The sequence below is a fragment of the Microbacterium sp. 2RAF4 genome, from assembly GCF_052115285.1.
Taxonomy (GTDB): Bacteria; Actinomycetota; Actinomycetes; order Actinomycetales; family Microbacteriaceae; genus Microbacterium; species Microbacterium oxydans.
The window spans coordinates 398,679-456,349 of record NZ_JBFRGI010000002.1 but is presented as its reverse complement, the minus strand read 5'-3'; the positions used below and the strand labels follow the sequence as shown (position 1 = coordinate 456,349).

Annotated in this window: 49 protein-coding genes (2 of these 49 cut by a window edge); 34 read left to right on the top strand and 15 right to left on the bottom strand. The window is 69.7% G+C overall.

Annotation, left to right across the window (positions count from 1 at the left end):
• The 3 genes in view from AB4070_RS06320 to AB4070_RS06310 are tightly spaced (at most 56 nt apart) and all read right to left on the bottom strand, a layout consistent with a single transcriptional unit that may run on beyond the window.
• Positions 1 to 45 carry the 5' end (the start) of an epimerase gene (locus AB4070_RS06320; RefSeq protein WP_441979365.1) on the bottom strand. The gene continues 942 nt to the left of window position 1, outside the view, so 45 of the gene's 987 nt are visible here — the first part of the coding sequence; its start codon is at positions 43 to 45; the stop codon falls past the left edge of the window.
• Positions 42 to 671: a DUF4166 domain-containing protein gene (locus tag AB4070_RS06315; protein ID WP_441980554.1), complete on the bottom strand. Its 630-nt coding sequence runs from the start codon at positions 669 to 671 to the stop codon at positions 42 to 44. The genes AB4070_RS06320 and AB4070_RS06315 overlap by 4 nt, the downstream gene beginning before the upstream one ends.
• Positions 672 to 727: 56 nt before the next feature.
• Positions 728 to 1,345: a TetR/AcrR family transcriptional regulator gene (locus tag AB4070_RS06310; RefSeq protein WP_441979364.1), complete on the bottom strand. Its 618-nt coding sequence runs from the start codon at positions 1,343 to 1,345 to the stop codon at positions 728 to 730.
• Between the two features lie 108 nt (positions 1,346 to 1,453).
• On the opposite strand from AB4070_RS06310, the gene AB4070_RS06305 reads away from it, so the two are divergent.
• Complete coding sequence (locus tag AB4070_RS06305) at positions 1,454 to 2,260, top strand: sugar phosphate isomerase/epimerase family protein (RefSeq protein WP_441979363.1); 807 nt, start codon at positions 1,454 to 1,456, stop codon at positions 2,258 to 2,260.
• Positions 2,260 to 3,384, top strand: a complete 1,125-nt coding sequence (locus tag AB4070_RS06300) for a Gfo/Idh/MocA family protein (protein ID WP_441979362.1) — start codon at positions 2,260 to 2,262, stop codon at positions 3,382 to 3,384. Before AB4070_RS06305 ends, AB4070_RS06300 begins: the two co-directional genes overlap by 1 nt.
• A gap of 66 nt (positions 3,385 to 3,450) precedes the next feature.
• Here the strand turns inward: AB4070_RS06300 and AB4070_RS06295 are convergent, their stop codons facing one another.
• Positions 3,451 to 4,440 carry an NYN domain-containing protein gene (locus AB4070_RS06295; RefSeq protein WP_441979361.1) on the bottom strand — a complete coding sequence of 330 codons (990 nt, stop codon included), beginning with the start codon at positions 4,438 to 4,440 and terminating at the stop codon, positions 3,451 to 3,453.
• Between the two features lie 2 nt (positions 4,441 to 4,442).
• Positions 4,443 to 5,429, bottom strand: a complete 987-nt coding sequence (locus AB4070_RS06290) for a Gfo/Idh/MocA family protein (RefSeq protein ID WP_441979360.1) — start codon at positions 5,427 to 5,429, stop codon at positions 4,443 to 4,445.
• A 106-nt stretch (positions 5,430 to 5,535) separates the two neighbouring features.
• Between AB4070_RS06290 and AB4070_RS06285 the strand changes: the two genes are divergently transcribed.
• The 8 genes from AB4070_RS06285 to AB4070_RS06250 all read left to right on the top strand — a co-directional run bounded on the left by AB4070_RS06285 (position 5,536) and on the right by AB4070_RS06250 (position 14,576).
• Positions 5,536 to 6,930, top strand: a complete 1,395-nt coding sequence (locus AB4070_RS06285; protein ID WP_441979359.1) for an NtaA/DmoA family FMN-dependent monooxygenase — start codon at positions 5,536 to 5,538, stop codon at positions 6,928 to 6,930.
• Positions 6,931 to 7,071: 141 nt separating this feature from the next.
• The gene (locus tag AB4070_RS06280) at positions 7,072 to 8,706 is read left to right on the top strand and encodes a TIGR04028 family ABC transporter substrate-binding protein (protein ID WP_441979358.1); all 1,635 of its coding nucleotides are present in this window, start codon (positions 7,072 to 7,074) and stop codon (positions 8,704 to 8,706) included.
• 16 nt (positions 8,707 to 8,722) lie between these two features.
• Positions 8,723 to 9,703, top strand: coding sequence for an ABC transporter permease (locus AB4070_RS06275; protein WP_441979357.1), 981 nt, complete (start codon positions 8,723 to 8,725; stop codon positions 9,701 to 9,703).
• Positions 9,700 to 10,596, top strand: coding sequence for an ABC transporter permease (locus tag AB4070_RS06270; protein ID WP_441979356.1), 897 nt, complete (start codon positions 9,700 to 9,702; stop codon positions 10,594 to 10,596). The genes AB4070_RS06275 and AB4070_RS06270 overlap by 4 nt, the downstream gene beginning before the upstream one ends.
• On the top strand, positions 10,593 to 12,209 hold the full coding sequence (locus tag AB4070_RS06265; RefSeq protein ID WP_441979355.1) for a dipeptide ABC transporter ATP-binding protein: 1,617 nt from the start codon (positions 10,593 to 10,595) through the stop codon (positions 12,207 to 12,209). Before AB4070_RS06270 ends, AB4070_RS06265 begins: the two co-directional genes overlap by 4 nt.
• Complete coding sequence (locus AB4070_RS06260) at positions 12,206 to 13,261, top strand: putative FMN-dependent luciferase-like monooxygenase (RefSeq protein WP_441979354.1); 1,056 nt, start codon at positions 12,206 to 12,208, stop codon at positions 13,259 to 13,261. The genes AB4070_RS06265 and AB4070_RS06260 overlap by 4 nt, the downstream gene beginning before the upstream one ends.
• On the top strand, positions 13,258 to 13,971 hold the full coding sequence (locus AB4070_RS06255) for a CMD domain protein (RefSeq protein WP_441979353.1): 714 nt from the start codon (positions 13,258 to 13,260) through the stop codon (positions 13,969 to 13,971). Before AB4070_RS06260 ends, AB4070_RS06255 begins: the two co-directional genes overlap by 4 nt.
• Complete coding sequence (locus AB4070_RS06250) at positions 13,968 to 14,576, top strand: alkylhydroperoxidase domain protein (RefSeq protein ID WP_441979352.1); 609 nt, start codon at positions 13,968 to 13,970, stop codon at positions 14,574 to 14,576. The genes AB4070_RS06255 and AB4070_RS06250 overlap by 4 nt, the downstream gene beginning before the upstream one ends.
• Positions 14,577 to 14,588: 12 nt before the next feature.
• On the opposite strand, the gene AB4070_RS06245 is transcribed toward AB4070_RS06250, so the two are convergent.
• Positions 14,589 to 15,533, bottom strand: coding sequence for a quinone oxidoreductase family protein (locus AB4070_RS06245; RefSeq protein WP_441979351.1), 945 nt, complete (start codon positions 15,531 to 15,533; stop codon positions 14,589 to 14,591).
• 40 nt (positions 15,534 to 15,573) lie between these two features.
• The gene (hrpA, locus tag AB4070_RS06240) at positions 15,574 to 19,521 is read right to left on the bottom strand and encodes an ATP-dependent RNA helicase HrpA (protein ID WP_441979350.1); all 3,948 of its coding nucleotides are present in this window, start codon (positions 19,519 to 19,521) and stop codon (positions 15,574 to 15,576) included.
• A gap of 43 nt (positions 19,522 to 19,564) precedes the next feature.
• Between hrpA and AB4070_RS06235 the strand changes: the two genes are divergently transcribed.
• A complete protein-coding gene (locus tag AB4070_RS06235; RefSeq protein ID WP_441979349.1) occupies positions 19,565 to 20,791 on the top strand; it encodes a heparan-alpha-glucosaminide N-acetyltransferase domain-containing protein in 1,227 nt (408 codons plus the stop codon).
• A gap of 313 nt (positions 20,792 to 21,104) precedes the next feature.
• Entirely contained in the window at positions 21,105 to 24,314 is a 3,210-nt protein-coding gene (locus tag AB4070_RS06230; RefSeq protein ID WP_441979348.1) for a LamG-like jellyroll fold domain-containing protein, read from the top strand.
• Between the two features lie 67 nt (positions 24,315 to 24,381).
• On the opposite strand, the gene AB4070_RS06225 is transcribed toward AB4070_RS06230, so the two are convergent.
• Entirely contained in the window at positions 24,382 to 25,167 is a 786-nt protein-coding gene (locus tag AB4070_RS06225) for an SDR family NAD(P)-dependent oxidoreductase (RefSeq protein ID WP_441979347.1), read from the bottom strand.
• Positions 25,168 to 25,272: 105 nt separating this feature from the next.
• Between AB4070_RS06225 and AB4070_RS06220 the strand changes: the two genes are divergently transcribed.
• The gene (locus AB4070_RS06220) at positions 25,273 to 25,902 is read left to right on the top strand and encodes a TetR/AcrR family transcriptional regulator (protein WP_441979346.1); all 630 of its coding nucleotides are present in this window, start codon (positions 25,273 to 25,275) and stop codon (positions 25,900 to 25,902) included.
• On the opposite strand, the gene AB4070_RS06215 is transcribed toward AB4070_RS06220, so the two are convergent.
• Positions 25,899 to 26,666 carry a hypothetical protein gene (locus AB4070_RS06215; RefSeq protein WP_441979345.1) on the bottom strand — a complete coding sequence of 256 codons (768 nt, stop codon included), beginning with the start codon at positions 26,664 to 26,666 and terminating at the stop codon, positions 25,899 to 25,901. The genes AB4070_RS06220 and AB4070_RS06215 overlap by 4 nt on opposite strands.
• Positions 26,667 to 26,748: 82 nt before the next feature.
• Here AB4070_RS06215 and AB4070_RS06210 point away from each other — a divergent pair, with 82 nt between their 5' ends.
• The 8 genes from AB4070_RS06210 to AB4070_RS06175 all read left to right on the top strand — a co-directional run bounded on the left by AB4070_RS06210 (position 26,749) and on the right by AB4070_RS06175 (position 35,362).
• The gene (locus tag AB4070_RS06210; protein ID WP_441979344.1) at positions 26,749 to 27,585 is read left to right on the top strand and encodes an aldo/keto reductase; all 837 of its coding nucleotides are present in this window, start codon (positions 26,749 to 26,751) and stop codon (positions 27,583 to 27,585) included.
• A 90-nt stretch (positions 27,586 to 27,675) separates the two neighbouring features.
• Complete coding sequence (gene msuE / locus AB4070_RS06205) at positions 27,676 to 28,245, top strand: FMN reductase (protein WP_058632391.1); 570 nt, start codon at positions 27,676 to 27,678, stop codon at positions 28,243 to 28,245.
• Between the two features lie 34 nt (positions 28,246 to 28,279).
• A complete protein-coding gene (locus tag AB4070_RS06200; protein WP_441979343.1) occupies positions 28,280 to 30,082 on the top strand; it encodes a thioredoxin domain-containing protein in 1,803 nt (600 codons plus the stop codon).
• 29 nt (positions 30,083 to 30,111) lie between these two features.
• Entirely contained in the window at positions 30,112 to 30,846 is a 735-nt protein-coding gene (locus AB4070_RS06195; protein ID WP_441979342.1) for a formylglycine-generating enzyme family protein, read from the top strand.
• Between the two features lie 164 nt (positions 30,847 to 31,010).
• Positions 31,011 to 32,078: a histidinol-phosphate transaminase gene (gene hisC / locus AB4070_RS06190; protein ID WP_441979341.1), complete on the top strand. Its 1,068-nt coding sequence runs from the start codon at positions 31,011 to 31,013 to the stop codon at positions 32,076 to 32,078.
• An 11-nt stretch (positions 32,079 to 32,089) separates the two neighbouring features.
• The gene (locus AB4070_RS06185; RefSeq protein ID WP_441980553.1) at positions 32,090 to 33,493 is read left to right on the top strand and encodes an amino acid permease; all 1,404 of its coding nucleotides are present in this window, start codon (positions 32,090 to 32,092) and stop codon (positions 33,491 to 33,493) included.
• A 2-nt stretch (positions 33,494 to 33,495) separates the two neighbouring features.
• Positions 33,496 to 33,978, top strand: coding sequence for an Lrp/AsnC family transcriptional regulator (locus tag AB4070_RS06180; RefSeq protein ID WP_282848528.1), 483 nt, complete (start codon positions 33,496 to 33,498; stop codon positions 33,976 to 33,978).
• A 199-nt stretch (positions 33,979 to 34,177) separates the two neighbouring features.
• A complete protein-coding gene (locus AB4070_RS06175) occupies positions 34,178 to 35,362 on the top strand; it encodes a Cmx/CmrA family chloramphenicol efflux MFS transporter (RefSeq protein ID WP_441979340.1) in 1,185 nt (394 codons plus the stop codon).
• Here AB4070_RS06175 and AB4070_RS06170 read toward each other — a convergent pair.
• Complete coding sequence (locus tag AB4070_RS06170; protein ID WP_441979339.1) at positions 35,317 to 36,870, bottom strand: dolichyl-phosphate-mannose--protein mannosyltransferase; 1,554 nt, start codon at positions 36,868 to 36,870, stop codon at positions 35,317 to 35,319. The genes AB4070_RS06175 and AB4070_RS06170 overlap by 46 nt on opposite strands.
• Before the next feature lie 62 nt (positions 36,871 to 36,932).
• On the opposite strand from AB4070_RS06170, the gene rsmI reads away from it, so the two are divergent.
• The 10 genes from rsmI (at position 36,933) to AB4070_RS06120 (ending at position 49,580) form a co-directional block, all read left to right on the top strand.
• The gene (gene rsmI, locus AB4070_RS06165; RefSeq protein ID WP_441979338.1) at positions 36,933 to 37,760 is read left to right on the top strand and encodes a 16S rRNA (cytidine(1402)-2'-O)-methyltransferase; all 828 of its coding nucleotides are present in this window, start codon (positions 36,933 to 36,935) and stop codon (positions 37,758 to 37,760) included.
• Positions 37,757 to 38,869, top strand: coding sequence for a LacI family DNA-binding transcriptional regulator (locus tag AB4070_RS06160; protein WP_441979337.1), 1,113 nt, complete (start codon positions 37,757 to 37,759; stop codon positions 38,867 to 38,869). Before rsmI ends, AB4070_RS06160 begins: the two co-directional genes overlap by 4 nt.
• 118 nt (positions 38,870 to 38,987) lie before the next feature.
• Positions 38,988 to 40,667 (top strand): ABC transporter substrate-binding protein, encoded by a 1,680-nt coding sequence (locus tag AB4070_RS06155; RefSeq protein WP_441979336.1) that lies wholly within the window; start codon positions 38,988 to 38,990, stop codon positions 40,665 to 40,667.
• A complete protein-coding gene (locus AB4070_RS06150; RefSeq protein WP_441979335.1) occupies positions 40,664 to 41,644 on the top strand; it encodes an ABC transporter permease in 981 nt (326 codons plus the stop codon). The genes AB4070_RS06155 and AB4070_RS06150 overlap by 4 nt, the downstream gene beginning before the upstream one ends.
• Complete coding sequence (locus tag AB4070_RS06145; RefSeq protein WP_045262889.1) at positions 41,641 to 42,555, top strand: ABC transporter permease; 915 nt, start codon at positions 41,641 to 41,643, stop codon at positions 42,553 to 42,555. Before AB4070_RS06150 ends, AB4070_RS06145 begins: the two co-directional genes overlap by 4 nt.
• On the top strand, positions 42,552 to 44,279 hold the full coding sequence (locus AB4070_RS06140; protein WP_441979334.1) for an ABC transporter ATP-binding protein: 1,728 nt from the start codon (positions 42,552 to 42,554) through the stop codon (positions 44,277 to 44,279). The genes AB4070_RS06145 and AB4070_RS06140 overlap by 4 nt, the downstream gene beginning before the upstream one ends.
• Positions 44,280 to 44,320: 41 nt before the next feature.
• Positions 44,321 to 45,490, top strand: a complete 1,170-nt coding sequence (locus AB4070_RS06135) for a glycoside hydrolase family 1 protein (RefSeq protein WP_441979333.1) — start codon at positions 44,321 to 44,323, stop codon at positions 45,488 to 45,490.
• Positions 45,491 to 45,509: 19 nt separating this feature from the next.
• Positions 45,510 to 47,051 carry a molybdopterin-dependent oxidoreductase gene (locus tag AB4070_RS06130; RefSeq protein ID WP_441979332.1) on the top strand — a complete coding sequence of 514 codons (1,542 nt, stop codon included), beginning with the start codon at positions 45,510 to 45,512 and terminating at the stop codon, positions 47,049 to 47,051.
• 39 nt (positions 47,052 to 47,090) lie between these two features.
• The gene (gene metG, locus AB4070_RS06125) at positions 47,091 to 48,683 is read left to right on the top strand and encodes a methionine--tRNA ligase (protein WP_441979331.1); all 1,593 of its coding nucleotides are present in this window, start codon (positions 47,091 to 47,093) and stop codon (positions 48,681 to 48,683) included.
• Between the two features lie 3 nt (positions 48,684 to 48,686).
• Positions 48,687 to 49,580, top strand: coding sequence for a TatD family hydrolase (locus tag AB4070_RS06120; protein ID WP_441979330.1), 894 nt, complete (start codon positions 48,687 to 48,689; stop codon positions 49,578 to 49,580).
• On the opposite strand, the gene AB4070_RS06115 is transcribed toward AB4070_RS06120, so the two are convergent.
• On the bottom strand, positions 49,559 to 50,845 hold the full coding sequence (locus AB4070_RS06115; protein WP_441979329.1) for an MFS transporter: 1,287 nt from the start codon (positions 50,843 to 50,845) through the stop codon (positions 49,559 to 49,561). The two genes, AB4070_RS06120 and AB4070_RS06115, sit on opposite strands and share 22 nt — an antisense overlap.
• Positions 50,846 to 50,898: 53 nt before the next feature.
• Here AB4070_RS06115 and rsmA point away from each other — a divergent pair, with 53 nt between their 5' ends.
• The 3 genes from rsmA to AB4070_RS06100 are packed head-to-tail and all read left to right on the top strand — an operon-like array spanning position 50,899 to position 53,797.
• A complete protein-coding gene (gene rsmA / locus AB4070_RS06110; protein ID WP_441979328.1) occupies positions 50,899 to 51,780 on the top strand; it encodes a 16S rRNA (adenine(1518)-N(6)/adenine(1519)-N(6))-dimethyltransferase RsmA in 882 nt (293 codons plus the stop codon).
• A 9-nt stretch (positions 51,781 to 51,789) separates the two neighbouring features.
• Positions 51,790 to 52,857, top strand: a complete 1,068-nt coding sequence (gene mgrA, locus AB4070_RS06105) for an L-glyceraldehyde 3-phosphate reductase (RefSeq protein WP_441979327.1) — start codon at positions 51,790 to 51,792, stop codon at positions 52,855 to 52,857.
• Positions 52,858 to 52,864: 7 nt separating this feature from the next.
• Positions 52,865 to 53,797: a 4-(cytidine 5'-diphospho)-2-C-methyl-D-erythritol kinase gene (locus tag AB4070_RS06100; RefSeq protein WP_441979326.1), complete on the top strand. Its 933-nt coding sequence runs from the start codon at positions 52,865 to 52,867 to the stop codon at positions 53,795 to 53,797.
• A gap of 15 nt (positions 53,798 to 53,812) precedes the next feature.
• On the opposite strand, the gene AB4070_RS06095 is transcribed toward AB4070_RS06100, so the two are convergent.
• From AB4070_RS06095 to AB4070_RS06080, 4 genes are all read right to left on the bottom strand, one after another.
• Positions 53,813 to 54,274, bottom strand: coding sequence for an Lrp/AsnC family transcriptional regulator (locus AB4070_RS06095; protein WP_046749869.1), 462 nt, complete (start codon positions 54,272 to 54,274; stop codon positions 53,813 to 53,815).
• A 285-nt stretch (positions 54,275 to 54,559) separates the two neighbouring features.
• The gene (locus tag AB4070_RS06090) at positions 54,560 to 56,230 is read right to left on the bottom strand and encodes a helix-turn-helix domain-containing protein (RefSeq protein ID WP_441980552.1); all 1,671 of its coding nucleotides are present in this window, start codon (positions 56,228 to 56,230) and stop codon (positions 54,560 to 54,562) included.
• 123 nt (positions 56,231 to 56,353) lie between these two features.
• Positions 56,354 to 57,460, bottom strand: a complete 1,107-nt coding sequence (gene menC, locus AB4070_RS06085; RefSeq protein ID WP_441979325.1) for an o-succinylbenzoate synthase — start codon at positions 57,458 to 57,460, stop codon at positions 56,354 to 56,356.
• Positions 57,457 to 57,671, bottom strand: the final stretch of a protein-coding gene (locus AB4070_RS06080; RefSeq protein ID WP_441979324.1) for a GNAT family N-acetyltransferase. Its footprint extends 676 nt past the window's final position; the window shows 215 of its 891 coding nt (coding positions 677-891); the start codon falls outside the window, past its right edge — the gene reads right to left on this strand; its stop codon occupies positions 57,457 to 57,459. Before AB4070_RS06080 ends, menC begins: the two co-directional genes overlap by 4 nt.

The window sequence follows — 57,671 nt, the reverse complement described above, 5'->3', positions numbered from 1 at the left end:
CATGAACCCGGTGGAACCGCCGATGACGACCCGTCCTGTGCTCATGCGGTCTGCTCCTTCTCGTGGTGCTGGATGCGATAGGAGAAAACTCCTCGATACTCGTACACGCGGCCGAGGAGCGGCGCATCGACGGTCAGGGTCATGCGCTGCCGATTAAGGGCGTCGTCGAACCGCTCGGTGAGTCGGATGACAGGTGCCACAGGCCGGGGGATCCGCACTCGCAGGCGACCGAGACGGAGTCCGACGGCTCGGCTCGTCAGATGCAGTGCGCCCTGACGCACCTCGACGTCGAAGCAAGCCGCGATGAGGCCGGGTTCGCCGAGTTCGTCGACGACGCGACCGTGACGGGTGAGTGCGACGGCGTCTCGCATGGTCCACGTGCCGCGGGCGAAGAAGAAGGTCCGTTCACTGAGTGCTCTGGACGCGATGGTGCGGTTCTCGACGCGGAACGGCACGTCGCGCTCCCACCCCGCGGCGACCACGCCGCGTCGTTCGAGGAGCCGGAGGAAGGGCCACAGCCATCGACGCGGAGTGCCCACACGCTCGAACACCCCCTCGCCGATGCCGGTCGCTCCATCCGGGATCGGTGCGAAGTACAGGCGCAGTCGGGGGTGCAGGTCGGTCATGCGCTCGCCGAGTGCTCGGGCGTACGGGGGCTGCGGCACGGGCATCACGGTTCGAGCCTAGCCCCGGCTTCGCATCGGCCTGCGCCGCGGTCCACCCGTGGTCAGGCTCTTGGTCGCAGCAGTCGATCGAGCAGTGCGAGCGCCTCGTGCTGAGGTGCGGTCTCGTCGAGCAGCCACTGCGTCTGCAGGCCGTCGGACGCAGCCACCACCAGGGCCGCGACCGCATCGGCGTCGAGGTCGTCGCGGATCTTGCCCTCCTCCTGCTGGCGTCGGACGACGTCGGCGAGGCGGGCGCGGAGGCGCGTGAAGCGACCGGTGGCGAACGTGCGCGCCGCCGGATGGCCCTCCTCGAGCGCTGTGGCGACGAGCGTCGAGTACAGCTGCACGAGACCGGGTATCGCACGGTTGAGCCGCGCGGACTCGATCATCATCTCCACCGGTGTCGCGTCGGGTGGGGGAGAGCTGGGTTGGCGCGACGGCACGGTGCTCTCCTCGTATACCGCGACGAGGAGCTCCTCCAGGGAGCCGAAGTAGTGGGTGAGAGCCGCATGCGTGACCCCGACCTCGCGCGCGATGGCCCGCAGGCTCGTGCGGTCGGCGCCACGCTCGGCGAACACCTCGATGGCACGGTCGAGGATCTCCTGCCGACGGGCGATCCCCTTCGCGTAGGCCCCGCGCTGCCGTGGGGGCTCGGGGGGCTCGGGGGTGTCGAGGGGCATGTGGGGAGTCTAGCGAATCAAAACTTCCGCATGGAGGTATTTGGTGATAGCGTGCCTGGACGGGACACCGGTCCCGCCACGTCACCGATGACCGAAGGAGCACGACCGATGACGATTCGGACTTCCCTGCAGCTGTTCACCATCAAGGACGAGCTGGAGGCCGACCTCGAATCCTCCCTGCAGGCGGTGGCAGCCCGCGGCTTCACGGCCGTCGAGCCGTACGACTTCGTGCGCCGCGCCGAGCCCCTCGCGGCCGCGCTCACCGCCGCCGGTCTGGTCGCCCCGTCCGGCCACGCCTTCCTGGCGTCGCCGTCGTTCGTCAACCCCGACGGCAGCGGCACCACGGTGCCCGTCCCCACCCCGGCGGAGGTCTTCGCCGCGGCGAAGGTGCTCGGCATGGACACCGTCATCGACCCCTACACCGAACCGGCGCGTTGGGAGTCGATCGAGCAGATCGAGGAGACCGCGCGTCTGCTCAACGAGGCTGCGGAGATCGGTGCGGCCGTCGGCGTGCGGGTCGGGTACCACAACCACGCCCATGAGCTGGAGGCGGTGTTCGACGGCGTCACCGGCCTGGAGGTCCTTGCGGGCCTGCTCGACGACCGCGTCGTGCTCGAGGTCGACCTGTACTGGGTGGCCCGCGGCGGCGTCGATCCCGTCGCCCTGCTCGAGCGTCTGGGCAGCCGGGTGATCGCGGTGCACGCGAAGGACGGCACACTCGACCCCGCGCTCGCAGGAGCGTACCCTCCCGCCGACCAGGTGGCCGCCGGTGAAGGTTCCGTCCCCCTCGTCGAGGCCATCGCCGCAGCACCGGCGCTGGAGCTCGCGATCGTGGAGTTCGACCACTACGAGGGCGACCTGTTCGACGCCATCGAACGCAGCCGGGTCTACCTCGACGAGAAGGTGGCGGCCTGATGGCGGTGGGCGTCGGCATCATCGGTGCCGGGAACATCAGCGACCAGTACCTGTCCAACCTCACGACGTTCCCCGACGTGCGCGTCCTCGCGATCGGCGACCTGCTCGAGGAGCGCGCCAAGGCGCAGGCTGAGAAGTACGGCGTGCCTCGTGCCGGCGGTGTCGACACGGTGCTCCAGGATCCGGAGATCGACATCGTCGTGAACCTCACGATCCCGGCCGTGCACGTGGAGGTCTCCGAGGCGATCATCGCGGCGGGGAAGCACGTCTGGACCGAGAAGCCGATCGGTGTGAGCCGTGAGGAGTCCCGCGGCCTGCTGCAGAAGGCGGAGGCGGCGGGCCTGCGCGTCGGCGTCGCCCCCGACACCGTGCTCGGTCCTGGGGTGCAGACGGCGAAGCGGGCGATCGCGCGCGGCGACATCGGGCGTCCGCTGTTCGCCCAGACCACCTTCCAGTGGTCGGGGCCGGAGATCTTCCACCCGAATCCCGCGTTCCTCTACGCCAAGGGCGGCGGACCGCTGCTCGACATGGGGCCGTACTACGTGTCGGCCCTCGTGCACGTGTTCGGCCCCGTGGCCTCGGTCGCAGCGCTCGGACTGCAGGGCTCTCCCACGCGCCGGGTGCAGGTCGGCGAACTCGCCGGTCAGGAGTTCCCGGTCGAGATCCCCTCGACGCTCAGCGTGCTGATGGCGTTCGAGGAGGGCGGCCAGGCGCAGAGCCTGTACAGCACCGACTCACCCGTCGTCCGCCAGGGCATCGTCGAGATCACCGGCACCGAGGGCACGATCGTGATCCCGGACCCGAACACGTTCGGTGGCGCGATCTCGATCACCCGTCCGCTCACGCGTCTGTTCATCCCGCCGGAGCCCGTACAGCAGGAGATCATCGACGTCGAGCAGGAGGGCGTGCTGTCCGGTCGCGGCGTCGGGCTGCTCGACATGGCGCGGGCGATCGCCGCGGGCCGTCCACACGTCGCCACCGGCGAGTTCGGATATCACGTGCTCGACACCCTGCTCTCGATCGAGGAAGCTGCAGAGGCGCGGAGCTTCGTCGAGGTCGAGAGCACCCTCGATCAGGTGGGATCGATCGCCGCCGACTTCGACCCGTTCGAAGCGACGCTCTGACACCGGCCGCACGTGGCGGCGCGGGAGCGGATCACCGCGCCCTGGCCGCCACGTCGGGGACCACTCTCAGGGCTCGAGCAGCCGGACGAGACGCTCGTGCCCGGTCTCCTCGAGTTCCGCGATGTCGTCGCGGGACTTCAGGAAGTCGGAGAACGACCGGTAGCCGAGTGCCTTCTCGCTGAACGACGGGTCCATGCGACGCATATGCGTCTTGACCGCGGAGCTGTGCAGCCACTCGTCGGCGTCGGCCTTGTCGTGCCCGAGACGCAGCGCGCGCTCCAGCAGCTGCGTCGCCACCTCCTGATCGTCGACCTTGTCCTCGACCCGCACTTCCTCCGCCTTCGGGGCGGCCTTGGAGCGCGATCGCTTCGCGGCGGCCTTCGGCGGCTTCGAGGCGGTCTCGGTCACCGTCTCAGCGACAGCCTCCGCCACCGGCGTCGGCGCCTCGACCGCAGGAGCGGCAGCGGCGGCGGCGACCGGCTTGGAGGGGCGCACGACACCGGGCAGCGAGTCGTACGACTCGAACTCGTCGCACGCGGCGGCCAGCGACTTGGCTGTCGACCCCGACACCCCGACGCCGATCACGTAGCGGCCGAGACGCTTGCAGCGCTGAGCCAGCGGCACGTAGTCGCTGTCACCGGCGACGATCACGACGTGGGTGAGATCGGGGAGGCGGAACATGTCCTCGACCGCATCGACGGCGAGCCGGATATCGGCGCCGTTCTTGGCGTACGCGGCGGCGGGGAACAGCTGCACGAGGTCGACCGCGCGGGCCACGAGCTGCGAGCGGTACACGGCGTTGACGGGAGAGGACCAGTCCGCGTACGCCCGGGTGAGCACGAGGGTGCCGAACGAGGCCGCGTAGTCGATGATGGCGCCGACCTCGATCATCGCCCGGCTCAATCGCTCGGTGACCTCGGGGTCGTTCGGGTTCTCGCTGATCCGCTGACGGTCCTTGCCGTAGGCGTTGCGACCGTGCACCCGGTCGTACCAGGAGATGACGATGTTGTCGAAGTCGAGGTAGACGGCGACGCGGGCATCGGTGGTCTCGGCCATGCTCACACCTCCTCACGGGGGTAGCGGACGCCGATCTGCGCCCTGATCTCGTCGAGGGTGCCCATGATCGCGACGCTCTCGGCGATGGGCAGGACGTCGCCCTGGAGGGTGCCTTCGCTCACCAGGCGCTCGGCGGCGAGCGCCTGGAACTGCATACCTCGGCCCTCGACCTCCGAGGTGTACGTCTCCTGCACCGTGCCGTCCGGCAGCACGAGACGGAACGTGGTCGGGCTGTACCAGACCGTGTCGATGTCGATGCGGGCGGCCGTGCCGATGATGCTCGCGACGTTGGGGCCCGCTGCTCTGGACGACGAGAGGCTGGTCGAGACCGCACCGCCGTCGTGGGTCATGACCGTGGCGACCTCGGAGTCGGCTCCCGTCTCGATGAGGCGGCCGACGGCGCGGATGCTGGTCGGTGCGCCGAGGATGTCCCAGATGAAGGAGATCGGGTAGATCCCGAGGTCGAGAAGGGCGCCGCCACCGAGTTCCAGGGCGTTGAGCCGATGGGCGGGGTCGGAGGGCAGCAGCTGGGTGTGATCGGCGCTCACGGCCCGGATCTCACCGAGGGCGCCGTCGGCGATGAGCTCGCGGATGCGGACCATGTGCGGCAGGTACCGCGTCCACATGGCCTCCATCACCAGCAGACCGCGCTCGGAGGCGAGCGCCTGCAGGTCCTCCGCTTCGGCGCGGTTCAGGGTGAACGCCTTCTCGGCGAGCACGTGCTTGCCGTGCTCGAGGGCAAGGCGGGCGTTCTCGTGATGCATCGGGTGCGGCGTCGAGACGTAGATGATGTCGACGTCGGGGTCCGCGACCAGATCTTCGTACGAAGAATGCGCGCGGGGGATGTCGAAGCGGGCGGCGAACGCGTCGGCCGACTCCTGTGACCGGGATCCGACGGCCACGAGGTCGAGCCCCGCGGTTCGCAGATCGGACGCGAATGCGCCGGCGATTCCGCCGGTCGCGAGGATTCCCCACCGAAGACCTGTCATGGTCTCAGCGTAGGGGGTGCTCCGGGTGTGACGGACTGTTACATCCCGTGACGCCCGGCATCGACGCCATGGCAGCGGGTGAGGCGCGGCTCCTACCGTGACGGGCATGACCGAACCCCTCATCATCGGCGCCATGGTGCGCACCCTCGGCGCGTATCCCTCGGGTTGGCGGCAGCCAGGGGCGCACCGCGACCCTGCGAATGACGCCGACATCCTGCGCCACATCGCGCGGGAGGGAGAGGATGCGGGGCTCGACTACCTGTTCTTCGGCGACTGGCTCGCCACGGGGCCGGACCTGGAGTTCCGCGATCCGTATCTGCTGGCGCGCATCGACCCCGTGAGCGCCGTGCTCTTCCTCGCGGGAGTGACCTCGCGGATCGGCCTGATCGCCACGGTGAACACGACCTACGCCGACCCGTACACGACCGCACGGTCGCTCGCCTCGCTCGACGTGCTCACCCGTGGTCGTGCCGGCATCAACCTCGTCACGGGGGCGGAGCCGCGCGCCGCCGGCAACCACGGTCGGGAGGCGCACGCCGACAACGAGACCCGCTACGACCGGGCAGAGGAGTTCGTCGACGCCCTGCGCCGGTTGTGGGACTCGTGGAGCGAGGACGCCTGGATCGCCGATGCCGAACGCGGCGTGCTGATCGATCCGGAAGGACTCCGCGCCGCCGCTCTGCAGGGGGCTCAGGTGCGGGTCGCCGGGCCGCTCAACGTCGCCCGACCTCCGCAGGGCCGGATCCCGATCGTGCATGCCGGCACATCGCCGCGGTCGAGGGCGCTCGCGGCGACCGAGGCCGACCTCGCGCTGACCGCCGCACCGACGCTGACGGACGCCATCGCCACACGACGGCTGCTGCGGGACATCGCCGCCGAGTCCGGACGCTCGCCCGATGCGCTGAAGGTGATCGCGCCGGTGCTCCCGGTCGTCGCGGACACGGATGCCGATGCGCGTCGCATCGTGGAGCGGCTGCTCGCCCTGGTGCCGCTCGCCGAGGGGCACCAGGCGGCGCGGACGGCTTTCCCGCCGAACCGCAGCATCGCCGCGCTCGCCGACTCGTTCGACGTTCCGGTCGACGACCCGCTGCGTTCCGCCGCCTTCGATGCGCCGGTGACTGCCGCGGAAGCACTCCGGCTGGGGGAGCGCGGCGCCGCACTGATCGAACGACTCGCCCACATCGCCGGGCTGCGGGTCGCGGGAGGAGGAGCGACCGCCGATCCCCTCACCTGGCGGCACCTCGTCGCCGCGCATGCGGTGCCGGCCGCCTTCGTCGTCGGCGACGCCGGCACCATCGCCGATCACTTCGAGACCTGGCGGGAGGAAGGAGGGGCGGACGGGTTCAACGTGCTGTCGGCTTTCCAACCGGCGCAGTTCGAGGCGTTCACGCGGATCGCGGCGCCGGAGCTGCGCCGTCGCGGGCTGCTGCGAAGCGCAGAGGAGGGGGCAGGGGTGACGCTTCGCGACCGCCTGCGCATTACGTCGTATGTCGACGCATGACGACCGGCGTCGCCAGGGTCGCGCCCTGCCGCCCCCGATTCCTACCGTGAAGTCACCTCACCGCACAGCACCTCACCACACAGCACCGCACCGCACCGCACAGCACCCGAAGCATCACCCCCGAAACCTGGAGACCCACCCATGAATCGTCGCCTCATCCGCGCCGCCGCCATCGCGCTGCCGCTCGTCCTCGCAGGAAGCCTCGCCGCCTGTGCATCGACGCCCGCTCCCGCGAACTCTCCCGCCGAGGGCGGCGACGCCGTCACCGGGGGAACGCTCACGTACCTCGAGCACCAGGCGTACACGAACCTGTACCCGCCGCAGGCCGGCTTCTACCCCAACGGCGGCATCGTGAACAACATCGCAGCCCGGCTGACGTGGCAGAACCCGGACACCCTCGAGATCGAGCCGTGGATCGCCTCCGACTGGACCGTGAACGACGACGCGACCGAGTACACGTTCAACCTGAACCCCGAGGTGACGTTCTCGGACGGCACGGTGCTCGACGCCGCGGCAGTGAAGAAGAACTTCGACACCTACGGCCTGGGCGATGCGGAGCGCGGCCTCACCGTCTCCGAGGCGATCAACAACTACGCCAGCAGCGAGGTCGTCGACGACGACACGGTCACGTTCCACTTCTCCGCACCGTCCCCCGGGTTCCTGCAGGCGACCTCGACCATCAACTCGGGTCTGCTGTCGCCGGAGACGCTCGACGGCACGATCGAGGACTTCGGCGCGGGCAACGCCGCCGAGATCATCGGATCCGGTCCGTTCACGGTCACGGGGGAGAAGCTCGGCACCGAGTACACGCTCACCGCGCGCGACGACTACGACTGGGGGCCCGACAGCGTCGACAACGACGGCCGCCCGTACCTCGACGCGGTGCATGTGCTGATCACGCCGGAGGACTCGGTGCGGATCGGTTCGCTGCTCGCGGGACAGGCCGACTACGTGCGCTACGTGCAGGCGTTCGACGAGGACCGTGTCGAGGCAGCAGGCTTCACCCTCTACGCGCCGCAGACCCGCGGCGTCAACAACTCGATCGCGCTGCGTCCTGAGAACCCGCTGCTCACCGACATCCGCGTGCGGCAGGCGATCATCGCCGCGGTGAACGCGCAGGAGGTCGTCGACACGCTGTTCACCGAGAACTACCCGGTCGCGACGTCGGTGCTCTCCTCCCAGGCCCTCGGCTACAAGGACGAGTCGAAGCACTACGCCTACGACCCGAAGAAGGCGGCGAAGCTGCTCGACGAGGCCGGATGGGAGCCCGGCGCCGACGGCATCCGCGAGAAGGACGGGGAGCGCCTCTCGATCACGGTGTACGAGGCCAAGCCGCAGCCGCTGTCGAAGCAGACGCTGGAGCTCGTGGCGCAGCAGCTGGCAAAGGTCGGAGTCGAGCTCTCGGTCAAGCCCGGTGACGCCGGCAGCTACGCCGAGGACACGCGTGATCCGCTCAAGACCGGCTTCTACCACTCGATGGTGGGACGCGCGGATCTGGACGTGATCAAGAGCCAGTACTTCACGAAGAACCGCGACGTGCTGATCTCGAAGGACGCGAAGCTCGACGAGCTGCTGCTCGCCGTGGCGTCCGAGCCCGACGCCGACAAGCGTGTCGCCGCATCCCAGGCCGTGCAGGATTACATCGCCGAGCAGGCCTACGTGATCCCGCTCTTCGAGGAGCCGCAGGTGTACGGCACCGCGACCTACGTGCACGGCGTCGCCTTCGAGTCGGTGGGACGCCCGACGTTCTCCGGCGTCTGGCTCGCCGAGCACTGATCGGCATGGTCCTCCGATGAGTTTCGTCCTCCGACGAGCCGGGCAGGCCGCGATCGTTCTGGTCGCGGCCTTCACGGCCACCTTCTTCCTGCTGCAGCTGCTGCCGGGCGATGCGATCCTGATCAAGTTCTCCGACCCCAGTCTCGGGCTGTCACCGGACCAGCTCGACAGCATCCGCGCCACCTACGGCACGGATCTGCCCTGGTGGGAGCAGTACGTGCACGCGGGGCTCGGGTTCCTCGCCGGGGACTTCGGCTACTCCACGCAGTTCGGCACACCCGTGCTGACGATGCTCGCCGAGGCGCTGCCCGCGACGCTGCTGCTCGCATCCCTCGGACTCCTCGTCGCTCTGCTCCTGGCCGTGCTGATCGCCGGACTCTCCTCGCTCGCGCCGTTCGCCTGGCTGCGTGACGGGCTTCGCCAGGTGCCCGGCCTCTTCGTGGCGGTGCCGGTCTTCTGGCTGGGCATCCTGCTCATCCAGGTGTTCTCGTTCGGGCTCGGCTGGGTTCCGATCGTCGGGGCCGACCCGGTGAGCGGACTCATCCTGCCCGTGCTGACCCTCGCCGTGCCGATCTCGGCTCCGCTGGCTCAGGTGCTGGTCCGCGCGATCGATCAGGTGCAGGCGCAGCCGTTCGTCACGGTGGTCCGGGCGAAGGGCGCCCCGCCGCTGTGGGTGCTCACGCGCTCCGTCGCCCGCAACGCCGCCGTGCCGACCCTGACGATCGCCGGCGTGCTGTTCGGGGAACTCGTCGGGGGAGCGGTCGTCACCGAGACGGTGTTCGGCCGCACCGGCATCGGCCGTCTCACCGAACAGGCCGTCGCGAACCAGGACATCCCGGTGCTGCAGGGCGTGGTGCTGCTCTCGGCGCTCGGCTTCGTCGTCATCAGCTTCGCCGTCGACCTCGTCACGCCGCTCATCGACCCGCGCCAGCGCGCGGTCGCACGCTCCACGGCGTCCGTCGCCGCCCGCCCCGCACCGCAGGAGGTGCCCGCATGACCGCTCCCGTGATCGCCGCGACGAGCGTCGAGCCGGACTCCGAGCCGACCCCGACCGTCCCCGAGCCTGCGCGGAACCCTCGCCGCCCTGGCCGTCTTCGAGGCCGTGCCTGGGGGCTGTATCTCGCGTTCGCCGTGGTCGCCGTCGCGGTGCTGTGGGCCGTGATCCCCGGCGTGTTCGCGCCCGGCGACCCGCTCACCGGCGTGCCGGCCGACAAGCTGCTGCCGCCGAGTGCCGCGCATTGGTTCGGCACCGACACCCTCGGCCGTGATCTGTTCGGCCGTGTCGTCCACGGAGCCGTGCATTCGCTCTCGGGCGCGCTGATCGCCGTCACGGTGGGACTCGCCCTCGGTACGGTGCTCGGCGCGATAGCCGGAGCCGTGGGCGGGGTGGTGGACGACGTGCTGATGCGCATCGTCGACGTGCTGCTCGCGATCCCCGGGTTGCTCCTGTCCCTCTCGGTGATCATCCTGCTCGGATTCGGCACGGTCAATGCCGCCCTCGCCGTGGGACTCGGCAGCGTCGCGGCGTTCGCGCGTCTGATGCGCGCCGAGGTCGCCCGCGTGCGGCGCACCGAGTACGTGGAAGCCGCCTTCGGCAGCGGTGCCACCTTCTTGGCTGTGCTGCGTCGGCACGTGCTGCCCAACTCCCTCACCCCCATCGTCGCGCTCGCCGCGCTGCAGTTCGGTACGGCGATCCTCGCGATCTCGACGCTCGGGTTCCTCGGCTACGGCGCTCCGCCACCCACCCCGGAATGGGGGCTGCTGATCGCCGAGGGCCGCAATTACGTGGGCACCGCCTGGTGGCTCACGGCACTGCCGGGTCTCATCGTCGTCGCGGTGGTGCTCAGCGCCAACCGCATCAGCCACCGCATCGGAAGGGGGACGCGATGAGCGTTCTGACCGCATCGGATCTTCGCATCTCCTACGGGGGCCGTGAAGTCGTGCACGGTGTCTCCTTCGAGATCGGCGAGGGGGAGACCCTCGCCCTCGTCGGGGAGTCGGGGTCGGGCAAGTCCACGACCGCGCATGCGCTCCTCGGACTCCTCCCCGCAGGGGGCAGGGTCGACAGCGGGACGGTCGTCCTGGGCGACCTCGACATCTCCGGGTGGTCCGATCGCGCGCTGCGCGGCATCCGCGGTGCGGAGATCGGCCTCGTGCCGCAGGACCCCACGACCTCGCTCGACCCGGTGCGCCCGATCGGGAAGCAGGTCGAGGAGATCCTGCGTCTGCACGGGCATCGGGATCGGCGCAGCCGTCGCGCACGCGCCATCGAGCTGCTCGACCGTGTCGGCATCGACGACCCGGACCTGCGGGCGCGTCAGTATCCGCACGAGCTCTCCGGAGGCATGCGGCAGCGTGTACTGATCGCGACGGCGATCGCCCTGCGACCCCGCCTGCTGATCGCCGATGAGCCGACCAGCGCCCTCGATGCCACGGTGCAGCGCAAGGTGCTCGATCTGCTCGACGAGCTGCAGCGCGAGGAGGGCACCAGCATCCTGCTCGTGGCCCACGACCTGGGCGTCGCCGCCGATCGTGCGGAGCGACTCGTCGTGCTCAGGGACGGTCGGATCGTGGAGCAGGGGCGGAGCGAGGAGGTGCTCGCTGCCCCGTCCGACCCGTACACGCGTCAGCTGCTCGCCGATGCTCCCGCGTTCACGACCGGCTTCCGCCGCCCGGATGCCCCGCCGTTCCTGCGGGATGCCGCAGCCGTCGCGGCGGAGAATCCGTACGCGATCGTCGCCGACGGGCTCGTGAAGGAGTTCCGCGTCGCCGGCCGGGAGCGGTTCCGCGCCGTCGACGACGTCTCGTTCCGGGTCCGCCGTGGCACCACCCACGCACTCGTCGGCGAGTCGGGCTCGGGGAAGACCACGACGGCGCGCCTGATCACGCGCTTCCATCAGCCGGACGCCGGGACCATCGAGGTCGCCGGAGAAGACGTGACCCACGCGAAACGCGAGCAGCTGCGAGCGCTGCGCCGCCGGGTGCAGCTCGTCTACCAGAACCCGTTCGCCTCGCTTGATCCCCGCCAGCAGATCGTCGACATCGTGGCGGAGCCTTTGCAGAACTTCCATGTCGGCTCCCGCGCCGAGCGCAGGGAACGCGCGCTCGCTCTCCTCGACCGGGTCGCGCTCCCGTCCGACGTCACGCGGCGCACCCCGCGCGAGCTCTCGGGCGGGCAGCGTCAGCGCGTCGCGATCGCCAGAGCTCTCGCGATCGACCCCGAGGTGGTGGTGCTGGACGAGGCGGTGTCGGCCCTGGACGTGACCGTGCAGGCGCGCATCCTCGAACTGCTCACCTCGCTGCAGGCCGAGCTCGGCCTCACCTACCTGTTCATCTCGCACGACCTCGCGGTGGTGCGCAGGATCAGCCACACGGTCTCGGTGATGCGCCGCGGCCGGATCGTGGAGGAGGGGCAGACGGAAGACCTCTTCCGCGACCCGCAGCACGAGTACACAAGGGAGCTGCTGGCAGCGGTCCCCGGACGAACGGAGATCGTCGTATGACCACCGCACCCACCACCTCGACCGGGCCCACCGTCGCCTTCTTCACACGTCTGCTCGACGACGCCTCGCCCACCGAGAGGTATGCGCTCGCCACCGCGCAGATCCAGCAGGCGGAGCGCCACGGGATCGGGAGAGCCTGGGTCGCACAGCATCACTTCCACGCGGCCGAGGGTGGTCTGCCGTCGCCGCTGGTGTTCCTCGCGCACGCGGCCGCCGTGACGAGTGGCATCCGACTGGGGACCGGCGTGATCACCCTGCCGCTGGAGGACCCTGTGCGGGTGGCCGAGGATGCCGTGGTCGCAGATCTGCTCTCCGGGGGGCGAGTGGATCTGGGCCTCGGCAGCGGCGGCACTCCGTCGTCGTTCGAGCCGTTCGGGGAGGATGTGCGCGACAAGGCGGCGACCTACGACCGCAAGCTGCGTACGCTCCTCGACGGCCTCGCCGGGCGCGACGTCGGTGCGGGCAACACGCTCTACCCGGACGCCGGAGACCTCGCCGACCGTGTGTGGCAGGCCACCTTCTCCGCTCCCGGCGGTCACCGCGCCGGCATCCACGGGCACGGGCTGCTGCTCTCTCGCACTCAGCCGCGCAGGACCGATCGCCTGCACGCCCCTTTGTCCGAGCTGCAGGATCCGATCATCGACGCGTACCTCGAGGCGCTGCCGACAGGGGCGGCTCCGCGGATCACAGCCTCGCGGACCGTGTTCGTCGCGGATGACCGCGCCGAAGCCCTGCGGTTCGCCGAGGTCGGGCTGCGCCGGGCCGCGGAGGGGTTCCGTCGGCAGGGCCAGACCATCCCCGGTGACGACATCGACGAGCTGATCTCCGCCCTCGACACGCATCTGGGCACGCCAGAGCAGGTGGCCGAATCGCTCGCCGCCGATGCCACACTCGCCCGCGCGACAGAGGTGGCCTTCCAGGTGCACTCGGTCGACGCACCGCACGAACACGTGCTGCGCTCGATCGCGCTGTTCGCCGACGAGGTCGCTCCGGCCCTCGGCTACGCCCTCACCGAGACCACGACCACCGAGACAATCAAGGAGAACGCATGACCGATGACACCGTCCTGGCTGATGACACCGTCCTGACCGATGACACCGTTCTGGCCGATGACACCGTCCTGACCGATGACACCGTCCTGACCGATGACACCGTCGACCGGATCGTGGGGGTGACGCCGGAGCTGGACGAGCTGCGCCGCCGCCGTCCGGTCACCAGAGAACAGCTGCAGGCGAGCTTCGACGCCCTCTTCCGGCCGGTGACGGTCGCACACGTGTCGCAGGCAGAGCGCGAACTCGTCGCGGCCTTCGCCACCGGGCTCGCCGGAGGCGACGACGAGACAGCCGTGTTCTACGCCGCCCGCGCCCGCGAGGCCGATCCTGAGCGGGCGGGAGCGGTGCTCGCCGAGGGAGCCGGGGCATCGACGAGCGGCCCGTTCGGCTCCTACACCGAACTCGGCCTGCAGCCCGAGAACACGGAGGGCGAACGGTATGAGCCCGATGGTGCCGTGACCGCTGTCATCGGCGAGCGCCTCGCCGCGGCCCTCGCGCACACGCATCTGCTCGTGTTCCGGCCCCGTGAAGCGTCCGGCGCCGATCTCGGACGACTGCTCGATGCCGGGTGGTCGACCGAGGGGATCGTCACGCTGTCCCAGCTGGTGTCGTTCCTCGCCTTCCAGCAGCGGGTCGTCACCGGACTCCGCGCGCTCGCCGCTGCAGGACTCACCGCCCAGACCGAGATCTCCGAGGAGGAGGCCGCATGACCGCCGCGCAGAGCGTGCTCCGGCACGACGACGCCCCGCACCCGCACGCCTTCACCCGCGGGGAAGTGGGCTGGGTCCCGCACCTCGAGCCCCTCGCGGAGGAGGAGCTGACGCCACGGCATTACGACGGGCTCGTCGATGCCGCGCGGGCGAAGAACGACTATTTCCGGCTGCTGGCCCGCGATCCCGAGGTGCTCAAGGCGCGGACGCTCGTCGACAAGGACATCTTCTACAACGTCGCCGAGGGTCTGCCGCGCGCAGACCGCGAGCTGGCGGCGACCGCAGCATCACGGCGCAACGGCTGCGTGTTCTGCGCCTCGGTGCATTCCCGCTTCGCTGCGCACCACAGCAAGCGGGTCGAGGATGTCGACCTGCTGCTGGACGAGGGGGTCGACGCCGATCTCGGCGAGCGCTGGAACGCGATCGTGGCCGCGTCGGTCGCGCTCACCGACACTCCGAGCGCATTCGGGGAGCACGAGATCGCCCGGCTGCGGGCGGCAGGGCTCGACGACCTGGAGGTCGCTGACGTCATCCACGGCGCGGCGTTCTTCAACTGGGCGAACCGCCTGATGCTGTCGATCGGTCGGCCGGTCGCTCCGGCCTGACCCTGCCCTGCGCTACGGAAGCAGGATGATCTTGCCCGAGGCGGCGCCGGATTCCATGAGCTCATGGGCCTGCGCCGCCTCGGCGAGCGGGAGTTGAGGTCCGAGCTCGATCGTGAAGTCGCCGGCGTCCAGGAGGGCGATCGTCTCGGGCAGGGCCTCGGCGCGCCAGGCGAGCTCCTGCGTGGTCAGCGGGACGGGCGAGCCGCCGGAGAACGCCCTGATGCCGAAGGACGCCGCATCCGGCCCTCGTACGATCGTCGCGATGCGCTCACGGTCGGCGACGAGCGCCAGCGAGGTCTCGATCGCCTCATCGGTGCCGGCGCAGTCGAGCACCACGGTCACGGGAGACGGAGCGGCGGCTCGCACCCGGTCGAGCAGGCCGTCGCCGTAGGCCACGGGGATCGCCCCGAGCTCGCGCAGCTGGTCGTGGCGGGCGGGGCTCCCGGTCGCGATCACGGTGGCACCCCAGGCGACGGCGAACTGCACGGCAGCCTGGCCGACGGATCCGGAACCGCCGTGCACGAGCAGCACGTCGCCCTCGGTCACTCCCAGCGAGCGCAGCGACTGGTAGGCGGTTCCCGCGGGGATACCGATCGCGGCGCCCTCGGCCGTCGTGACCGAGTCGGGGAGCTTCGCGAGCTTCTCGGTCGCGATGGCGAGCGCCGAGGCGTAGGTGCCGTTCCCGTCGCGGATGGCCACCCGGTCGCCGACGGCGAGATCGTCGACCCCTTCGCCCAGCACCTCGACGACGCCTGCGCCGTCGAAGCCGACAGGACGCGGCTCGGTGATCGGTGGGGAGGGGCGCTTGCCGCCGCGCAGCTTGGCGTCGATCGGGTTCGCTCCCGCCGCCTCGATCCGCACGACGACCTCACCGCGTGCGGCGACCGGATCCGGGATCTCGATCAGGTGGAGGACAGCGGGGGAGCCGATTTCGGTGTAGACGATCGCGCGAGCCATGCGTTCAGGCTACCCGGGGTACACGGGCCTCGGTCTCGGGTCAGCGGCCGGAGAGGACCTTCATGATGCGCTGCGGCGACACCGGCTGCGCGGTGCCCAGACGCTGTGCGAACACGCTCACCCGATACTCCTCGAGCAGCCAGCGCACCTCGACGAGCGCGGGCGTCGCGTCGGGGGTGAGGGGGATGGTGCCGCCCGCGTCTTCGAACGCCTTCGCCATCCGCTCGTACTCGGTCATACGCGTGCGGTCCTTGCCCGGCTCGCTCGCGAGGGTCTTCAGCCGGTCGAGCATCCCCTCCAGGTAGCGGGGGAAGTGCGCGAGGCGATCGGCTCCAGCGGCGGAGACGAATCCCGGGTGCAGCAGGCCGCTCAGCTGGGTGCGGATGTCGTTGAGCGGTCCGAGCAGGGCGAGCGAGTTCTGCGATTTGATGCCGCGTTCGACGTCTCGGGACTTGGTGAGGATGCGCGCGACCAGCGACACGCACGCGAACAGCTCGTCGACGAGCACGGCGGAGACCGCGTCCCGCACACGGGCGAAGCCGGCCTCGTCGCGGACGATCCCGTCCGGGACGACCTCCTGGATGACCTTCCGAGCCACGGCGGCGCGGCAATCCTCGATGAGCGCTGCCGCGGATGGATAGGGCGAGGCGGCGAGCGCCAGCTTCTCCTGGCTCGTCAGATGCTCCTGCACGTACGAGGACGGGGAGGGGACGCCCAGCAGCACGAGCCGCAGCACGCCGTCGCGCGTCGCCGCTGCCGCCGCGTCGGGGGTGGATTCGACGCGCACCGACACGGTCTTGCCCTGATCGACGACGGCCGGGTAGCCGCGGACCACCCCTCCGGCGACGCGGGTGTCGAGCACCTCCGGCAGCTCCCCGAAGGTCCAGGCCGTGAGACCGGTCTGCTCGAGCGACGCGGCGGCGATGCGTTCGACGCCCTCGCCCGGGGTGCCGCGTTTCGCGCCGGGGGCGCCGGAGCGGGGAGGGGCGGCGATCGAGCGGGCGACGCTGCTGCGAGCGCGGTCGGAGAGTTGCGTCTGCAGGGCACGCAGATCGCGTCCGGAGCCGACCACCCTGCCGCGTTCGTCCACGGCGCGGAAGTTCATGCGCAGATGCGGGGGCACTCGCTCGTCGTCGAAGTCGGCGGCGGAGACCAGCTGATTGGCGAGCGGCTGGATACGACGGGCGAGGGCTTCCTTGAGCGTGCGCGGGGGCAGGCCGCCGTGCGACTCCGGCCCCTCGTCGATGAGCTCGGCACCGAACTTCTCCGCCCAGTCGGCTGCAGGCACCACGTGGCGACGGATGGCCTTGGGGAGAGCGCGCAGCAGACCGGTCACCAGCTCGGCGCGCAGGCCGGGAACCTGCCAGTCGAAACCGCGATCCTCGATCTGCGCGAGCAGGGGCAGGGGCACGACGACGCTCACACCGTCGTCGTCGGCGCCCGGCTCGAATCGGTACGCGAGACCGAGCACCTGATCGCCCTGAGTCCACCGGGTCGGGAACTCGCGCTGATCCGCGCGCTCCTCGTCGTCGATCAGGTCGCTCTCGCGCATCACGAGCAGCTTCGGCGTGGCCGCCATGGCCTCGCGCCACCAGCTCTCGAACGAGCGCACATCGAACACCTCCGCGGGGATGCGTTCATCGTAGAAACGGAACACGGCCTCGTCGCCCGCGAGGATGTCGCGGCGGCGCTCACGCTCCTCCAGCTTCTCGAGACGCTTGCGCAGCTCGGCGTTGCTGCGCCAGAACGCGCTCACCCGCTTGTCGATCCGCGTCGGATCCCACTCGCCCTCGACGAGCGCATGCCGCACGAACAGCTCGCGTGAGGCGGCCCTGTCGATACGCGCGAACTGCACGCGCCTGCGCGGGATGATCTCGAGCCCGAAGAGGGTCACCTTCTCGAACGCGACAGCGGCACCCGCGTCCTTCGACCAGTGCGGCTCGGTCACCTGGCGCTTGGCCAGATCGCCGGCGAGGGGCTCGGCCCAGGCCGGATCGATCGCGGCGACCGTGCGTGCGAACGTGCGGGAGGTCTCGACGATCTCGGCGGCGATCACCGCGCGCGGGCTCTTCTTGCGCAGCCCGGAGCCGGGGAAGATCGAGAAGCGGATCCCTCGGGCTCCGCGGTACTCCGCGATGCGCCGCCCCTTCTGCTCCTTCGCAGGGGAGTGGCCCTTGCCGGCGGGGGCAGTGCGCTCGTCGAGGATGCCGATCTGCGAGAGCAGGCCGGAGAGCAGGGCGCGGTGGATCGCATCGGGGTCGCTGGCGCCCCCGCCTTCCCCGCCGCGGTCGCTCGTCTTCACGAGGGTGCGCAGCTGACGGTGCACGTCGAACCACTCGCGCACCCGCACGTAATTCAGGTGCTCGGAGCGGCAGAGCCGACGGAACGCGCTCGAACCGAGCTCGCGCTGCTGCTCACGCAGGTGGTTCCAGAGGTTCAGCAGGGTCAGGAAGTCGCTGGTCGGGTCGACGAACCGCGCGTGCAGGCGGTCGGCCTCCTCCCGACGTTCTTCCGGCCGCTCCCGCACGTCCTGGATCGTCATGCCCGAGACGATCGCGAGCACGTCGCGTGTCACGGTGCCGCTCGATCCCGCCCGCCCCGCCTCGATCAGCATGCGCGCGAACCGCGGGTCGATCGGCATGCGAGAGATCTCGCGGCCGATGCGGGTCAAATGCGGGGATCCGTCGCGGCGGGACGGCTCGACCGCGCCGAGTTCGGTGAGCAGATCGAACGCGGCCTTCACTCCCCGGGAGTCGGGCGGGGTGAGGAACGGGAACGCCGTGATGTCGCCGAATCCCAGCGACAGCATCTGCAGGATGACCGAGGCCAGCGAGGTGCGCAGGATCTCGGGCTCGGTGTACTCCGGCCGCCTGTCGTAGTCGTCCTCCGAGTACAGGCGGATCGCGATGCCGTCGCTGGTGCGGCCGGCACGACCGGAACGCTGGTTGGCCGAGGCCTGGGAGACGGGCTCGATCGGCAGCCGCTGCACCTTGGAGCGGTTGCTGTAGCGGGAGATGCGCGCCGTGCCGGTGTCGATCACGTACTTGATGCCGGGTACCGTGAGGCTCGTCTCGGCCACGTTGGTGGCGAGGACCACTCGACGGCGCACGCCGGCCACCCTGCTGCGTTCGAACACCCGATGCTGGTCGGCGGCGGAGAGCCGCCCGAACAACGGCAGCACCTCGGTGGGGGAGCGGTCGTTCGCATAGGCGCCGCGCACAGCATCGGCGGCGTCGCGGATCTCGGCTTCCCCGGGGAGGAAGACGAGCACGTCGCCCGGCGGTTCACGGTCGAGTTCCCGCAGGGCGGAGACGATCGCCGACACCTCGTCCTCCGGCTCCGTAGGCGAGCTGTCGTCGTCCGCATCCTCGACCGGCCCGCGGTACCGGATCTCCACCGGATAGGTGCGGCCGGAGACCTCGATGATCGGTGCCGGGGTGCCGTCGCCGCCTGTCTCCGAGGGTGCGGCGAAGTGCTTCGCGAAGCTCTCCGGATCGATCGTCGCCGAGGTGATGATCACCTTCAGGTCGGGGCGCTCCGGGAGGATGCGGGCCAGATAGCCGAGCAGGAAGTCGACGTTGAGAGAGCGCTCGTGCGCCTCGTCGATGATGATCGTGTCATAGCGCGTGAGCAGACGGTCGCGGTGGATCTCGTTGAGCAGGATGCCGTCGGTCATCAGGGCGATGCGGGTGGCGTCGGACACCTTGTCGGTGAAGCGCACCTTGTAGCCGACGAAGGTGCCGAGCTCGACCTGGAGCTCCTCGGCGACGCGCTCCGCGATCGTGCGGGCGGCGAGACGTCGGGGCTGGGTGTGCGCGATGCGCTCCCGCCCGAGTTCGAGCGCGATCTTCGGCAGCTGCGTGGTCTTGCCCGATCCGGTCGCACCCGCGACGATCACGACCTGATGGTCGCGGATGGCGTCGGCGATCTCGGCCCTGGCCGCACTGACCGGCAGCTCGGGGGGATAGGAGATCACGGGGGAAGACATAGCCCTCCATCGTATGCCGGGAATCGCCCCCTACGATCATGGGGTGATCACCCCTCTCGCTCCCGTCCAGTGGTTCCGAGAGTTCGGGCGGCCGCCGCGCATCCTCGGACTCGACGTCGCCAGAGGATTGGCGATCCTCGGCATGGCCGGAGCACACATCGGGGAGACAGAGGCGTTCGACTGGCTCGACCCCTCGACGTGGACCGACCTGGTGCACGGGCGCTCCTCGATCCTGTTCGCGGTGCTCGCCGGTATCTCGATCGCCCTGATGACCGGACGCAGCGCCGGTCCCGACCGTGAGCGGATTCCGAGCATCCGCCTGCAGTTGATCGGTCGCGGTGCGGTGATCTTCGTGATCGGGCTGGCACTGGAGATGCTGAACACCCCGATCGCGGTGATCCTCACGCTCTACGGTCTGCTCTATGTCGCGGTCATCCCCTTCCTGCGCTGGCGGCCCTGGCAGCTGTTGAGCGCCAGTGCGGTGCTCGCCCTGCTGGGCCCGTCACTGCTCGCCTTCCTGAACGCCGTGATGCTGAACCCCTACGGTTCCGGTATCGGGTTCGTGCTCTACGGCACGTATCCGATCACGGTCTGGATGGCCCTGGTGCTCGCCGGCATGGCGTTCGGTCGCCTGCACGTCGAGCGGCTGCGCACGGCGGCGGTCGCGCTCGGGATCGGGTTCGTGCTCGCGGTGATCGGCTACGGCGTGGGCGGGATCGGCCAGGCCGCGGGACTCACCGGGGGCTTCAGCAGCAGCTCCTTCGCCGACGGCGGCTCGTTCTCCGACGGCGGCTCGTTCTCCGACGGCGGCTCGTTCTCCGACGGCAGTTCCGGCAGCGTCGTCGCCCCGCCGTCCGGGTGGGAGGGATATCCGCAGGCGCTGACGGAGGCAGATCCCCTCCGTGCCGTGCTCACCGCGGTCTTCGCAGTCGAACCGCACAGCGGCGGCACCGCGGAGATCCTCGGATCGGGCGGCTTCGCGCTCGTGGTCATCGCGCTGTGTCTGCTGCTGAGCAGGCCGCTTCGCTGGGTGCTGCTGCCACTCGGCGCGCTCGGCTCCATGCCTCTGACGGCATACAGCGCTCACGTCCTCTCCGTCGTGCTGGTGGCCGGGCCCGGAGGGTTCTTCTCGAGCAACGCCTTCTGGGCGGCCACCGCGCTCGGACTGCTGCTTCTGACGACGCTCTGGTCGATGTTCGTCGGACGGGGCCCGCTCGAACGCCTGGTCGGACGAGGGGCAGCGGCGATGGCGGCGGTACCGCGGCGCTGATCCGGCCGGCGTCGAGCGTTCCTCCGGATCCGGAGGCGCGATGTGTTACCGTGGATGCGCAACGCCTGTCTGGCGTCTGCGACCGACCGGCATGGCTGGTCGGACTGGGGAGTTTCGAACTGGGGAGTTCACACCACCGCGTCGCGGCGATCTTTCGCCGCCTCGATGTCGTCGAGCGCGCGGGGGATGATGACGCCGCGTTCGGGACAGCATCGACTGGGGAGTCACGGTGGGGAACACGAGTTTCGGGCGACGGACACGTTTCGGGCGACGGACACGTTTCGGGCGACGGACAAGAGGTGTCGTCGCATCAATGCTGACGGCCGGCCTGCTGATCGCGGGTCTATCGGGTGTGGGAGCGACGGCTGCCGCCGCGGCCGAGGTGCCGCCGACGATGCCGCCGCAGTTGCAGCGCGACGAGAACGTGGTGACGTCGGACCCGATCCCGACCGTTCAGATCGACAACGGCTACGTATGGGCGCAGACCACGATCGGCACCACGGTGTACGCGGTCGGCAAGTTCGACAACGCGCGCGAGCCGAAGGCGGCGCCCGGCACAGCCCTCACCGCCCGTTCGAACGTGCTGGCCTACGACATCGTCTCGGGCGCCCTGTCCTCGTTCGCTCCGACGGTCAACGGCGTCATCAAGGCGGTCGCCGCATCTCCGGACGGATCCCGCATCTACATCGGCGGCTCCTTCAACAAGGTGAACGGGAAGGACCGCTGGAACTTCGCGGCGCTCGATGCCAAGACCGGTGAGCTGGTCCCGCAGTTCGCGCCGTCGATCGGCGGCAGCGGCGTGTACGCGATCACGACCGACGGGTCGAACATCTACCTGGGCGGTCTGTTCACCCAGGCCAACGGCGTCGCCCGGAAGAACCTCGCGGCCTTCGACCAGAAGAACGGAGCGCTCCTGAGCTGGGCCCCGCAGGCCGACCGCCAGGTCGACGCCCTCGTGATGGACCCGGCGGGCACCAACGTCATCGTGGGCGGGCGCTTCTCCGCGGTGAACGGCAGCAGTCTGCGCGGTTCCGCGGCGGTCGACAAGACCACGGGTGCCGCCGACACGGCCTGGGGCATCTCCAAGGTCGTGAAGAACAGCGGCAGCAGCAGCAACTCCGGCATCTTCGCGCTCGCCACGGATGCGAACACCGTCTACGGCACCGGGTGGAGCTGGGCAGGCGGGGGCAACCTCGAGGGCACGTTCGCCGCTGAGGCCGGCACGGGGGCGGTGCGGTGGATCGCAGACTGTCACGGTGACCACTACGGCGTCTACTCGACCGGCAAGGTGGTCTACACGACCAGCCACATGCACTCCTGCAACACGATGGGACTCCAGCCGCAGAAGAACCCGGCGGTGTACCAGTACGCCGAGGCCTACACGGCCGACGCGCGCGGAACCCTCTCCGCGAACACCTACTCCGGGTACGCCAACTGGGCCGGTACGCCCGCTCCGTCGCCGTATCAGTGGGCGCCCGACTTCGCGGTCGGCACCACGAGCGGCCTCGGCCAGGCGGGTCTGTCGATCACGGGCGCGGGCGACATGATCTCGATCGGCGGAGAGTTCCGCTCGGTGAACAACGGGCAGTTCGAGGGAATCGTGCGCTTCTCCACGAATCCGCCCGGCGGCGCGAAGGACGGGCCCCGGCTCTCCGATACGGCATGGAAGCCCACAGCGGGTACCTCGCCCGTCCCCGGCAACGCCCGGGTGTCGATCCCCACGAACTGGGACCGGGACGACCTGACGCTCACCTATGAACTGCGCCGGGCCGGTGCCGCCGAGCCTGTGGCCACCGCGACAGCGGACGGCACCTGGTGGAAGCAGACGACGGTCACCCTCGACGACCCGACGGCGACTCCGGGAGCCACACAGAGCTACACGGTGGTCGCGAAGGATCGCGACGGCAACATCGCCACGAGCGCGAGCGTGAACGCGAAGGCCACGGCGGGCACCGCCTCGGCCTACTCGAAGAAGATCCTCGCGGACAAGCCCTCGCTGTACTACCCGATGGGTAACGTCTCGAAGGACTGGGCCGGATCGAACAACCCGGTGAGCGGCACGGGAGCCGCAGCCTCGTCGTCAGGCGTCGAGAACAGCGGCACCGGCTCGACCACGTTCAACGGCACCACGAACGGGCGGGTGTCGTCCGATGCCAAGGCGCCGGTGTCGAGCGAGTTCTCCTCGGAGATCTGGTTCCAGACCACCACGAAGACCGGTGGCATGCTCATCGGCTCCGGAGCGGCCAAGACGGGGAGCTCCGCGAGCGTCGACCGGCAGCTGTACATGACCAACAGCGGCACCCTGACCTTCGGCGTCTCTGCCGGACAGGCCCGCGCCACCATCGCCGGAGACAAGGCGCTGAACGACGGCGTCTGGCATCACGCGGTCGTGTCGCAGGGCGCGGCCGGGATGAAGCTGTACGTCGACGGCGAGCTCGTCGCGTCAGACGCCGCGGTCACGACATCCAAGACCGACCCCGCCTACCTCCGCATCGGGGGAGACGCGCTCACGGGCTGGCCGTCTGCTCCCTCGTCGAACTACTTCAAGGGATCACTGGACGAGGCCGCGGTGTACCCGCTCGCGTTGAACGCGGACCAGGTGCGCTCGCACTTCCAGCTGGGCAAGGGCCTCAAGGCTCCGACGGCGGCCTTCACGGCCCAGGCGACCGACCTGACCGTCGCGGTCGACGGGTCGGGGTCCACCGCTGACGGTGCGGCGTCGGTCAGCGGCTACGCGTGGGACTTCGGTGATGGCGCGTCGGCGGCCGGCGCGACGGCGACGCATGACTACGCGGCGGCCGGCACCTACACCGTGCGGCTGACCGTGACGGACAGCAGTGGACTGTCGGCGTCGAGCGAGAAGCAGGTCGTGGTGACCGCTCCCGTCGTGGCCGATGTCGTGGTGGCATCCGACGGGTTCGACCGTGCGGTGGAGTCCGGCTGGGGCGCCGCTGAGGTCGGCGGCGCGTGGACGCCCATGCAGGGCAAGTCGACGGCGCTCTCGGTGGCCGACGGCGCCGGAGTGATCGACCTCGTCGCCGGGCAGACCAGGGAGATGCTGTTGGACGATGCGTCGGTGCGGGATTCCGCCACCGCCATGTCCTACACGCTCTCCGGCGGCCCGGAGTCTGGCACCGTCTACGTCGGTGCGGGTTCGCGGCGCAACGCGGACGCGGGCTACCGCGCCCTGGCGTGGCACCGCGCTGATGGGGCGACCTGGGTCGTGATCCAGCGCAACGGGACGGCCATCGCGAGCGCCGCTGTGCCGGGGCTGACCTGGAGCGCCGGCACCGTGTTCCATCTGTCGACCGAGACGACCGGGTCTTCCTCGACGACGATCCGCGCCAAGGTGTGGGCCGACGGGCAGCCGGAACCGGCGACGTGGCAGGTGTCCGCGAGTGACGCGACTGCGGCGCTGCAGAGCGAGGGCTCGCCCTCGGTGTTCTCCTACCGGGCCGGCACCGCGACCGGCACGAACATCGTGCGGGTGAACGAGGTCAAGACCACCCGGATCGGTGACTGAGCAGCTCGCGCGCTGAGCGCATGCGCAGAGGGGGCACCGGCATCCGCCGGCGCCCCCTTTCGTGCTCTCAGAAGTGGGTGCCGCCGTCGATGCGCACCTCGGTGCCGGTGATGAAGGCGCCGTCTTCGCTCGCGAGCATCGCCACGACCCCGGCGACCGATTCCGGTCCGGCGAAGCCCTCGCCGATCGCGGGTGCGAGCTTCATGAACAGGCTCATGTCGGCGTCCGCGGGCAGGCCGGGGCCGTTGCTCTGGTTGCTCCGTCCGGACCCGTCCGTCATGCCGGACGAGATCGATCCCGGCTGCACCGCGGTGAAGCGGATGCCGCTCTTCGCGTACTCCGCTGCGAGCGCATGGGTCATCGACTGCACGCCGCCTTTGCTGGCTGCATAGGCCGCCATGTAGGGGTGTGCGAATCCGGCCGAGGTGGAGCTGAAGTTGACCACGGCGGCCGAGGAGCCCTCCTGCAGGGCGGGGATCGCCGCGCGGATGACGAGGAACGTGCCGATCAGGTTGATGCGGATGACCTGTTCGAACTGGTCGAGTGTCGTCTCGTGGGTGTGCGAGGACCGCAGGATCCCGGCGGCGTTCACGAGTACGTCGAGTCCGCCCAGAGCGGCGACGGCTTCGGCGACGCCCGCGGCAACGGAGGCCTCGTCGGCGATGTTCATGGTGACGGTGGTGAGGCGTTCGGCGAGCGGCCCTGCCTTGGCGACCGTGTCGTCGAGGCCTTCGGTGCTGACGTCGGCGGCGACGACGCTGCCGCCTTCCCGGAGCATCCGCAGCACGGTGGCCTGGCCGATGCCCGACCCTCCTCCGGTGACGAGAGCCCGACGTCCTTCATAGCGGTTCATGATCTTCCCTTCGTGGTGGATATCGGCAGGATATGCCTGTTTGGCATGTTGTGCCACTTAGGCTCAACCTGTCGAGGTGCGGATCTGTTCCCGTACGCTGTGACGGTGGAGACCTCGAACCTCACCGAGCGCCGCAAGGCCGCGACCGAGCGTGACATCGCCGCCGCTGCGGCTGTGCTGTTCGCCGAGCAGAGCGTGGCGGGCGTCACCGCCGAGCAGATCGCGGCGCGTGCGGGCGTCTCGGTGCGCACGTTCTACCGGTATTTCGCCCGCAAGGAAGACGCGATAGCGCCGATCCTCAGCGTCGGCGCGCAGCGGTGGCAGGAGGCCTTCGCGCAGGTCGGAGAGGGGGCTCTGCGTGAGCAGATCCCGGCTGTGATCGAGGCGCAGCTCGCCGAGGGGCAGTCGGGCGAGGGGCAGTCGGGGGAGGAGCAGTCGGGAGCGGGCGTCGCCGACGGGCTCGAGCTCGACACGATGCTCGGCGTGCTGCGAGGACTGGAAGACGACACGGCGATGCGCGACGTATGGCTGCGCGTCAACGACGACTCCGAGCGTCGACTGCGTGCGATCCTCCGGGAGCGGGGGATCGCGGTGTGGGATGCCGCTCTGCTCGCCGCGGTCGCGACCGCCTCCATCCGCGTCGGGCTCGAGCAGTGGGCGGCGGATCCCGACGGCCCTCGTCCCGCCGCGCGCGCGGTCGCAGCCTTCCAGGCGATGTCGCGGGGAGTCGCCTAGAGCGGGAGCGCGAGATACAGCCGGTAGGCGCTCTGGTCGGCGAAGCTGTCGGCAGCGTTCGCCGGAGCTTCGACGATGTACAGGCGGCCAGGGGTGTGCGGCTGCGACTGGGCGTCCAGGTGCCACACCACGCGGCTCACGATCGCGCCGTCGAAGTCGTACCGGGTGCCTGACCCGTCGTCGAACACCTGTTCCGTGTACGTGGGGTCGCCGATCCTGGCGCGGAGGTCGACGGCAGCCTGAGCCGCCTCCTCATCCGAGGGGAACTGCAGCACGACCAGGGTGGCGCGACCGGCATCGGAGCCGAACACCGCGGTCGCCGCATCGCGCGAGCCCAGGTCGTTCGGAGTGTCCGTCCACTCGCCTTCGAGCTTCCATTCGCCGGCCGCGGTTCCGATCTCGGCGGTGGCTGCGGCGCAGAGCTCGCCGCACCCCGTCGTCACACCGGCCGCGGTCGGCGTCGCGGAGTCCTCCGGGGATGAGGAGGCCGACGGCACCGCCGATGAGTCTCCGCGTCCCTCACCGATCTCGGCGCGCAGACCGGCAGCGAGAAGGAGATTCGTCGCGATCGTGCCGAGGAGCAGGGCGGCGGCGATGACGATGACGAGGATGATGATCGCCCGACTGCGTCGCCTGGTGGCCACGACGATCCGCGTCTCGTCATCCGTGGAGTCCTGCGCATCGAGATCCCGCGCATCGGCCGCAGGCGTCGGGGGCGGTGGCGGGAGGTACTGCTCGCCGCTCGGGGCGTCGCGCTCGTTCATCGACCCCAGCCTACGGAAAGAAGGTCGGCGGAACCCCTCGGAACCCTGTCCCACCTGTCATCACAGGTCATAGGCTGGAGACATGACGATTCCTGCACTCGAACTGAACGACGGCAACTCCATCCCCCAGCTGGGCTACGGCGTCTTCAAGGTGCCGCCGGCAGAGACCGAGAAGGCGGTGAGCGAGGCTCTGGAGATCGGCTATCGCCACATCGACACCGCCGCGATCTACGGCAACGAGGAGGGCGTGGGTGCCGCCATCGCTTCCTCGGGCATCCCCCGTGACGAGCTCTTCATCACGACGAAGCTCTGGAACGACCGTCACCACGACGACGAGCCCCGCGCGGCCATCGGCGAAAGCCTCGAGAAGCTCGGCCTCAAGAAGGTGGACCTGTACCTGGTGCACTGGCCCACCCCGGCCAAGGACGACTACGTGCACGCGTTCGCGAAGCTGATCGAGCTGCGCGAGGAAGGGCTCACCCGCAGCATCGGCGTATCGAACTTCTTGGTGCCGCACCTCGAGCGCACCGTGAAGGAGACGGGCGTGGTGCCGGCAGTGAACCAGATCGAGCTGCACCCGGCGTACCAGCGCCGCGAAGAGGTCGCCTGGGCCGACGCGAACGACGTGCGCATCGAGGCGTGGGGTCCGCTCGGCCAGGGCAAGTACGACCTGTTCGGCATCCCGGCCGTCGCGGATGCCGCAGCGGCCCACGGGGTCACGCCGGCGCAGGCCGTGCTCCGCTGGCACCTGCAGAAGGGCATCATCGTGTTCCCGAAGTCGGTGCGCGCCGAGCGCCTGCGCGAGAACCTCGACGTCTTCGGCTTCGAGCTGACCGACGCCGAGATCGCGGCGCTCGACGCGCTCGACCCGCTCGACGGCTCCGGCCGCGTGGGCTCGCACCCGGACGAGGTCAACTGACCCGGTCGGGTGCGACGGAGCCTCCGGGCCTACATGACGCCCCGTGTCGCCTCGCGCGACACGGGGCGTCGTCGTGAGTACCGTCGAGGCATGACAGCTCCGTACCGTGTCGTCGCCGTGTCGGGATCCCTGCACGAGCCCAGCAAGACGACCGCCCTCGTCCGCGCGATCACGGCCGCCATCGCCGAGCGGGCCGACATCGAGTCGCAGCTCATCGAGCTGACGCAGATCGGACCGGGGCTGGCCGGCGCGCTGCAGCGGGACCAGCTGCCGCCGGAGGTCGAGGCGCAGTTGCAGGCGATCGAGTCCGCCGATCTGCTGATCGTGGGCAGCCCCGTGTATCGGGCGTCGTTCACCGGGCTCTTCAAGCACCTGTTCGACTTCGTCGGTCAGTACGACCTGGTGGGAAAGCCGGTGCTGCTCGCCGCGACGGGCGGCGGCGAGAAGCACGCGCTCATCATCGAGCACCAGCTGCGTCCGCTGTTCGCCTTCTTCCAGGCGCTCACCCTGCCGCTCGGCGTCTACGCCAGCAACACCGACTTCGACGGCTACGAGATCACCTCCGAGGTGCTCGAAGCCCGCATCGCGCTGGCCGCCGAGCGTGCGCTGCCGCTGGTGGGGTACGCGGCCTCGCGTCCGGTCGAACTCCTCGTCGGCTGACCGCAGTCGCCACGCGCGGCGTAGCGTGGACGCTATGACCAATCGGCTCGCGGACACCCTCAGCCCCTACCTGCGCGCACACGCCGACAACCCGGTCGACTGGCACCCGTGGGGCGAAGAGGCCTTCGAGGAGGCCCGGCGGCGGGACGTGCCGCTGCTGATCTCCATCGGCTATTCCACCTGCCACTGGTGTCACGTGATGGCGAGGGAGTCGTTCGCCGATCCCGTCACCGCTGCACTCATCAACGACGGCTTCGTGGCCGTCAAGGTCGACCGTGAGGAGCATCCCCAGGTCGACGGCGCCTACATGGCCGCGGCCTCGGCCTTCACGCAGAACCTGGGTTGGCCCCTGACGGTGTTCGCCACGCCGCGCGGCCGCACCTTCTACGCCGGCACGTACTGGCCGCCGGAGGCCCGTGCGCCGCTGCCCGCCTTCCGTGACGTTCTCGCCGCGGTGCGGGAGGCCTGGACTCTCCGTCGCACTCAGGCCGAGGAGTCGGCGGATGCCGTGACGGACGCGCTCGCCCGAGCCGCGGAGTCGGTGCCGTCGGACGTCCCGGATGTCGTTGCGATCGCGACGGCGGCGGAGGCGATCGCCCAGCGGGAGGATCGGCAGTTCGGAGGCTTCGGCGGCGCGCCGAAGTTCCCCGTCGCCACCACGCTGCGGTTCCTACAGCATCCCCTCGTGCGAGAAGGTGCGCCGGAGGCGTCTGCCGCGGGTGCGCGGGCGCTCGCCGCGATGGCTGCTTCCGACCTTCGCGACGCCGATGGCGGGTTCTTCCGCTATGCGACCGGGCGCGACTGGACCGTGCCGCACTACGAGCGGATGCTGACCGACAACGCGCAGCTGCTCGACATCGCGCGTGACGGGGGAGACGAGCGGACCGTGCGAGGTATCGCCTCGTTCCTGACGGGCGTGCTCCAGCGTGACGACGGGGGATTCGGCGCGGCGCAGGATTCGGAGTCGACGATCGACGGCGTGCGCTCCGAGGGCGGGTACTACCTCCGCCCGGTGGCCGAGCGCACGGGCCTGGAGCCCCCGGCCGTCGACGGCAAGGTGATCACCGGATGGAACGGACTCGCGGTCGGTGCCCTCGCCCGCGCCGGGGCCGCGTACGGAGAACGGACCTGGATCGATGCGGCTGCCGCCGCGGCCGACCACGTGCTGCGCATCAACCGGGATGCCGAAGGCGCCCTCGTGCGCGCGTCGCTGGATGGACGGGCATCGGCTGCGGTCGCGACCGCAGCCGACCTCGGCCTTCTCGCCGACGGCCTCTTCGCGCTCGCGCTGGCGACCGGCGAGGCGCGCTGGGCGATCACGGCCCGTGGCATCCTCGACGACGTCCTGTCGGGAGCCGGAGGCGACGACCCCCTGCTGTCGGCGCAGGGCATCGCGACCTCGCCCGACCAGACCGACGGCGATCTGCCGTCGGATGCCGCGGCGGTCGCGAGCGCCGCCCTGACCGCGTGGTGGCTGGGCGCGGGGGATCGATATCGGGAAGCCGCCGTGTCGACCGTGAGCGCGCTCGCCGTGCGGTCTCTGGAGCAGCCGTTCGCCCACGGCACCCTGCTGCGGGTGGCCGCAGGCCTCGCAGTTCCGCCGCGTCAGCTCGTCGTGGTCACCGAAGCTCGTGACAGTGCCCTCGCCGCCGCAGGCCGAGGCGCTGACGCCGAGGTCGTCGCGGTGGTTACCCCGGACCAGGCGCGGGCATTCGCGGATGCCGGGTTCGAACTGTTCGAGGGCAAGGACACGTCGACGGAGCGCGCCTACGACTGTCGGGCGTTCGTGTGCCGCCTGCCGGTCACCGATCCCGCCGAGGTGTCGGTCGCACGCTGACCATCACCTGGAACCGAGGAGGACTGTGCATGGCCGTGTCGCAGATCGAGTGGATCGACATCCCCGCCGGGGACCTGCAGCGGGGGACGCCGCTCGACCAGGTCGATGCCCTCGCCGAACGATACGCCGATACCGGCGTGCCCCGCGCCTGGTACGTGAAGGAGACTCCGCGAGCGCGGATCTTCGTCCCTGCCTTCCGCCTCGCACGTACCCCGGTGACGGTCGCACAATGGGCGGTGTTCGCCGAGTCCATGCACGCCCGCGCCATCCCCGGGATCGACGATCATCCGGTGGTCGGGGTGTCCTGGGATGAGGCGACCGCCTATGCCGCGTGGATCGGGGCAGAGCTCGGAACGGACGCACGTCTGCCGACCGAAGACGAATGGGAGCGCGCAGCGCGTGGCGACGACACCCGTGAGTTCCCCTGGGGTGACGAGTACGGGACGGGCCGCGCGAACCTGTTCGATCTCGGGCTCGGCACGACGACGCCCGTCGGCTCGTTCCCCGACGGCGCGAGCCCGTTCGGCGTGCTCGACATGGCCGGCAACGTCGATGAGTGGACGTCGACCCTCTACGCGCCGTATGCGGGGTCACCCGCAGAGGTTCCCGTCGTCGAGGACTGGGCTGCCGATCCGCACATCACACGCGGGGGCGCATTCCGTCACGACGTGGACCTCGCCCGGTGCGCGCGGCGCCATGGAGCCTATGAGGCCGACCTGGTCGCGGTCGGCATCGGCTTCCGGCTTGCGGCAGCGGCCCGCTGAGTCGTTCCTCCGCCTTCCGCTGTGCAGTGTGTCCAGCCCATCCCGAGGTGCGGGCGCTCGATTGCGCGAGATGCGCAGCTTCCGGTGCGCCGATTGCCCAGTGGCCGGATTCCGTTCTAGTGTTGCGCGACACCTCACCCGATCACAGCAAGGACGCTCTGACGATGCCCCTTCCCACTCGCGCCGGACTCGACGCCGTTCCCGCGTACCGCCAGGGGCGCTCCGCTCCGGCCGGTGCTTCCAAACTCTCCTCGAACGAGTCTCCGCACCCGCCGCTCCCGTCGGTCGTCGATGCCGTGCGTGAGCGCCTCCACGGCATCAACCGCTACCCGGACATGAGTGCCGCGAAGCTGCGCGAGCGACTCGCCTCCCGCTACGGTGTCGACGTCTCCGAAGTCACCGTCGGTGCGGGGTCGGTGGAGATCGCCGCCCAGCTCATCCACGCGGTCGCCGGTGACGGCGACGAGGTCGTCTTCGCCTGGCGGTCGTTCGAGGCGTACCCGTCGCTCGTCCGCATCGCCGGGGCGACGCCCGTCCCGGTGCCGCTCGACGCAGACCACGCTCACGACCTGGACGCGATGCTGGCGGCGATCACCCCGCGCACCCGCCTGATCTTCGTCTGCAATCCGAACAACCCGACCGGCACCGTCGTGGGAGCCGACGCGCTGGAGCACTTCGTGGCCGCGGTGCCGCACGACGTGCTCGTGGTGATCGACGAGGCCTACGTGCATTTCGACCGCACCGAGAGCAGAGGAGCCGGCATCGAGCTGTTCCGACGCCACCCCCACGTGGCCGTGCTGCACACGTTCTCCAAGGCCTACGGGCTCGCCGGGCTCCGGATCGGCTACGCCATCGCGCCGGCCGCCGTCGCCGAGAACCAGCGCAAGGTGGCGGTGCCGTTCGGCGTGACCGACCTCGCCCAGACCGCTGCCCTGGCATCCCTCGACGCCGAGGCGGAGCTCGCGACGCGTATCGACGAGGTGGTCGCCCAGCGCGACCGCCTGTACGACGTGCTCACCGCCGCCGGATGGCCCGCTGTCCGCTCGCAGGCCAACTTCGTCTGGGTGCCCGCCGGGGACCGCACATCGGAGCTCGAACGACTGCTCCAGGAGGGCGGTGTGGTCGCGCGCGCCTTCCGGGGTGAGGGCATCCGCATCTCCTCGGGCTCCGTCGATGACATCGACCGGGTGGAGTCCGCCCTCGAGACCGAGCTCGCCGAGGTGAACGCATGACCGATGGACGCATGACCAACGATCCCGTGACCGAGGTGCCCACCACCACGACGACCACCAAGGGCCTGCACCCGGGGCTGACGCGTCGTCAGATCTCGATGATGGGACTCGGCGGCGCGATCGGCGCCGGCCTGTTCGTCGGCTCGGGCCAGGCGATCAGCATCGCGGGGCCCGCCGTGCTGGTGTCGTACCTCGTGGCCGGCGGCATCGTCGTGCTCGTGATGGCGATGCTGGCCGAGATGGTCGCGGCGAGGCCGAGCTCCGGCGCGTTCAGCTCGTACGCCCAGAAGGCGATGGGCCGCAGCGCCGGCAGCGCGGTGGGCTGGCTGTACTGGATCCAGCTGGTCGTGGTGATCGCGGCCGAGGCGACGGGCGCCGGCGCGATCGTGGCGAACTGGACCCCCGGGATCCCGGCCTGGGTGTGGGTGCTGATCTTCGTCGTAGCGCTCACGGCCGTGAACCTGTTCGGCGTGCGCAACTACGGTCGCTTCGAGTTCTGGTTCGCGGCGATCAAGGTCGCGGCGATCATCGCCTTCCTCGTCGTCGGGGTGTGCGCGATCGTCGGCCTCATCCCGGGCGTGCCCGGTACCGGCATCTCGAACCTCGTCGACAACGGCGGGTTCGCCCCGAACGGCATCGCGGGCATCGCCGGTGCGCTGCTGATCGTGGTCTTCGCGTTCGGCGGCACCGAGGTGGTCGCCATCGCCGCCGCCGAGTCGAACGACCCCGCGCGCAACATCCGCCGTATCGTCCGCGAGGTGCTCGTGCGCATCATGGTGTTCTACGTCGGGTCGATCTTCGTGATCGTGGCGGTGCTGCCGTGGAACGATCCCGCGGTGAAGGCCGGCCCGTTCTCGGCGGTGCTCGAGACCCTGAACGTGCCGGGCGTCGGCCTCGTGATGGACCTGATCGTGATCATCGCGCTGCTCTCAGCCATGAACGCCAACATCTACGGCGCCTCCCGCATGGCGTACTCGCTGGGGGAGCGGGGCCTCGCTCCTCTGGCCGCGACCCGCACCAGCCTCAAGGGCGTGCCGTTCGTCGCCGTGCTGGCCTCGGTCGCCTTCGGCTTCGTCACGGTCGGACTCAACTGGGCGTTCCCCGACGTGGTGCTGCCGGCCCTGCTCAACGTGGTCGGCTCGACGCTGCTCGTCATCTGGACCGCGACCGCGGTGGCGCAGATCATCCTCCGCCGTCGTGCGGATCGCGCAGGCGACGAGATGCCGATGCGGATGTGGGGCTTCCCCTGGCTGTCGTGGCTGTGCCTGGTGCTGCTCGCTGCGGTGATCGCCCTCGCGATGCTCGACGAGGCCGCCCGCATCCAGCTGCTGCTGACACTCGGGCTCACCGCCGTGCTCCTCCTCGTCGCCCGCGCGACCAGGAGCGTGGCGAGGCCCGGCGTCCCGCGGGAGTGACGATGCGCATCGATCGCCTCGACGCCCAGCTCATCCGGCTGCTCACGGAGTCGCCGCAATTGCCGATCCTGGAGTGCGCGCGGCGGCTCGGCATCGCGCGGGGAACGGCGACGAGTCGACTCGCGCGCCTGCACGAGGGCGGGGTGATCGAGGCGATCGTGCCGCGCATCGACCCGGCCGGGTTCGGGTACGGTGTCGTCGCCTTCTGCCTGGTCGAGATCGATCAGAAGGTCGGGCATGACGAGGTGGCGACGGCTCTGGCCGACGCCGTCCCCGAGATCGTCGACATGCACACCGTCACCGGAGCGAGCGACATGCAGCTGCGACTGGTGGCGCGCGATGCCACGCAGCTGCAGGAGGTGCTCGACCGGGTCGCCCTGGTGCCGGGGGTCGCCCGCACCGCGTCGTCGATCGCGATGCGCACGCACCTCTCCGGTCGAGTGCTCCCTCTGGTCGAACACGTCGCGACGGACGAGATGCCGTAGCGCGCGGTAGAGTTCGAACATGTCGAGTCCCGAGTCAGACGAGTCGGGGGCCGTCGGTCACACCGCCGGCCCCGTGCACTGATAGCGACGACCCTGTAGCTGCGCCTCCCCGCTGCGGAGGTGCAGATCGGTGCATCCCCGGATGCCGGCCGTGGTGACGAGAAGCCCCCTTCTTGATCTCTCACCTCGGAGTACTTCCATGCCCTCTGCTCTCTACCTGCTCGCCCTTGCCGTCTTCGTCATGGGCACATCCGAATTCATGCTCGCGGGTCTCCTGCCCGCGATCGCCACCGATCTCGATGTCTCCGTCGGCACGGCGGGACTGCTCACCTCGGCCTTCGCCGTCGGCATGGTCGTGGGCGCGCCGACAATGGCGGCGTTCGCCCGCCGATGGCCGCCGCGACGCACGCTGGTCGCCTGCCTCGTGCTGTTCGCCGGGTGCCACGTCATCGGAGCACTGACTCCGATGTTCCCGGTGCTGATCCTCACCCGTGTGCTCGCGGCCCTCGCCAACGCGGGATTCCTCGCGGTGGCTCTGCGCGCGGCGACCGCCATGGTTCCGGCCGACCGGAAGGGGCGGGCCCTGTCGATCCTGCTCGCCGGCACCACGGTCGCCACGGTCGCCGGAGTGCCGGCCGGCTCCCTGCTCGGCTCGGCCCTGGGCTGGCGGACGACTTTCTGGGCGGTGGCCATCCTGTGCGCTCCGGCGATCATCGGCGTCGTGCGCGGCGTCCCGAGCGCGGTGGGCTCAGCGCAGCACACCGCAGCCTCGCCGAGCCTCCGCGCAGAACTCCGTCAGCTGGCGACGCCGATGCTCCTGCTGCCGATGGGCATCGGTGCGCTGATCAACGGCGGCACCTTCGCGGCCTTCACCTTCCTCGCCCCCGTCGTCACCGAGACGGCGGGTCTTGCGGAGATCTGGGTGTCGGCGGCGCTGGTGCTGTTCGGTATCGGTTCCTTCCTCGGCGTGGCGCTCGCCGGCCGGCTCTCCGACCGACGTCCCGGGCTCGTGCTGTTCATCGGCGGACCGCTGCTGCTGACGGGCTGGGTCGTGCTGGCGGCGTTCGCCTCCGCCCCGGCCACGCTCCTCGTGCTCGTCTTCGTGCAGGGCGTGCTGTCCTTCGCCGTCGGGAGCACGGTGATCACCCGCGTGCTCTACGCCGCATCGGGTGCGCCCACGATGGGTGGCTCGTACGCCACGGCGGCATTGAACGTCGGCGCGGCCGTCGGGCCGGTGCTCGGGGCGCTCGCGCTCAGCGCGGGGTGGGGGTTGCTCGCCCCGATCTGGGTCGCGTCAGGCCTGACAGCCGCGGCTCTCGCGATCCTGCTGCTGACGCGTCACACCCAGCCGGGCAGCCAGTTGTGCAGCAGCCAGAAGTCGTAGGGCACGCTCATCCCGGTCCACAGGGGCAGGAAGAACGCCGACACCAGCACCACGAAGGCGAGGAAGATCATCACGGTGCGCTCGCCCGACTGCCGTCGGTGCAGCGGATCCTCGCGTCTGCCCGCGATGATCCGCAGCGTCATGGCGAGAGCGATCACCAGGAACGGCATCATGACGACCGTGTAGAACTGGAAGATCGTGCGCTCGGGGAACATGAGCCAGGGCAGGTACGTCACAGCGAGGCCGACCAGGGGAATGCTCAGCTCCGGGCCCACGGGCTGCTTCGTGATCCAGCCCCGCACCAGGCGGTACAGCAGGTAGATCGATGCCGCGACGCCCGCGTACCAGATGAGGGGATTCGGGATCGCCGAGATCACGCCGATGCAGTGGTCGGTGCCGCAGCCCGTGGGGTCGGAGTCGACCCAGACGGCGGTGGGTCGCAGCAGGAACGGCCACTCCCATGCGGCGCTCGCATACGGGTGCCCTCGGGTCAGACCGACGTGGAAGCCGAGCATCGACTCGTGGTACTTCCACAGGGCGATCAGCGGGTTGGAGTCGCTCTGCCGGTCGTACCCTCCGGCCGTCACGAGCCATCCGGTCCAGCTGACCAGGTACACGGCGAGAGCGGGGAAGACGAGCAGCACGAACGAGACGGGACCCTGGCGGAACGCGGCGGCAGTCGGCCACAGGACCACTCCGGCGCGGCGCCGCGCGAGCGCATCGGTGATGACGACGTAGAGGCCGAAACCCGCGAGCACGTACAGGCCCGACCATTTCACGGCCGAGGCGGCCCCGAGCGCCAGCCCTGCGGCGACGAGCCAGGGGCGACGCCAGAGCACCGGCCCCCAGAACGGGTCGGGACGATCGGGGTCGCGTCTCTCGAGCACGGGTATCGTGCGCTGCCGGTCGATGATCACGAAGAGCACGCCCAGCAGCACGAAGAAGGTCAGGATGCCATCGAGAAGGGCGATGCGGCTCATCACGATGCTGAGACCGTCGATCGCGAGCAGCGTCCCCGCCACGCTCGCGACGACGACGGATCCGCTGAGGCGGCGGGCGATCAGGTAGACCAGCAGCACCGATCCGGTGCCGAGCACCGCGGTGGCGAGGCGCCATCCCGCACTGTTGTCGGGCCCGCCGATCGCCATCCCGAGCGCGATGAGCCACTTGCCGAGCGGGGGGTGCACGATGAACGCGCCCTGTTCCGACAACGGCAATTGCTGCAGAGTGACGAACGCATCGTTGGCCTTCTCACCCCAGGTGCCCTCGTAGCCCAGAGTCCACAGCGACCAGGCGTCTTTGACATAGTAGGTCTCGTCGAAGGCGAGCTGGTGCGGGTGGGCGACGTTGATCAGGCGCAGGAGCGCGGCGATCGCGGTGATGACGAGGGGTGCGAGCCAGCGGATCGCGCGTCCCCAGTCCGGATCCCGCAGCAGGCGATCGCGGAGCTGCCCGTAGCGTGTCGACCGCTCGGGGGGAGCGGGGAGCAATGGTTCGGGCGCGGTCACCGGTCCAGCCTAGACAACGTGCCTTCTCGTTCCGCTGCATCGCGCCCGCCTAAGCTGGGCGGGTGATCATCCTCGCCGCCACTCCGATCGGAAATCTCGGCGACGCGTCTCGTCGCCTCGTGGAGGTGCTGGAGAACGCCGAGGTCGTCGTGGCCGAGGACACCCGCACCACGCAGCGGTTGCTCAAGGCGCTGGAGATCGACAACAGGCCGCGCCTGATCGCCCTGCACGACCACAACGAGAAGCAGAAGGCCGCGGAGCTGGCAGCGCTCGCCGCGGAGACCGACATCGTCGTGATGAGCGATGCCGGTATGCCCACCGTGAGCGATCCGGGGTACGGGCTCGTCGCCGAGGCGGTCGCTCAGGGCGTGACGGTCACCGCGATCCCGGGTCCGAGCGCGGTGCTGATGGCATTGGCGATCTCGGGCCTGCCCACCGATCGCTTCACATTCGAGGGCTTCCTGCCGCGTAAGCCGGGGGAGCGGCGCTCGACGCTTCGCGCCCTGGCGGCCGAACCCCGCACCATGGTCTTCTTCGAGTCGCCGGCACGTCTGACCAGCGCCCTGGCCGACATGGGAGCCGCATTCGGCGACGAGCGGCGCATCGCCGTGTGTCGCGAGCTCACGAAGTTCTACGAGGAGGTGCGTCGCGGCACGGCGTCTGAACTCGTCGCGTGGGCGGAGGGCGGCGTCAAGGGCGAGATCGTGATCGTGGTCGAAGGCGCCTCCCGCCGCGATGCCTCTCCGGAAGACGCCCTCGCCCAGGTGCAGACGCTCGTCGCGGACGGCGTCCGCCTGAAGGACGCCGCCTCCGAGGTCGCCGCCCTCACCGGTCTCTCCTCCCGCGACCTCTACCAGGCGGCTCTCGCCGCCCGCTCCGGAGGAGCGTGACCGTGAGCAAGGCGGCGACCGTGTATGACGTGGCCGATCGGGCCGGCGTCTCGATCGCCACGGTCTCGCGCGTGCTGCGCTCGCCGGACGCCGTGCGTCCGGTCACGCGGGAGCGCGTGCTCGATGCCGTGACCGCTCTCGGGTACGTCCCCAGCGGCAGCGCCCGCGGACTCGCCGAGCGGCGTACGGGCGTGCTCGGGCTGTACTTCCCCGGCTTCGACGCCGCGGAGGATGCCCCGCCGCTCGACGCGCTCTCCGCCGCCGAGGAGGACGCGCCTCCCTTCGCGATCGTCCACGAGGAGGACGAGGCGGAGAGCGGGCACACCTCGATGCTGTTCCTCGACGAGGTGCTGCGCGGCGCCGAGCTCGAGGCGTGGAAGCAGGGTTTCGTGCTGATGGTCGGGGTCGGCCGCGACGATCCGGACCGTTCCACGGTGCGGGACATGGCTGGTCGGGTGGACGGGCTCATGGTGCTCGCGAGCAGCGTGCCGGACGACGTCCTGGCCCGACTGGCGCGACGCATCCCCGTGGTGGTGCTCTCCGGTCCGCCGCGCGGAGATCACTACGACCACGTGACCGTGAGCAACGCCGAAGCCATGGCGGAGCTGACCCGGCACGTGCTCGGGCAGGTGGGAGACGGGCGGCTCGCCTTCCTCGCGGGGCCGGCGGACTCTCCCGACGGCCTGCAGCGCTGGGACGGCTTCGCCGCCGCGGTGGCGGGAGGGGGACGGAGCCTCGACGAGGTGACGGTGCTGCGGGGCGACTTCACGAGGGCATCGGGTCGCCGGGCAGCCGAGGATGTTCTCACTGCGGGTACGCCGGCTGCGCTGATCTGCGCGAACGACCAGATGGCGCTCGGAGCGCTCGACGTGTTCCGCGGAGCGGGCATCCGCGTACCCGATGACATGCTCGTGACGGGCTTCGACGGCATCGAGGCCGCCGCCCTCTCGCAGCCCCCGTTGACCACGATCCGCCAGCCGATGATCGACCTCGGACGCGCGGCCGTGCAGGTGCTGGCCCGCCGTCTCGAGCACGCCGAAGCGGAGCCCGTCGTGGCCCGTCTGCCGTTGCAGATCCTGCTCCGCGAAAGCTCTCAGCGCCCCGTCTGACCGGCCGGAAGCGCTCGCCGCGCCGGTGTCAAGGGGTTGCGATCGAAAAATGTATGCGCTTACAATCTGGAGGGCGGCGTCGGTCGCCGGTCATGACAGAGACGACATGAGGTGGCAGATGTCAGAGGGCACAACGCCGAGAGGGCGCGTGATGCAGCGCTGGCGCAGAGCGGCGATCGTGGGCCTCGCGGCCGTGGCGGTCGCACTCAGCGGCTGCAGCATCCAGATCACATCCCAACCCGATCCCTCGATCGGTGCCGACACGATGCTGATCAACGCCGACAAGGGCAACCCGTTCTTCACGAAGAACTTCAACCCGTATCTCACCAACACGCGGACCGCGTCCCGGTGGATCTACGAGCCGCTGATCCTGATCAACCCGCTCGACGGCACACAGAACCCCTGGCTCGCCTCCGAATGGACGCAGCCGGACGCCCGCACCATCGTCATGACGATCCGCGATGGCGTCACCTGGAGCGATGGGGAGGACCTGACGCCCGAAGACGTGGCGTTCACCTTCCAGCTGCTCAAGGACAATCCGTCCCTCGACATCAAGGGTGCGTGGCAGCACCTCGACAGCGTCGAGACCGACGGCAGCGACGTCATCCTGCACCTCAAGACCGAGGACGCTCCGTCGCTGTCCATCCTCGGACAGACCATGATCGTCCCCGAGCATCTCTGGGCCGACGTGAAGGATCCGGGCACGTACCGCAACGAGAACCCGGTCGGCACCGGGCCCTTCGTGCTCGGCAACTACAACGACCAGCAGTACTCGATGGACAAGAACCCCGACTACTGGCAGGCCGACTCGATCGAGATCGAGCACATCGTCCTCCCCGCCACGAACTCCCAGCTCGACACCGTCACCCGCGGCTACGACTGGGCCTACTCGTTCATCTCCGACGTCGAGGGCACCTGGGGTGCGGCGAGCGAGCACAACAGCTGGTGGTTCCCGCCTGGCGGCGTGATCGCGCTCATGCCGAACCTGGAGGTGGCCCCCTTCGACGACGTGAACGTGCGCCGGGGCATCGCTCTCTCGCTCGACCGCGACGAGATCGCCGAGACGGCATCGGAGGGCTACATGAAGCCGGCCGGTCAGACCGGACTCATCCTGCCCAACCAGGAGCAGTACCTCGACCCGAGTATCCCCGACCAGGGCATGATCACGCAGGACAGGGACGCAGCGCTCGCCGCCTTCGCCGAGGCGGGGTACACACTCGACGGCGACAGGCTCGTCGGGGCCGACGGCCAGCAGCTCGAGTTCGCTCTCACCACCGCCAACGGCTACTCCGACTGGACGCGCGCGGCGCAGACCGTGCAGAGCCAGCTCGCCGCGGTCGGCGTGAAGGTCACCCTCAAGCTCCCGCAGCCCGCGGGCTATCAGAGCGCGATCAGCAACGGCGACTTCGAGATGGCCATCGGCGGCATGGGCAACGGCGATATTTACCAGGCGTACAACAACCTGCTCTCCAGCGAGTTCTATGTGCCGTCCGGCGAGGCCACGGCGAACAACTTCGAGCGCTACAGGTCACCCGAGGTCGATGCGCTGCTCGCCGAGTACCGCGAGACCGTCGACACCGCTCGCCAGACCGAGATCGTCAAGGAGCTGCAGCGCATCGTCTACGACGAGATGCCCGTGATCGGCCTCTACTACGGCGGCATCTGGGGACTGTTCAGCGATGCCAAGTTCACCGGCTGGCCCAGTGAGGAAGACCCGTACATGATCCCGCAGAACTACGACTCCGCGCCGCTGGGCATCTTCACCCGGCTGAAGCGAGTACAGGAGGGCGACAAGTGAAGTACGTGCTCCAGAAGTTCGGCCTGTTCGTGCTCACCCTGTGGGCCGCGGTCACCCTGAACTTCTTCCTCCCGCGGATGATGCCGGGCTCCCCGGCGGACGCCGCCATCGCCAAGCTGTCCCAGAACGGACCGGTGTCGGATGCGACGCGCGCCGCCATCGAGGCGCAGCTGGGTGTCCCCACGGGGTCGCTGTGGGATCAGTACATCGCCTATCTCGGTCAGGTCGTGCGGCTCGACTTCGGCGTCTCGTACACGTTCTACCCGCAGTCGGTGTCGAGCATGGTCTCGACGGCGTTCCCCTACACGATCGGGCTGGTCGGCATCGTCACCGTGCTCGCGTTCGTGATCGGCACGCTGATCGGCGTCGCCGCCGCCTGGCGTCGAGGCACGTGGCTCGACACGCTTCCGACGCTGACCGGATCGTTCCTCAGCACGTTCCCGTACTTCTGGACGGCGCTGCTGCTGCTGTTCTTCTTCGGCTACGTGCTGCACTGGTTCCCGACCACCGGCGCCTACTCCGCGACCACGACGCCCGGGTTCACCTGGGAGTTCCTCGGCGACCTGATCAGCCATGCGTTCCTCCCGGCTCTGACGATCCTGCTCACCTCGCTCGGCGGCTGGATCATCGGAATGCGCAACGCCATGATCAACACCCTCGGCGAGGACTACATCACCTTCGGCGAGGCCAACGGTCTGCGGGGGCGTACGATCGCCCTCCGGTACGCGGCCCGCAACGCGATCCTGCCGAACCTCACCGGCTTCGGGCTCACGCTCGGCGGCGTGGTGGGCGGATCGATCCTCGTCGAGCAGGTCTTCGGCTATCCCGGCATCGGATACCTGCTGTTCAACGCCGTGATCGGGCAGGACTACCCGCTCATGCAGGCGCTCTTCCTGATGATCACCGTGAGCGTGCTCATCGCCAACTTCCTCGTAGACATCCTCTACGGGGTTCTCGACCCGAGGACTCGCCGATGACCTCCACCATGAACGTCAAGATCCCCGCCGAGCGCATCGCCGCGCCCAGCCCGTGGCGCGCCTTCGGACGCATGGTCGCCACGCTCTGGAGCAACGGCAAGGCTCGGCTCGGGCTGTGCATCCTCGCCTTCTTCGTGCTGGTGGCGGTGTTCGCCCCTCTCCTCGCCCCGTACGGCGCGAAGGACAACGGCTTCGAGCGCAACGCCGACGCCTCCTGGGAGCACTGGCTCGGCACGACCGCTGCGGGGGAGGACGTGCTCAGCCAGCTCATCTACGGCGCGCAGGTCAGCCTCCTGGTCGGCTTCGCCGCTGGCATCCTGTCCACGATCGTGGCGGTGCTGATCGGCCTCAGCTGGGGCTACATGCGGGGATTCCTCGGCGAGGTGATCGGCTTCATCGTCAACCTCTTCCTGGTGATCCCCGGCCTGCCGCTGATGATCGTGATCGCCGCCTACCTGCAGAACGGCGGCATCCTGATGATCATCGCGGTGATCGTCGTGACCGGTTGGGCGTGGGGTGCGCGTGTGCTCCGCAGCCAGACCCAGTCGCTGCGGGGGAACGACTTCGTCACCTCGGCGCAGTTCTCGGGCGACAGCAGGACGCGCATCGTGTTCCGCGAGATCCTGCCGAACATGACCTCGATCATCGCGGGCACCCTCTTCGGTGCGGCTACTGCGGCGATCCTGGCGGAGGCGGGGCTGGAGTTCCTGGGCCTCGGCGACTCCAGCATCGTCAGCTGGGGCACCATGCTCTACTGGGCGCAGAACTCCAACTCGCTGCTCACCGGACAGTGGCTGCTGCTGTTCGCCCCCGGTCTGTGCATCGCCCTGCTGGCGCTCAGCCTGACACTGATCAACTTCGGCGTGGACGGCATCTCCAATCCGCGCCTGCGAGAGGGGAAGGGGCGATGACCGCCATGACGGAGAACATCGACGTGCGCGAGAGCGACATCCTGCTGGACGTGCAGAACCTCTCGGTGGAGTACGCCTCGCCGGGGACGACGCCGGTCACCGCGGTCGAGAACGTCTCGTTCTCCCTCCGCCGTGGGGAGTTCGTCGGACTGGTCGGCGAATCCGGCTCAGGAAAGTCCACGCTCGGGTTCGCCCTCACGCGACTGCAGAAGCCGCCGGCACGGATCAGCGCAGGACGCATCCTGTTCGGAGGACGCGACATCCGGGAGCTCGACGCCGAGGAGCTGCGCCGTCAGCGTCAGGGCGGGTTCGCCATGGTGCTGCAGTCGGGCATGAACGCGCTCAACCCGGTGCGCACGATCGGCAATCACTTCCGCGACATCTTCGCCGCGCACGGGCACGTGCCGAAGGACGCGCGCGAGGCGAGGGCTCAGGAGCTGGTGGGCAAGGTGGGCCTCGATCCCTCGGTGCTCGCCCGTTATCCCGGCGAACTCTCCGGCGGCATGCGCCAGCGCGCCTCGATCGCCCTCGCGCTCTCGCTCGAACCGCAGCTGATGGTGTTCGACGAGCCCACCACGGCACTCGACGTGCTGGTGCAGCATGCCGTGATGGACACGATCAAGGACCTGCAGCAGGCCGAGCGCTTCACCGCGATCCTGATCAGCCACGACCTCGGCATCGTGCTGGAGGCGACCGACCGGGTGATGGTGATGCACGAGGGGCACATCGTCGAGGACGCCAGGAGCATCGACATCCTGGAACGCCCGCAGGACGAATACACGCGGATGCTGCTGAGCCACTACGCCGACCCCCGAGCGGAGAAGATCGAGATCCCCGGATTCCTCGACGCGGGCACCCGGCGTCGTGAGGGACGTTCGCGCACCGACGTCACCGAGACACTGCCGACCGTGTCGTCGCGCGACACCCGTCGGGCTGATGCGGCGATCGTGGTCGAGGGCGTCTCGAAGCACTACCCCGCACCGCGTCGCGGGCAGAGCGCCGTCACCGCGGTCGACGACGTGTCGTTCCGGCTGGAACCGGGGGAGTCCCTCGCCCTGGTCGGCGCATCGGGTTCGGGCAAGTCGACCATCGCCAAGATGCTCACCGGGGTCGAGAAGCCCACCTCCGGCACCGTCCGCTTCGGGGACACCGACGTGGCGACGCTCAAGCGCCGCGGTCTGCGCGATCTGCGCAAGGACGTGCAGATGGTGTTCCAGGATCCGTACGCGGCGCTCAACCCGCTGCACACGGTCGAGTACGCCCTGACCCGGCCGGTCGTGAACTACACGAAGCTGCGTGGTCCGGAGGCCAGGGCCCGCGTGTTCGAGCTGCTCGAGACCGTCGGCCTGACGCCCGTCGAGCAGTTCGCGGCCAAGCTGCCGCACCAGCTCTCCGGAGGACAGCGACAGCGCGTGGTGATCGCCAGGGCGCTCGCGAGCGACCCGCAGGTGCTGATCGCCGACGAGCCGGTCTCGATGCTCGACGTATCGCTCCGCGCCGGAGTGCTGGCGCTGCTGGAGGATCTGCGCGAGCGGTGGGGCATCAGCATGCTCTACATCACGCACGATCTGCTGAGCGCACGTCTCGTCACCGAGAACATCCTCGTGCTCAACAGCGGCCGGGTGGTCGAGCGCGGTGAGACCTCCCAGGTGCTGCAGCACCCGGAGGACCCGTACACGGTCGAGCTGCTCGACGCCGTGCCGAACCCCGCCCGCGCCCGCTGACGCGCGTACGACGCCTGCAAGAGAGAGAGAGGAGCGCATCCGTGCTCACATTCCCCGACGGCTTCCTCTGGGGTGCCGCGACAGCGGCCCACCAGGTGGAGGGCAACAACACCACGAGCAACTGGTGGGCGATGGAGCATGCTCCCGACTCGCCCATGGTGGAGCCCTCCGGTGACGCTGCCGACCACTTCCACCGCTACCCGGAGGACATGCGGCTGCTCGCCGAGGCGGGGCTGAACTCCTATCGCTTCTCGGTCGAATGGGCGCGGATCGAGCCGGAGCGCGGGTTCGTCTCGCGGGCGATGCTCGACCACTACCGCCGCATGATCGACACGGCGCGTGAGAACGGACTCGACCCCACCGTCACGCTCATGCACTTCACGGTGCCGCAGTGGTTCCAGAAGGACGGCTTCTGGCGCGCGGACGACGCGGTGGACCTGTTCTCCCGTTACGTCGAGACCGTGCTGCCGATCCTCGACGGCATCGACTACGTGTGCACGATCAACGAACCGAACATCGCCGCGATGCTGGCCGGGGGAGAGGACGCCGCGAACCTCGTCGCCTACGGCCTGCCGAACCCGGACCTCGCCGTGGCCGACACCCTGCTCGACGCGCACCACCGTGCCACCGAGATCCTGCACTCGGTGCCGGGGATCAAGGCGGGATGGACCATCGCCACGCAGGCGTTCCACTCCACCGGTGAGCCGGGAGCGGACGAGATGCTCGCCACGTACGGTGACCCGCGCGACCACTGGTACCTCGAGCAGTCGGCCGGAGACGACTTCGTCGGCGTGCAGGCCTACACCCGCACGTTCATCGGCCCGGAGGGTCCGCGTCCCGTGTCGGACGACGTGGAGACGACGCTCACGGGCTGGGAGTTCTTCCCCGATGCGCTCGAACTGGGTGTCCGCAGTGCCTGGGAGCGCAGCGGTGGGGTGCCGATCCTCGTGACGGAGAACGGCATCGCGACCGCCGACGACACCCGACGCGTCGCCTACACGCAGGGTGCGCTGGAGGGGCTGCACCGCGCGATCGCCGACGGCATCGACGTGCGGGCCTACCAGCACTGGAGCGCGCTCGACAACTACGAGTGGGCCAGCGGATTCCGGCCCACGTTCGGGCTGATCGGCTTCGACCACGAGACCTTCGAACGGTTCCCGAAGCCCTCGCTCGCCTGGTTGGGAGAGGTCGCGCGGCGCAACGGGCTCTGAGCGGGGTTACCCTCGGGTCATGACGAACGCGCAGCACGCGACGAGGGACGACACGCTGCGCTCGGCTGCGGCCGGGCTGAGCGCGTCGTTCCTCGCCGTCGGGCTGGCAGAGCTCGTCGCCGCTGTGGTCGAGCCGAGCGCGAGCCCGTTCGCGGTGATCGGCAGCGGACTCATCGACCTCGCACCGAGCTGGGCGAAGGACACCGCTATCGCGCTGTTCGGCACCGGAGACAAGGTGGCGCTGATCGTGGGCATCGCCCTGGTCCTCGTGGTCGTCGCAGCCCTCGCCGGCATCCTGGAGCGGCGACGGTCGGGCGTCGGCGCGGTGATCCTGGGCGCTCTCGGGGTGCTCGCCGTCGTCGCCGCGATGATCCGCCCCGGAGCGGGGCCCTTCGCCTGGCTTCCCGGCCTGATCGCGGGTCTCGTCGCGGTGGTCGTGCTGCGACTCCTCATCGCCCGACTGCGTCCGGTCACCGGCCTGCACCCCGACGGTGAGGACCGCAGACGCTTCCTGCTGTGGACGGCGGGCGTCGCGGCGACCGGGGCCGTCGCGCTCATCATCGGTAATGTCGCCCGCGGCGCGAGCCGCTCCATCGAGGCGGTCCGCGATGCGCTGCGACTTCCGAAGGCAGCCAGGACGGCGGCCGCGGTCCCTGTCGGCGCGGAGCTCGACATCCCCGGTCTCGCCACGGTCGTGACTCCGAACGCGGAGTTCTACCGCATCGACACGGCGCTGATCGTTCCGCAGGTCGACCCGGCCGACTGGTCGCTCCGCATCCATGGAATGGTCGATCGCGAGGTGCGCATCACCTGGGACGAGCTGCTCGCCATGCCGCTGCAGGAGGCGGACGTGACGCTCGCCTGCGTGTCGAACGAGGTGGGCGGATCGCTCATCGGCAACGCCCGCTGGCTGGGGCTGCCGATCCGCGAGCTGCTCGCGCGTGCGGGCGTCGACGCGGAAGCGGACATGGTGCTCTCCACCTCGGCAGACGGCTTCACGGCGTCGACGCCGCTCGAGGCGCTCACAGACGATCGGGATGCCCTGCTCGCGATCGGCATGAACGGCGAGCCGCTGCCGATCGAACACGGCTTCCCGGTGCGCATGGTGGTGCCGGGGCTGTACGGCTACGTGTCGGCCACGAAGTGGGTCACGCAGCTGGAGGTCACGCGGTTCGACCGTGCCACGGCGTACTGGACGAGCCGGGGGTGGTCCGATCACGGGCCCATCAAGCTGCAGTCGCGCATCGACGTCCCGCGCCGTGGACAGTCGATCCCGGCAGGGGACGCGGTGATCGCGGGGATGGCGTGGCAGCAGCACGTCGGGGTCGCCGGAGTGGAGGTGCGCATCGACGAAGGGCCATGGCGCACGGCGGATCTCGCCACCGCGATCTCCGCCGACACGTGGGTGCAGTGGAGCCTCGACTGGACCGCCGAGAGCGGTTCGCACACCATCGAATGCCGGGCGCTGAGCGCCGACGGCGAGATGCAGACCTCGGATCCGGCTGCCCCCGCACCCGACGGTGCGCAGGGATGGCACCGCATCGACGTCTCCGTCGGCTGAGCGCGAAACCATCCCTCGCGCGGCACCTAGAATTGCTCCATGCCCGCAGGCGATTCCTTCTACATCACCACGCCCATCTACTACCCGTCTGACGTGCCGCACATCGGTCACGGGTACACGACGGTGGCCGTCGACACTCTCGCACGGTGGCACCGCCAGGCGGGCGATGACACCTGGATGCTGACGGGCACCGATGAGCACGGTCAGAAGATGCTGCGCGCCGCGGCGGCGAACGGTGTCACTCCGCAGGAGTGGGTCGACAAGCTCGTCAGCGAGAGCTGGTTCCCGCTGTTGGAGACCCTCGACGTCGCGAACGACGACTTCATCCGCACCACGCAGGAGCGCCACGAGACCAACGTGCAGACGTTCTTCCAGCGCCTGTACGACCGCGGGTACATCTATGCGGGCGAGTACGAGGCGCTCTACTGTGTGGGCTGCGAGGAGTTCAAGCCGGAGTCGGAGATCGTCGACGGCACGGGTCCCTTCGAGGGACTGAAGGTCTGCGCCATCCACTCGAAGCCGCTGGAGCTGCTGCAGGAGAAGAACTACTTCTTCAAGCTCAGCGAGTTCCAGGACCGCCTGCTCGAGCTCTACAAGACCGAGCCCGACTTCGTGCGGCCCGATTCGGCGCGCAACGAGGTCGTCTCCTTCGTGAGCCAGGGGCTCAAGGACCTCTCGATCTCCCGCTCGACCTTCGATTGGGGCATCCCGCTGCCGTGGGACGAGTCGCACGTCATCTACGTGTGGGTCGACGCGCTGCTCAACTACGCCACCGCCGTCGGCTACGGCTCCGACGAGGAGACCTTCGCGCGCCGCTGGCCCGCCTATCACGTGGTCGGCAAGGACATCCTCCGCTTCCACGCCGTGATCTGGCCCGCGCTGCTGATGGCGGCAGGGCTCGACGTGCCGAAGGGCGTCTTCGCGCACGGCTGGCTGCTCGTGGGCGGCGAGAAGATGTCGAAGTCGAAGCTCACCGGCATCGCGCCGACCGAGATCACCGACGTCTTCGGCTCGGACGCGTACCGCTTCTACTTCCTCTCCGCGATCGCGTTCGGTCAGGACGGCTCCTTCTCATGGGAGGACCTGTCGGCCCGCTACCAGGCCGAGCTCGCGAACGGTTTCGGCAACCTCGCCTCGCGCACGACTGCGATGATCGAGAAGTACTTCGAGGGTGTCGTGCCGCCGGCGGCCGAGTACACCGAGAAGGACCTCGCGATCCAGAAGATCGTGGCGGATGCCGCGTCGAACGCGGATGCGGCCATCGCGAACTTCCGCATCGACGAGGCGATCTCGGCGATCTGGACCATCGTGGACGCGCTCAACGGCTACATCACCGCGAACGAGCCGTGGGCGCTGGCCAAGCAGGCGAACAGCGGCGACGAGGAACAGCGCGAGCGTCTCGCCACCGTGCTCTACACCTGTGCCGAGGGGCTGCGCGCGCTCGCCGTGCTGCTCTCGCCGGTGATGCCGCAGTCCACCGAGAAGCTCTGGATCGCCCTCGGCGCCGCCGAGACCCTTGGTCGTCTGCAGGACCAGCCGATCCGCGAGGCCGGAGCGTGGGGCGTGCTGCGCCCCGGTACCAGCGTCAACGGCCTGGCACCGCTGTTCCCGCGGGTGGAGTCCGCGGCCTGAGCGATGTCGGGTACGTACGTGCAGCGCCGCGACGGCGACGGACGCAAGGATCTGAGGTATCCCGCCGCGCCCGAATCGCTGACCGTTCCGGTGTACGACAACCACGCGCACCTGGAGATCGTCGACGGCGACGAGCCGCTGAGCCTCTCCGAGCAGCTCGACCGCGCGGCGGCCGTGGGCATCGCCGGTGTCGTGCAGGCCTCGGGTGACATCGAGTCGTCCCGATGGGCGGTCGAGGCCGCGGAGTCGGACCCCCGCGTCCTGGCCGCCGTCGCCATCCACCCGAACGACGCCCCGACGTACGCGGAAGAGGGCCTGCGGGGTGGCGTGGGCCTGGACGAGGCCATCGCGGTGATCGACGAGCTCGCCGCGCACCCCCGCACCAGGGCGATCGGCGAGACGGGGCTCGACTTCTTCCGCACGGAACCCGAACGCCGCGCCCCGCAGTTCGCGTCGTTCGAGGCGCACATCGCGCTCGCGAAGAAGCACGGCATCGCGATGCAGATCCACGACCGCGACGCGCACGACGCGGTGCTGGAGACACTCTCCCGCGTAGGCGCACCGGAGCGCACGGTGTTCCACTGCTTCTCGGGCGACGATGCGATGGCACGCCTCTGCGCGGATGCCGGATACCACCTGTCGTTCGCCGGCAACGTCACGTTCAAGAACGCGCAGAACCTGCGGGACGCGCTGAAGGTGACGCCGCTCGATCGCATCCTCGTCGAGACCGACGCTCCGTTCCTCACTCCGGTGCCGCTGCGTGGCCGCCCGAATGCGCCCTATCTCGTGCCGATCACGGTGCGTTTCATGGCGGCCGAGCTCGGCATCGACGTCGACGAGCTGTGCGCCCAGCTGGCCGAGAACACGCTGCAGGTCTACGGCTCCTTCGCCGACTGAGCCTCGGGTTCCACGTCTTCGGGCCCGGTCTCGGCGACGGGCTTCGCACTCACGATCTGCGAGATCGGCTTCCACACCAGCAGCAGCGTGAGGGCCGCCCCGACGAAGGCGAACCACCACGGCGCGGTGAGTCCCCACACCTGGGCGATCACGCCGCCCAGCGCCTGCCCGACGACCATCCCGCCGAACACCCCGACCATGTTCACCGAGGCCACCCGGCCCTGCAGCTCGGCGGGCACCAGACGCTGTCGCACGGTCGTGGAGATCGTGCCCCAGACGAACGCGTACGCCCCGAAGAAGAACATGATGATCAGCGCGACCCATCCGACGGTGGTGAAGGCGAACGCCAGGTGCATCAGCACCTCGAGCGAGAGTACGACACGCATCAGGGTGGCGAAGGAGACATGGCGCTCCAACCAGCCGAAGCTGAGCGTCGCGAGGATGCCGCCGGCCGCCGACGCGGTCGTGAGGGCGCCGTAGCCCACCGCGCCCATCTGCAGGTGCTCGGTCGCGTAGAGCACGAGCACACCCCAGGGCGCCGCCCAGGTGATGTTGAACACCAGGATGATGAGCACCAGCATGCGCACGGGAGGGTTGCGCCACAGCCAGCGGAGCCCCTCGGCGATGTCGGTGTGCACCGGCGTGTGCCCGTCGGTCTCGCGCGGCGGCACCGGGGTGCGAGCCATGCGGGAGATGAGGACGACCGCGAAGCTGACGCACACGACTTCGAGCAGGAAAGGCCAGGCGGTGCCGGCGGCGAACAGGAAGGCGCCCAGCGGCGGACCGGCGAACTGGTTCGCCACCAGGTATCCGGCCTGCAGGCGGGCATTGCCGATGCCGAGGTCGGCCGGCTTCACCAGCATGGGCAGGAGCGTGCTGCCCGCCGTGTCGACGAAGACCTCGGCGGTGCCGTAGAGGAAGGCCACAGCGAGCACGATCCAGATGTTCGCGACGCCGGTGATCAGGAAGACGCACAGTGCGAGGAGCACGACAGCCCTGGCGGCGTTCGCGAACATGACCAGGCGGCGTCGGTCGAAGCGGTCGGCGATCGCTCCCGCATGCAGACCGAAGAGGAGCCAGGGGAGGAACTGCAGGATCGCGCCGGCCGCCACCAGGATCGGCGACGAGGTCATCGATGCGATCAGCAGGGGAGCGGCCGCGAGCGCGACGCCGTCACCGACGTTGCTCGTCCACGATGACGCGAGCAGCCATCGGAAATCGCGGCCCATGCGACGGGGCGCGACGAGTTCTCCGAGAGAAGGCACCAGAGAAGACTACTGAGGAGGGGGGACATCGGAGTGTGGGGGAGAATGGGAGGATGACCGTCACCCTGCTCGGCGCCTCCGAGATCCGCCGCCTCGCCGCCGAGCTCGACGTCACCCCGACGAAGAAGCTCGGCCAGAACTTCGTCACCGATGCGAACACCGTCCGCAAGATCGTGCAGGCCGCCCGGGTGCAGCCGCACGAGCGCGTGGTCGAGGTCGGTCCAGGGCTCGGCTCGCTGACGCTGGCGATCCTGGAGACCGGCGCCTCCGTCACGGCCGTCGAGATCGATCACCGGCTCGCGGCCCGGCTTGCACAGACGGCCGCCGAGCACGGTGTCGAGCCCGATCGCCTCACGGTCGTCGATGCGGATGCGCTGCGCATCACCGAGCTTCCCGGAGAGCCCACCGTGTTGGTCGCCAATCTCCCGTACAACGTCTCGGTGCCGGTGCTGCTGCACTTCCTCGAGAACTTCGCCTACCTCCAGCGCGGCGTGGTGATGGTCCAGGCCGAGGTCGCCGAACGGCTGGCAGCGAAGCCCGGATCGAAGATCTACGGCTCGCCCAGCGTCAAGGCCGCCTGGTACGGCGAGTGGAAGCTCTCCGGAAACGTCTCCCGCCAGGTGTTCTGGCCGGTGCCGAACGTCGACAGCCTGCTCGTCGGCTTCGACCGGTCCGAGGGGGAGCGCGGCACGGAGGAGGAGCGCCGTCGCACGTTCCAGATCGTCGATGCGGCTTTCAACCAGCGCCGCAAGATGCTCCGTCAGGCACTGTCCGGGATCTTCGGCAGCTCGGCTGCCGCCTCGGAGGTGCTGACCGCCGCCGGTGTCGCGCCGACGGCTCGGGGTGAGGACCTCACGGTCGAGGACTACCAGCGCATCGCGCAGCACGCTCCCGCGCTGGACGTGCTCTCCGACGATGTCGCTTCCACGCAGTAATCTGGCACCGTGACCGACTCCCCCCGCTTCCGTCCCGATGTCCCCGAGCTGCACCGTCCGTATGCTGCGGACGAGAGCCGCTATCAGCAGTTCGCCTACCGTCAGGTCGGCACGTCCGGCCTGTACCTGCCCCCGATCTCGCTCGGGCTGTGGTGGAACTTCGGCGACAACATCCCGCTCGACAACCAGCGCGCACTGCTGCGCCACGCGTTCGATCGGGGCATCACGCACTTCGACCTGGCCAACAACTACGGCCCGCCCTACGGCTCCGCCGAGAAGAACTTCGGACGCATCTTCGCGGAAGACCTCCGGCCCTACCGCGACGAGCTGATCATCTCGTCGAAGGCCGGATGGGACATGTGGCCCGGCCCCTACGGCGACTTCGCGAGCCGCAAGTACATCCTCGCGAGCGCCGAGCAGTCGCTGACGCGGATGGGCCTCGACTACGTCGACATCTTCTACTCCCACCGTGTCGACCCCGTCACCCCGATCGCCGAGACGGTCGGCGCGCTCGACACGCTCGTGCGCCAGGGCAAGGCCCTGTACGTCGGCATCTCCTCCTACAGTGCGGAGCGCACGGCCGAGGCCGTCGCCGTCGCGAAGGAGCTCGGCACCCCGCTCGTCATCCACCAGCCCGCGTACTCGATCCTCAACCGCTGGATCGAGGACGGACTGACCGACACCCTGGAGCAGTCGGGCCTCGGCGCGATCGCGTTCACCCCGCTGGCTCAGGGCCTGCTCACCGACAAGTACCTCGGAGACGGCACGGCCGAGCGTGCGCAGAAGCGCGGCTCGCTGCCGGAGGGCCGGCTCACGGACGAGGCCGTGCAGACCCTGCGCTCGCTGAACGAGGTCGCTCAGAGCCGTGGCCAGTCGCTCGCGCAGCTCGCGCTGCAGTGGACGCTGCGCAGCCCCGTCGTCGCCTCGGCGCTGATCGGCGCCTCGCGCCCGGAGCAGCTGGATGAGAACATCGCGGCCGTGAACGGTCCCGAGTTCACGACCGAGGAGCTCTCCCGCATCGACGAGCTCGCCGGCGCGATCGACGTCAACCTGTGGGCGAAGTCCTCGGAGCTGTGATCCGATCATGAGCCATGCCGCGTCCGCCGACTCCGTGCACGTGCGCGCCCCGGGGAAGATCAACGTCTTCCTCGGGGTCGGCGGCCGGCACGACGACGGCTATCACGCGCTGGCGACGGTTTTCCAGGCCGTCTCGCTCTACGAAGACGTGATCGCGCGCCCCGCCGACGACTTCTCGGTGTCGGTCTCCGGAGTGGAGGACATCGAGTCCGTGCCGCTCGACGACCGCAACCTCGCGATGCGCGCGGCCAAGCTGCTCGCCGTCGCCGTGGACCATCCGGGCGGGGTGGCGCTCGAGATCCGCAAGAGCGTGCCCGTCGCCGGCGGTATGGGGGGAGGCTCGGCGGATGCGGCAGCTGCCCTCGTGGCGTGCGATGCGCTGTGGGGCACCGGACTGTCGCAGGCTCGACTGCACGATCTCGCCGCGCGTCTGGGTGCCGACGTGCCGTTCGCGTTGCACGGGGGAACGGCCGTCGGCACCGGCCGCGGCGATCAGCTCAACCCGGCGCTCGCTTGCGGACGCTTCGACTGGATCCTGGTGCCCAGCGAGCAGGGGTTGTCGACGCCCGTGGTGTACGAGCGCCTCGACCTGCTCCGTGAGGAGGAGGGCGCCCTGGCCGACGACCCGCCGCTGTCGCTGGACGTGCCCATCCCCGTGTTGCAGGCGCTGCGTTCGGGGGACACCGCCCAGCTCGCCGACACCCTGTTCAACGACCTGCAGGCCGCGGCGCTGTACGAACGACCCGACCTCGCCGAGACGATCAGCCTCGGGGTCGCCGCCGGTGCGCTGCAGGGCATCGTGTCGGGCTCGGGGCCCACGATCGCGCTGCTCTGCCCCGACCCCGAGACGGCGCAGGACGTGCAGTCGTCCCTGCGGGAGAACGGGCTCGACCCGCTGCATGTGCACGGCCCCGTGCCGGGTGCCCGCATCATCGGCTGAGGATCGTGTGCCGGCTCAGTCGGCCTGCAGGAGTGCGCTCACCCGGTAGGGGATCACTTCGCGCAGAAACAGGCTCGTCGACGTGCGGAGAATGCCCGGGCACAGCCGGACGACCTCGGCCACGCGGTAGAGGTCGTCGGGATCCTTCGCGACCACACGCAGCAGCAGGTCGGTGTCGCCGGCCGGAGCGAAGCACTCCAGCACCTCGGGGACGCGACTGAGCGCATCGATCGCATCCGTGATCTGATGCTGATCGAGTTCGACCAGGATCGAGGCCGCGACACCGCGCCCGAGCGCCTGCGGCAGCACCCGCGAGCTGTGCGCGCGCAGGTAGCCTCCGGATTCGAGACGATCGAGTCGAGCGTGCACGGTGCCGCGGGCGAGGCCGAGGTCCTGGGCGATCAGGGCGACCGGACGGCGGGGGTCGCCGTCGAGTACCGTGAGGATTCTGCGGTCGGTCGCGTCGAGGTTGGCCATTTCGATCACTGTCGCCTTCTCTGTGGGGTCATGATTGATCGGATCGTTCAATCAGAACTCACTCTATGGTCTGAATGATCGTGCTGTGCTGAAATCAGTGTCAGATACGCACGATGCCGGCCACGAGCGGGCATCACGCGCACCCGAACGACAGGCCACGAGCCTCACGACCAGGGTGCAGAGGGCGACGGGCCACGAGCCTCGACCGGCCCCGTCCCTGCAGCCGCCTCGTTCAGCAAGGGGGCGGGGCGGGCGCACTCTCCTGATGTCAGGGCCGTCCGCGCTTCAGTCGCGGGGGACCAGCAGCCGCAGCTGCACCATGGCCGAGAACCGTGCTTCCGGGTCGGCGAGGTCGAGCCCGCTGATCTCCGACAGGCGACGCAGCCGGTAGCGGAACGTGTTGGGATGCGTGTACACGCGGGCTGCGGCGACGGCCACATCTCCGAACGCGTCGAGCCAGGCGCGCAAGGTCTCCACCAGGTGCGTCCCCTTCTCCCTGTCCTGCGCCAGCAGCTGCGCGACCGGACCGGTGGGCTGATCGCCCCTGGCGCGGACGAGGTCGGCGAGCTCGACCAGCAGCGCCTCCATCTGCACCGAAGTGAACCGTGCGACCGATTCGCCCGACGGCGCCTGACGGACCACGCGGAGAGCGCGGTCGGCATTCGCGCGCGAGGACGGGATGTCTGCGACCGCCTCCGCCACCGTGCCGACGCCGATGCGAATCTCCGCGGTCGCACCGAGCCGGCCAAGGAAGTCCGTGGCGACGCGCGCGGCGCGGCTGTCCGCGTCGGGATGCTCCGGTCCGGGATCGGCATCGCCCTGCTCGGGGCGGATCCCGACGACGGCGTACACGACATCGCCGATCACGGCCACAGCCGAGCGGAGGTACACGGCCCCCAGGTGCACGGCGAACGCATCGGCGATCCGCTGCCTCTCCGCGACACCTCGTGCCCCGGCGGACGGTTCGTCGTCGATGTCCTCCGTAGCGGACAAGGCGAGGACGACGCACCGATGATCGCTCAGGCGCAGACGAGCCGTCGCATCCGCAGCCCCCGGCCCTCCCTCCAGGATCGTGGAGAGCAGGTCGGCGCGCAGTCGGCGCTCCACGTCGGCGCCGGCGCGCAGGCGCAGCATGTGCAGCGCCACCAGACCAGCCGAGTCCTTCAGCGCCCGCACGCGGTCGGGGGAGAGCGGCTCCTGCACCGCCGCCCAGATGGAGCCGAGGATCTCGTCGCCCGCACGCACGGCCAGCGCCACGCGCGGGAAGGACGGCAGGCCCTCGGTGTTGAGCACCGGTCCGACGTGGATCGGGTCCTCGCTGCGGTACAGCTCCTGGAAGACGCCGCGCTCCTCGAGCTGCCGCGCGAACCGTTCGGGAACCTGCCGACCGAGCACCGTCTCGATGCGCGCCGGATCGGCCTCGTGCTGGCGGCCCGAGAACGCGACGACCCGCGAATTGCGGTCCTCGATCGTGACCGGCGCGTTCAGCAGCGTGGCGATCGCGTTGGCGAGGGCGAAGAGGTCGCCGGAGGGCATGCCGCCCAGTGTCGTCGTTCCCTGGTCGCCGACGTCGCCCTCGGCGATGAGCGAGCGCAGCATCGCAGCCAGCTGCGCCCACGACGCCCCGCGGGTGAGCGCGAGCACCGGGATGCCCGTCGCCTCGGACGCATCGCGCACCGGTTGTTCGGCCCGCACCGGAGCACGCAGCACGAGGGCGGTGGCGTGCTGGGCGGCGAGGTTCTGCAGGAGCTCGGCGATCTCATCGGGATCGCTCAGCCCGACGCCGAGCACGAGTGCCCCGCGCATCGGCATCGCGTCGTCGAGGACGTCGTGGATGACCACGGTCTCGATCTCGGCCTCATCGTCGTCGGCGCCGCTCACCACCTCGAGCAGCGTGGTGCCGAGGTCTTCGATGACCCTGCCGAGGCTGGCACGGGGCCTGGTCGTCACGGACATGAGCACAGCGCCCAGGCTAGGGGGCGACCACGGGTGGGGGAGCTGTGGGGCACGACGAAATCGTATCGACTCTTGGTCGATCTCGACAGGATCGTCGTGCCCGCACGGGCCGTCAGCCCGTTCTCAGAACGTGATCCACTCGGTGCGGATCGTCACCGCATCCAGCGCTTCCCGGTCTGGGGTGACCCCGATCCCCGGGCCGGTCGGCACCGTGAGCGTGCCGTCCTCGACGATGAACGGCTCGGTGATGTCGCGCGAGTAGTACCGTCCGGATCCCGAGGTGTCGCCGGGCAGGGTGAAACCGGGGAGAGCGGCGAGGGCGACGTTCGCCGCGCGGCCGATCCCGGTCTCGAGCATGCCGCCGCACCACACCGGGATGTCGTTCGCCGCGCACACATCGTGGATGCGTCGTGCCTCCAGGTATCCGCCCACACGGCCCGGCTTGATGTTGACGATAGAGCAGGCGCCGAGGGCGATCGCATCCGCTGCAGCCCTGGCCGACACGATCGACTCGTCGAGGCACACCGGGGTCGTGATCGCCCGGGCGAGCTGCGCGTGTCCGAGAAGGTCCTCCTCGTCGAGCGGCTGCTCGATCAGGAGCAGGTCGAACGGGTCGAGCTTGGCGAGGTGCCGCGCGTCACCGCGGTGGTACGCGGTGTTCGCGTCGACCTGCAGCAGCACGTCGTCGCCGAAGCGCTCCCGCACGGCGCGCACCGGTTCGATGTCCCATCCGGGCTCGATCTTGAGCTTGATGCGCACGTACCCTTCGTCGAGGTAGCCGCCGACGGTGTCGAGCAGCTCGGGGACGGAGTCCATGATCCCGACGGAGACACCGCAGTCGACGCGCTCACGCACCGCTCCGAGCTCACGCGAGAGCGGAACTCCGGCGGCCCGCAGCTCGGCGTCGAGGATCGCCAGCTCGACCGCGGCCTTCGACATGCGGTGACCCTTGAACTTCGCCAGCGCCGGGGCGACGCCGCTCGCATCGAGATCCTTCACCTGCGCGAGCGCCGGCAGCAGGAACCGGGTGATCACGTCGACGCTCGCCTCGACGTACTCGGAGGAGTAGAGCGGATCGTTCATCGCGACGCCTTCGCCCCACCCCTCCGCCTCGTCCGTGACGGCGCGGACCACCAGGGCCTCGCGCACGGTCTGCACCCCGAACGATGTCCGGAACGGCGCCACCAGCGGCATCTCGATCACACGCAGCTCGAATCCGGTGAGCTTCATCCCTGTTCTCCTCTGTCGATGGTGTACGCGCCGGAGCGGTCGAACGAGAGCACGCGCCCTCCACCCTCCAGCGATGATCCGAGCGTCTCGCGCAACGCCAGACGCCACGCGGTCGCACGAGCGGGTTCGGTCAGACGCAAGGTCTCGATGTCGCGTGGCAGCGCCACCCGTACCAGGCGCGCGTCGGTGCGATGCCGCAGCGGGGCGAGGT

Coding starts and splice junctions, on each gene's coding strand:
- AB4070_RS06100 (WP_441979326.1), top strand. CDS start 52,865: ATGAGCCATGCCGCGTCCGCCGACTCCGTGCACGTGCGCGCCCCGGGG.
- AB4070_RS06260 (WP_441979354.1), top strand. CDS start 12,206: ATGACCACCGCACCCACCACCTCGACCGGGCCCACCGTCGCCTTCTTC.
- AB4070_RS06305 (WP_441979363.1), top strand. CDS start 1,454: ATGACGATTCGGACTTCCCTGCAGCTGTTCACCATCAAGGACGAGCTG.
- AB4070_RS06275 (WP_441979357.1), top strand. CDS start 8,723: ATGAGTTTCGTCCTCCGACGAGCCGGGCAGGCCGCGATCGTTCTGGTC.
- AB4070_RS06210 (WP_441979344.1), top strand. CDS start 26,749: ATGACGATTCCTGCACTCGAACTGAACGACGGCAACTCCATCCCCCAG.
- AB4070_RS06145 (WP_045262889.1), top strand. CDS start 41,641: ATGACCTCCACCATGAACGTCAAGATCCCCGCCGAGCGCATCGCCGCG.
- msuE (WP_058632391.1), top strand. CDS start 27,676: ATGACAGCTCCGTACCGTGTCGTCGCCGTGTCGGGATCCCTGCACGAG.
- AB4070_RS06295 (WP_441979361.1), bottom strand. CDS start 4,440: ATGGCCGAGACCACCGATGCCCGCGTCGCCGTCTACCTCGACTTCGAC.
- AB4070_RS06315 (WP_441980554.1), bottom strand. CDS start 671: ATGCCCGTGCCGCAGCCCCCGTACGCCCGAGCACTCGGCGAGCGCATG.
- AB4070_RS06250 (WP_441979352.1), top strand. CDS start 13,968: ATGACCGCCGCGCAGAGCGTGCTCCGGCACGACGACGCCCCGCACCCG.
- AB4070_RS06230 (WP_441979348.1), top strand. CDS start 21,105: ATGCTGACGGCCGGCCTGCTGATCGCGGGTCTATCGGGTGTGGGAGCG.
- AB4070_RS06195 (WP_441979342.1), top strand. CDS start 30,112: ATGGCCGTGTCGCAGATCGAGTGGATCGACATCCCCGCCGGGGACCTG.
- menC (WP_441979325.1), bottom strand. CDS start 57,460: ATGAAGCTCACCGGATTCGAGCTGCGTGTGATCGAGATGCCGCTGGTG.
- AB4070_RS06300 (WP_441979362.1), top strand. CDS start 2,260: ATGGCGGTGGGCGTCGGCATCATCGGTGCCGGGAACATCAGCGACCAG.
- hisC (WP_441979341.1), top strand. CDS start 31,011: ATGCCCCTTCCCACTCGCGCCGGACTCGACGCCGTTCCCGCGTACCGC.
- AB4070_RS06280 (WP_441979358.1), top strand. CDS start 7,072: ATGAATCGTCGCCTCATCCGCGCCGCCGCCATCGCGCTGCCGCTCGTC.
- AB4070_RS06310 (WP_441979364.1), bottom strand. CDS start 1,345: ATGCCCCTCGACACCCCCGAGCCCCCCGAGCCCCCACGGCAGCGCGGG.
- AB4070_RS06130 (WP_441979332.1), top strand. CDS start 45,510: ATGACGAACGCGCAGCACGCGACGAGGGACGACACGCTGCGCTCGGCT.
- AB4070_RS06225 (WP_441979347.1), bottom strand. CDS start 25,167: ATGAACCGCTATGAAGGACGTCGGGCTCTCGTCACCGGAGGAGGGTCG.
- AB4070_RS06175 (WP_441979340.1), top strand. CDS start 34,178: ATGCCCTCTGCTCTCTACCTGCTCGCCCTTGCCGTCTTCGTCATGGGC.
- AB4070_RS06290 (WP_441979360.1), bottom strand. CDS start 5,429: ATGACAGGTCTTCGGTGGGGAATCCTCGCGACCGGCGGAATCGCCGGC.
- AB4070_RS06285 (WP_441979359.1), top strand. CDS start 5,536: ATGACCGAACCCCTCATCATCGGCGCCATGGTGCGCACCCTCGGCGCG.
- AB4070_RS06200 (WP_441979343.1), top strand. CDS start 28,280: ATGACCAATCGGCTCGCGGACACCCTCAGCCCCTACCTGCGCGCACAC.
- AB4070_RS06140 (WP_441979334.1), top strand. CDS start 42,552: ATGACCGCCATGACGGAGAACATCGACGTGCGCGAGAGCGACATCCTG.
- AB4070_RS06245 (WP_441979351.1), bottom strand. CDS start 15,533: ATGGCTCGCGCGATCGTCTACACCGAAATCGGCTCCCCCGCTGTCCTC.
- AB4070_RS06095 (WP_046749869.1), bottom strand. CDS start 54,274: ATGGCCAACCTCGACGCGACCGACCGCAGAATCCTCACGGTACTCGAC.
- AB4070_RS06270 (WP_441979356.1), top strand. CDS start 9,700: ATGACCGCTCCCGTGATCGCCGCGACGAGCGTCGAGCCGGACTCCGAG.
- AB4070_RS06265 (WP_441979355.1), top strand. CDS start 10,593: ATGAGCGTTCTGACCGCATCGGATCTTCGCATCTCCTACGGGGGCCGT.
- rsmA (WP_441979328.1), top strand. CDS start 50,899: ATGACCGTCACCCTGCTCGGCGCCTCCGAGATCCGCCGCCTCGCCGCC.
- AB4070_RS06120 (WP_441979330.1), top strand. CDS start 48,687: ATGTCGGGTACGTACGTGCAGCGCCGCGACGGCGACGGACGCAAGGAT.
- metG (WP_441979331.1), top strand. CDS start 47,091: ATGCCCGCAGGCGATTCCTTCTACATCACCACGCCCATCTACTACCCG.
- AB4070_RS06155 (WP_441979336.1), top strand. CDS start 38,988: ATGTCAGAGGGCACAACGCCGAGAGGGCGCGTGATGCAGCGCTGGCGC.
- AB4070_RS06255 (WP_441979353.1), top strand. CDS start 13,258: ATGACCGATGACACCGTCCTGGCTGATGACACCGTCCTGACCGATGAC.
- AB4070_RS06090 (WP_441980552.1), bottom strand. CDS start 56,230: ATGTCCGTGACGACCAGGCCCCGTGCCAGCCTCGGCAGGGTCATCGAA.
- AB4070_RS06215 (WP_441979345.1), bottom strand. CDS start 26,666: ATGAACGAGCGCGACGCCCCGAGCGGCGAGCAGTACCTCCCGCCACCG.
- hrpA (WP_441979350.1), bottom strand. CDS start 19,521: ATGTCTTCCCCCGTGATCTCCTATCCCCCCGAGCTGCCGGTCAGTGCG.
- AB4070_RS06180 (WP_282848528.1), top strand. CDS start 33,496: ATGCGCATCGATCGCCTCGACGCCCAGCTCATCCGGCTGCTCACGGAG.
- AB4070_RS06185 (WP_441980553.1), top strand. CDS start 32,090: ATGACCAACGATCCCGTGACCGAGGTGCCCACCACCACGACGACCACC.